The following is a 57,109-nucleotide window of genomic DNA, read 5'->3' as shown; positions in this document are numbered from 1 at the left end:
CGAGGTGCGCGCGGGCGTCGCCGATGTTCGAGCCGGTCGAGAGCACTGCCCGCATGGCTACCGCCGGTTCCTCGAGCGGCGGGCGACCACCGCGACGTCGTCAAAGACGAGCGGGATCGGCGCGTGCGGCTTGTGCAGCGTGACCTCGACGGCGTGTAGCTGCGGGAAGCGGGCAAGCGCCGTGTCGGCGATCTCGCTGGCCACGGTCTCGATTAGCTGGCGCGGCGTGCCGGTGGCGATGCCATGTGCGAGCTGAGCGAGCTCCGCGTAGTTGACGGTCTGTGTGAGGTCGTCCGTTGCGGCGGCCCCAGCGAACTCGAGCCAGCACGTGATGTCCAGCGAAAACGCCTGGCCGTGCTCCGTCTCGTGGGCGAGCACACCGTGGTTGGCGTGGAATTTGAGCCCCTTGATCTCGATCCGGTCAGCCATTGCGCCACCTCGCGGCCACGTCGACGGCGTCGCGGGAGACGGCGACCTCGTGCACGCGCACGCACCACGCGCCGGCCTGCGCCGCAAGCGCCGTGACGGCCGCGGTCGCCGGGTCGGCGGCAACAGGGTCGTGGTCGAGCCCGCGCTCGGCGCGGATAGCGGAGAGGAAGCGCTTGCGGCTCGCGCCGACCAGCACCGGGAACTCGCCTTCGGTGAACTCCGGCAGCGCGTTGAGCAGCGCCCAGTTGTCCTCGGCCGTCTTCGCAAAGCCCAAGCCCGGGTCGACGGTGATCTGCTTAGGGTCCACGCCGGCGGCGATCGCGTTGCCGGTGATGGTCTTCAGCACCTCGTGCACGTCGCGCACCACGTCCCCGCCGTGGTCGGCACTTCCAGACGCCGACTCAAACCTGTCCGTCCGCCAGTGCATCAGGCACACCGGCAGCTGGGTCTCGGCCATGACACGGTACATGTCGGCGTCGGCGAGGCCGCCGGAGACGTCGTTGATCAGGTGCGCGCCCGCCTCCGCGGCAGCGAGTGCGGTGGACGCGCGCATGGTGTCGACGGAGGTTTTGAATCCCTCTTTGGCTAGGAGCTCGATCACGGTGCTGACGCGCTCGGCCTCGACGTCCGCCGGCACGCGGGTGGCGCCGGGGCGGGTGGATTCTGCACCGACGTCGATAATGTCCGCCCCCTGCCGCACCAACTCGCGCGCGTGGTTGAGGGCGGCTTGCGGGTCGAGGTAGCGTCCGCCGTCCGAAAAGGAGTCTGTGGTGACGTTCACGATGCCCATGACCGTCGTGCGGCCCGGCGCGGTGAGTTGTTCGAGCGTGATCGCCATCTGTCTAGCTCCTGATCAGGCTCATGACCTCGGCGCGCGAGGCCGCGTTCGTCTGGAACCCGCCACGCACAGCACTGGTGGTGGTCACAGCGCCCGGCTTGCGGATGCCGCGCATCGCCATGCACAGGTGCTCGCATTCGATCACCACAATGACCGCGGAAGCATGCAGCTTATCGACGATCGCGTCCGCCACCTGAGCCGTCAACCTCTCCTGCACCTGCGGCCGCTTCGCATACAGATCCGCCAGGCGCGCGAGCTTGGACAGGCCGGTGACCTTGCCCTCCGGGCCCGGGATGTAGCCGATGTGGGCCACGCCGTAGAACGGCACGAGGTGGTGCTCGCACGTGGAGTAGATCGGGATGTCGCGCACCAGCACCAGCTCGCGGTGGTTCTCCGCGAACGTCTTCTCCAGCTGCTCGGTCGGGTCCTCGCGCAGGCCCGCGAAGACCTCCTCGTACGCCCTGGCAACGCGCGCCGGCGTCTCCTTGAGTCCCTCGCGCTCCGGGTCCTCCCCCACGGCGAGCAAAAGCTCGCGGATCGCGGCCTCGGCGCGTTCGCGGTCGAATTCACTCATCTACTTCTCGCCTTCGTTCTCTAGTTCCTCGGCATCGCGGACAGGGCGCTGCTCCGGCATATCGCGCGCGTTCTGCGGCAGCGGGTTGTCCGGCTGCTCGTGCTCGGGCAAGCGGAAGCCGATCTCCTCCGCCTGTCCCGTCTGTTCCGGCCAGCGTGGTTGCTGGCTTTGGGGTTGCTGGCCCTGTCCCGGGTACTGCCAGTTCGGCGGCGGGGTCGGGCCGCCGTAGGTCGGCTTCTTGCTGTGCTTCGGGAGGTGCGGCTGCTGGGCGTTGTTGCCGGCCTCGCGCTCTTGGCGGCGGCGCTCGCGCGTCGCCTTCGACGCCTCGAGGATCGAGAAGCGCTTCGGCGGCTCCTCGCCGCGCTCGATCGCAAGCTCCACGGGGGTCTTGACAGGTTCGCGGTCGGCCTGGCGGGTGAAGCGGGCGTCGTGAAGCGGAAGCTCCGGACGCTCCGGGGTGATCGTGTCGAAGATCTCCTCCAGATCGGGGCGGCGGAGCGTCTCCTTCTCCAGCAGTTTGGTGACCAGCAGATCCAACTCGTCGCGGTAGCGCGACAGGATGGCGTAGGCGGTTTGGTGGGCTGCGTCGAGAAGCTCATGCATCTCGCGGTCGATCGTCTCAGCCACCGCCGGGGAGTACTCGAGCGTGCCGCCGGCGCCGCGGCCAGAGAACGGGTCGCCTTGCTGCTCGCCGTATTTCACCGCGCCGAGCACACTGGACATGCCGTACTCGGTGACCATTGCGCGAGCGATCTTGGTGGCCTGCTCGATGTCGTTGGACGCGCCGGTGGTCGGCTCGCCGAAGACGAGCTCCTCCGCGCTGCGCCCGCCCATGGCGAAGACCATGCGCGCGAACAACTCGTCGCGGGTGTACATGCCCTTGTCGTCCTCGTCGGCGGTCATGGCGAAGCCGCCCGTGTTGCCGCGCTGGAGGATGGTCACCTTGTACACGCGCTCGATGTCTTTGAGCGCCCATGCGGCGAGCGTGTGCCCGCCCTCGTGGTACGCGGTGACCTTCTTCTCCTTCTCGGAGATGACCTTGGTGCTGCGGCGGGGGCCGCCGATAACGCGGTCGGTCGCCTCCTCCAGCGCGTCCGGGGTGATCACGTTGCCGCCGATGCGGGCGGTGAGCAGCGCCGCCTCGTTGAGCACGTTGGCCAGGTCCGCGCCGGACATGCCGGCGGTGCGCTTCGCCAGCGCGTCGAGGTCCACATCCTTCGACAGCGGCTTGCCCTTGGCGTGCACCTTCAGGATCTTGGCGCGACCGGCGAGGTCCGGGTTGGTCACCGGGATCTGGCGGTCAAAGCGGCCCGGGCGCAGCAGCGCCGGGTCCAAGATGTCCGGGCGGTTCGTCGCGGCGATCAGGATGACGCCCTCGCGACCGTCGAAGCCGTCCATCTCCACCAGCAGTTGGTTCAGCGTCTGCTCGCGCTCGTCGTGGCCGCCGCCCATGCCTGAGCCGCGCTGGCGGCCAACGGCGTCGATCTCGTCGACGAAGATGATGCACGGCGCGTTCTCGCGGGCCTGCTTGAACAGGTCGCGCACGCGGGAGGCGCCGACACCGACGAACATCTCCACGAAGTCCGAGCCGGAGATGGAGTAGAACGGCACGCCCGCCTCGCCCGCTACGGCTCGTGCGAGCAGGGTCTTACCTGTGCCGGGAGGGCCGTACAGCAGAACGCCGCGCGGGATCTTGGCGCCGAGCTTTTCGTAGATCGACGGATCAGTAAGGAAGTCCACGACCTCCTGCAGCTCGTCGACAGCCTCGTCCGCGCCAGCGACGTCCGCGAAGGTGTTGGTCGGATTGTCCTTGTTCAGCTGCTTCGCCTTCGAGGCGCCGATGCCGAACATGCCGCCGCCAGCCTGCATGCGGTACATGAAGTACGTCAGCAGGCCGAAGATCAGGACCATCGGCAGCATGAAGCCGAGCACCGACATCAGGAACGACTCCTGCGTCACGTTCGTTTCGAACGAGTCGGCACCAGAGTCCTGCACTGCTTCAAAGATGCTTGGCGACGTCCGCGCCGGATACTGCGCCGAAACCGCCTCAATGTTCTCGCGCTCGTCGACAGTAATCGGCTCCCGCAGCTCAATCCTGATGCGCTGCTCGCGGTCGTCGATTTGCACCGTCTCGGCGTTGCGGTCTTGGAGTTGCTCCAGCGCAACTGAGGTGTCCACGTCTTGGAAGGCGCGGGAATCGTCCCCGATCAGGGTAAACAGGTAGAGGACGATTAAGACGGTGGCGCCGATCAGGCCCCACCGCATCACATTTTGATTTTTGCTCATTAATCCTAGATTTCAGTCTCGGTGACTGGTTCCTGCGTCTGCTCCGTGTACACCTTCGGGTGCAGCGTGCCCACGTACGGCAGATCGCGGTACCGCTCCGCGTAATCGAGGCCGTAGCCAATCACGAACTCGTTCGGGATGTCAAAGCCAACATCGAGCAGGTCGATCTTGGCGGTCTGCACCTCCGGCTTGCGCAACAGCGTGATCACCTCGAGGCTCTTTGGCCCGCGGCCCTTCAAGTTGCGCAGCAGCCAGGACAAGGTGAGGCCGGAGTCGATAATGTCCTCGACCACGAGCACGTCGCGCCCCTGGATCTCTTTGTCCAGATCCTTAAGGATGCGCACCACGCCCGAGCTGGTGGTCGAGTTGCCGTAGCTGGAGACCGCCATGAACTCCATCTCCGCCGGGATGGACAACTTGCGCGCGAAGTCCGTGAGGAAGAAGACGGCGCCCTTCAACACGCAGACCAAGATGAGGTCGTCTTCCGCGTCCTTGTATTTCTCGGAGATCATGTCCGCCAGCTCCTGGATGCGGGCCTGCAGCACATCCTCCGGAATGAGGATCGCCTCAACGTCGTCGCCGTAGCGGTTGGCCGGGACGTTGAAGTCCTTGGTGTCCTGCAGCTGAGTCATGGAAAGCCCTTCCCTCGGTTTGGCAAACCCTCGTACGCGGGTGAACTCTCATATTGCCACCTCAATCGCTGGGGTATCAACAAACGACGCGGTGACGGGGTTGGGGTGGGTGCGGCGGCTGCTGCGGCGGTGGCTGCGGGGACGGCGCAAAGCGTTGCTTGCAGAGTGTTGCTTCCAAAGTGTTGCTGGCACATGGTCATTAACCGAGTCGCGGGAAAGAGATGATCTTTGCCGACGGCGGTTAATGACCTTTTGGTAGTTACCAGGTGGGGGTTACCATTTGGCCGGCGCGGTCGGCGCGGCGCGACGAAACCGCGGCCACGACTATTTCGCCAACATTGCCGCGCGGGCGGCGATCGCTTGGCGAACCTGCGCGATGAACTCGTCCGGGTGGTTACGGATGAAGTCCGGGGAGAAGCGGAGAAAGACGTAGCCCATGTTGCCAATGCGCTTCTGTCTGTTGAACTCGCGTTGACGAACGGCTTCGGCGTCGGGGCCTTCGTATTTGACGTTGCCGTCGATCTCGATGATGAGCCAGTTGCCGATAAGGATGTCGGCGAAGTAGCCGTTAATCTCGTACTGGGTGGTGATGGGACCAATGCCGGCCTGAATAAGCAAAGCCCGCGCGAATGACTCGTACGCGGAGTCGGAGTTGTCCACACTGTGGGCGACGCACTCGCGAACGGTTGCGATCCCCTTCAACCGGCCGAGGCGGATCGTTTCCCCCCGGAGCTGCTCAAGCGTATACCCGTTGCGGCGGAGGTAGTCGGCGGCGATAAGCCCCTCGGCGAACGAGTGGTAGCGGGCGATGTCGGCAAACGTGCGAAACGGCGTGGTGGTTGGGTGTCCGTCGATTTCCTCAATCTCGCTGTCCAACAACTGGCTGCGCCGGTAGACGATGTTGCGGCGACTGCCCCGAGACGGGCATTTCGCCCGGGAGCGCAGGGCGAGTTCGACCAGCTCGCTATCGAGCGCGATCACCCACATACCCAGCTTCCGCGCCGCTGAGCGGGAGACGAGGACGGCACCGCGACTGGTCATCGCGGCCGCTTCGACCTCGAGCCACCTGCGTTCGTGGTAGGCAAGCGTTTTCAGCATATCTGTCGGGTACACAATCGACGGATCGAGCCGGGTGTACCCGCCACTCAGTTCGGTAGCCTGCGCGTGCGAGAGTCGCCGCAAATCAACGATGTGGTTGCGGATCTCCTGCTGGCGTTGCGTCGTCATTCCCATGGCCATTTAGACGCGCCGAAACGCCCGACGGTTCCATCACCAGCACGCCAGCCCGGCGCGCCACCGCCCCACCGGCGACGTTGATGGGACCCTGGCCGTGCCAGTCGGTGATTAAGGATTCGATGGCGGCAAGTTGGTCGCGCTGGACGGGCACATCGTTTTCCACAAGCCATGCTGCTAATCGACGCCGCCTCACCGCCCCCGGCTCCGCCAGCAGCTCAGCGCACGAGGAGGTGGGGGTGAGGTCGACGAGAGAGGCGATGAGTTGGTTGTCGGCGGCGATGCGGTCGGCGGCGGCGGCAAGCGCTGGGACGGCATCGCCGCCGATGAGCTCGCTGAGTTGAGGGATGATGGAGGTGCGGATGGCGGGGCGTCGATAAGCAGTGTCTTTATTCATCGGGTCGTGCCACGGCTCGATGCCGAGCTCAGTGCAGGCACCCACGGTGTCGGCGCGGCGGATGGTGAGGAAGGGGCGCACGAGGCGTCCGTCGCGTGGCGCCATGCCGGCGGGGTTGCCGCGCAGCGCGCCGAGGAGGAGCGTTTCGGCCTGGTCGTCGGCGGTGTGGGCGACCCAGACATCGGCGGGCGCAGCGGCGAAGAGGGCTGCGTAACGCGCCTCGCGGGCGGCGGCCTCGACGCCGTCGGGAGAGTCGGCGACGGTCACAGGTACAACGGTGGCAGGGATACCGAAGCGGGTTGCCTGTTCGGAAGCATGCTTTGCGACGTCCGCCGATCCCTCCTGCAGACCGTGATCGACAACCACGGCGGTCGCGTCGATACCCTCGGCGGCTGCGGCGGCGACCAGCGCGAGCGAGTCGGGGCCGCCGGAAAGACCGATGACCACGGGACCGGATCCGGCGAAGGGGCGCACCGCCCGGCGGCACGCGAGGAAGTGGGGCGAGCGGCGCGGCCAGAAGGGGTCCATGCGCTAGTACTCGCGGAGGATGGAGGCCATCTCGTCCATGGCGCGGCGGGCGTCGAGGATGTTGGAACCGTTGGATAGGAAGGCGAACGTGTAGACGTTGCCGCCCACGCTGGTCACGGTGCCGGCGAGACCGGAGGTGTCGTCGAGTGTGCCGGTCTTCGCGCGGACCCAGCCGCGGCCTGGGAGATCGCCGTAGCGGTGGATCAAGGTACCGTCGCCGGCGGCCACGGGCAGGGTGGTGAGAAGGGGGCGGAGGGTGGGGTTGGTGGCGGCGTCGGCAAGAATCGCGTCCAGCAGCGCCGGGGTGATGAGGTTGAGCGTGGACAGGCCGGAGCCGTCCTCGACGACGCAGCCGGTGGTGTCGAAGCCGTGGTTCGCCACGACGGTCAGCGGGTCCGAGCCGGTGGCGAGGCGCACCTCGCGGGCGATGGCCTCGGCGTAGACGTTGTCGGAGTTCTTCATCATTACGTCAAGGCGCGTAATGAGGTCTGGCGACGAAACCTCGGCCACCTGCTCGGCGCCCTCGGGAACGGCGGCGAAGTCGACGTGGGCGGCGCCCACCCGATCAGCCAAAGCCTGGGCCACGTCGAGGGCCGGGGTGTGGGAGCGGGGCACGTCGCCGGTTGCTTCCTCCAAGCCGCGGCCGCCGTTGAGCATCGCCGGCTGCAGGGGTGCTACGAATCCGCCGTCGATGTCGGCCTCGTTCCAGCCGGGCATCATCTCCGGCATGCCGTCCCAGATAGAGGTATCGACGTAGACGGCCTGCGCGCCGGGGATCGCGGCGGCGAGCTCGTCCAGCGCGTCCGCGTCCATCCACACGTCGCCGGAGGCCTTCACATAGACATCGTCGCCGACGCGGTAGGCGGTGGTGGTGAGCGTGTCGGCGGCGCCGAGCTCATACAGCGCCGCGGCGGCGGTGAGCACCTTCGTGGTGGAGGCGGGTCGCAAGGGCACGTCCGCGAGCTGGGTAAAGATCACGTCGCCGGTGGTGGCGTCGGTGATGTGGGCGTGGAAGTCTGCTAGGGCGGGGTTGGTGGAGGCGTTGGACAGGGCGTCGATAAGCAATGCTCTGTCTACTGGAGCTCCTGTAGCTGGTGCCAGCATGGGCGCGGGCTCCGGCATGGCGTAGGCGGGGGCGTGCTCGAGCGCGGAGAGCTGCTCGTGCGCCGCGACGCCGAAGCCCGCTACCCCACCGACAGCCGCCAGCGCGGCGGCGGACACGACCCAAGACCAGACCTTCATCGGGCTAGATCGTAGTACACAACTCCACACAAACCACACAAGAACACATCGGTTCCGGCCTGTTTATACACAACTCCACACAAACCACATAAGAACACACAACTGGGTACAATAACCGCATGACCACGCCGAATAACCCGTTCCGCGCATCTTTGGGATCGAGCCCGCCGTTACTTGTGGGCCGGGACGAGGTCATCGAAGATTTTGCATTGGCCCTACGAGAAGGCCCCGGTGCGCATGAGCGAATATCCCTCCTCGTTGGCGCTCGCGGTGTTGGTAAAACGGTGCTCCTTAACGAATTGGAGGACACGGCTACCCGGCAAGGTTGGCTGGCATTTTCCGAAACCGCCACGGAAGGGTTCGTGGAAAGCCTCAAGCAGCAGGTGGTTCAGTTTCTCGACGCTGAGTTGTCGAAAGCCAAACGCAGTCTGCACGTGGGACCCAGCTTCCTCCGCTACAAGCGGGAAAGTCAAGACTCTGGTTCCACCGGAGACAGCCTCCGAAGCCTCCTCGGACAAGCTTTGGACGTGGTTGCTGAGCGCGATAAATTTAACGGTCAACCAACGGGCATTCTTATCACAATTGATGAGCTCCACTACGTGCACCAACACGAGATCACAGAGTTCGCCACGACGGTCCAGCATCTCGTGCGCGAGAACCGCGAGATTGCGGTTGTTCTCGCGGGAATCCCAACGTCTATCCGACCGTTGTTGGCGAGCCAGGACGGCAGAAACCCGATTACGTTCCTCAGAAGGGCGAACAGGATTGACCTCGGCGCCATTCCCGCCTCAAAAGTGCGCGACGGCCTCGAGGTTCCCGCGGTGGAAGCGGGCAGAACGTGGGACGAGCGGGCGCTCCGGTATGCCGTGGAAGCATCCGGCGGTTATCCGTTCATGATCCAGCTCATCGGCAACTTTGCCTGGAGGTTTGCTAACGACGAGGTGATATCGCTTGATGCAGCCCAGGAGGGGGTGGCTAAGGCGAGGAAGAAATTGGGTCAACTGGTGCATGAACCCGCGCTAAGCGATCTCTCCAGTGAGGACCGGCGGTTCCTTGCCGCAATGTCACTGGATGACGGGCCTTCCAAGATCACGGACGTAGCCAAGCGTCTCGGCGTGAGCGACCAGCAGGCCTACAACTATCGCGCCCGTCTCTACGAGGCTGACCTTGTAACAACCGACCGAGGCACCGCCGATTTCGTCCTCCCCTTCTTGCGCGAGCACCTGCGTGAACATGTTGTCGCCGATGTGCTCCGGATCGAACCCGAAGATCCGCCCGGACTAGGATGAGTGCCAGTCTCATCCGCACAAGCAAAGGAGCATCATGGCTATCGAGGTCATCATCGAAATCCCGAAGGGTTCGCGCAACAAGTACGAGGTCGACCACGAAACCGGCAAGGTTTTCCTCGACCGCTACCTGTTCACCCCGATGGCGTACCCAGCCGACTACGGCTTCATTGACAACACGCTTGCCGACGATGGCGATCCACTCGACGCACTCGTCATCACCCCCGAGCCGGTGTTCCCGGGCGTGACCGTGATCGCGCGCCCGATCGGCGTGTTCAAGATGACCGACGAGGCCGGCGGCGATGACAAGCTGCTTTGCGTGATCGACGACGTGCGCTACGAGTCCTACCAGGACATTGACGACGTCTCCGACTTTGTCAAGGACGAAATCGAGCACTTCTTTGTGCACTACAAGGACCTCGAGCCGAACAAGGAAGTCACCGGCTCCGGTTGGGGCGGCCGCGAGGAGGCCGAGAAGATCCTTAAGGCATCGCTCGACGCGTTCGAGGCCGCTGGTGAGCAGAACTCCCGCGAGAACCTCGAGGCCGAGAAGGAAGCGAAGACGGAGAACTAGTCTTTGGCCTGTTGCGCCCCGCTTAACGGTTTCTTGTCTTGGGACCGCTAGCGGGGCGCTCTGCGTCTCCGCGCGCTCGTTCGTAGATCTCGGGTGGCAACCGGTCTCCAGTCAACTCACTCGCGCGAACCGCGAGCTTGGCCCACTCCCTGCGCCGTTCTTCAGCGGTCATCTTGGTTGTCATCGTCGACCTCCTTTTCTTCTTCATCATCATGGTGACTTGCTGACGGATCGGAGGGGCTGCGGGTAAACTTTTCACCTAGTACTGCATACGGTACTATCTTCGTTGTGGGAGATAACCTCGCGAAGATCGTGGCGCAAATGAGGCGCTCTCCCGCAAACGTGAGATATGCCGACCTGCAGAAGGTTTGCGATTTCTTCTTTGAGCCCCGTCCCCACTCAGGCTCGTCACACCGTTCGTATAAGACCCCTTGGACAGGGGATCCTCGAGTGAACATTCAGAACGCGAACGGAATGGCCAAGGCTTACCAAGTGCGGCAGGTGTTAAAAGCTATCGACCGGTTGGAGCGAGAGGAGCAGTAAATGAGCACTAAGATTGACCGATACACATTCCAGACCTTTTGGTCTGAAGAGGATGAAGAGTTCGTTGCAACTGTTCTCGAGTTTCCGTCCGTTTCCTGGCTCGCTCCAACCCGAACCGAGGCCGAGGCAGGTCTGACAGACCTTCTTTCCGAGATCGTTGAGGATATGACGTCCAACAATGAGACGATCCCGGAGCCATTGGGCGAGCGGCGTTACTCGGGAAAGTTCAACGTCCGCACTTCCCCATCACTGCACCGTGAACTGGTTATCCGAGCAGCAGCCGAGGGGATCTCGCTGAATGCGCTGGTCAACCAGTGCTTGGCGGCACGTTAGTTCGAACCAGCGCCCGGAATTTCCCCGGGCCAATGCCTGACCGGCTCCGGTTCTTCTTCCTTACGCTTCTTCTTCTGCCGCAGCAGCCACCACGCAAGCAGCAGTACAACTAGCAGCGCGACGCCGACGATCGCCCACATCCACCACTGCACCGGACTGCCGGCCTCATCAAACACCGACGCCTCCTCCGGATCCATCGGAACCCGGTGCGCGTGCACCAAGAGGCGGTGGGTGTTGATGCCGTACGGCGTACACGTGACCAGAGTGAGCAGATCCTCCCCCGGCACCGTCTTCAGACTGTCCGTCTCCTCCGGCAGCACCACCTGGATGTCGTAGACCTCGTACTTCAGCTTCTCGCCGAAGACCGCGAGGTAGATCGCGTCGCCTTCCTCCACGTCGATCAGGTTGTCGAAGAGCGTGGCGTTCGTCAGACCAGTGTGGCCAGTCAGCACCGCGTGCGTATCCGGTCCGCCAACAGGCAGCGACGTACCAAACAGGTGGCCAACAGCCTTGTTCAACACCTCGTCGCTCGTACCGTGCATCACCGGCAGGTTCACCTTGATGGACGGAATGACAATCTGTGCCATCGCCGGCAGACCCGAGAGCTCGCGCAGGTACGCCTGGTACTCCTCATTGCCCGTCGCGTCGCGCGACTGCCACGGGTCAAGGATCGGCCCGCCCCTGCCCGCGCGGTTGTACTCGCGAGCGGCGTCCAGCGCCTGCTGCATGGCGTCCGGGTCCTTCTCCACCGCTTCATCCATCAAGGCGCGGTAATCCTCCGCGACCTTCGTCTGCTGGTAGTTGTTCCACTGCGTCGCCACCACCGGGTACAGCAGCACCGCGAGGCCTAGGAGGATGAGGAGGACGGGCATGAGGTTGCTTTTCGACGCACCCTTCCTCCCCACCCGCTCCGTCCTTACTGTCGCCATCGCTTACGCATCTTAGGCGGACTTCCTACGTGCACCAACCGCGGCGCCCAGGCCGACGATGCTTAGACCGAGCAACGTGATGGGCCACAGGCCGTTGCCACCTGTACGCGGGAGCGTCCCGGAGTGAACGTCTGTCACCGATATCAACTGCAACCCGGCGTTCTCCCCCGTTGAAGATGCAGATACATTCACCAGCTTGTTTGCCCACTTCTGGCTGACGCTGTCATAGAACTGCACTTGGACGCCATCCGCGGTGGCGACAACTCGGAACTTAACGGGTTCGGCCAACAGCGAGTAACCAGCGGGTGCCTTGGTCTCTACCAACTCATACTCGGTGTTAGCTTTTAGCGGGGCATCAACGGTGTTGAATTGGGTCCCGGTCTGAGTCTCCGCCACGGCATCCAGAACCCGTGGCGCTGCAGCGTCCGGACCGGTTTCGCGTAGTTCGAACTGGTACCCACCCGTTGTCGGGTCAATCTCTTCTACGTTTCCGGCCTTGTCCGCACCGAACTTCTGCACTCCAATTTTGAGATCCGTCCGCACGAGGCCACAGGCGTCGTCGGAGTCCGAAAGACGCGGGCGTTTTCCTGCGGAGCGGTCCGGGAAGTACGCGAAGTAAATCTTGCCGGTGTTGTTCAAACCGTAGTCGCTGGTGGAGCAGATTGCCTCAGGATTGAACTCACCGGATTTTGCTGTGTACTTCGCGCTTACAACGAACGTCTTGCTCTCGCCCGGTTTAAGCTCCACCGTCCCAAGGGCAAGCTCTTTGCCGGCTTCATATTCGATTGAACGACCGTCCACCTTGACCGACTTCGGATCAACCGTGATGTTCTTTCCAAACTTCGGTATGTCGGTCACGTCGATACGCCGGGCGACACCGCCATCTGGGTTCCTCACGGTGACGTTGTATGAGACGGTGTCGTCCAACGTCAGCTTTTCGTTGGTGATCTCCTTGCTGATGGAGGGCTCCGGCGGGATGTTCGCGCACGCATAATCAACGTACTCGCCGGGATCACCGGGTACCTCTGCATTGCCGGCGGCCGGGTTCTTCACGGACACCAGCTGCGCCTTGTTATTCAGCCCCTTTCGGTCATCGCCGGGTGTTGACGCACAGACGCTGTCCCGCTGATTCTCGTTGCTAAAGAAGTCGGTCTTCTCGCCGTACGCGACCTGCACGATGTACACGTGCGAGGTGTTCGGGGCGATTTCGAGGTCCCTCGCGAATCCGAACCCAACGAGTTTCCTATTCCCGTCGACGTAGACGGTATACCCGGGAAGTTTAAGGTCCGTCTTGTTTCCCGTGGAGGCGTTCACCACTTCGGCTGAAACAATTCCATGGTGGTCGCTCAGTAGTTCAACCCCGTTGGCAAAGAGCGGCATGTCTCGAAGTGTGTACGTGCCTGGCCCGGTGCCGGTGTTGGACACAACAATGCGGTACTGCAGACCTGTCGAGCGGTCGTCGTGAAGCTTCCCGTCCGCAGTGGTAACCGTCTGCGGGTGCTGCGCGACCGACTTTTCCACGCTCAGCTTCGGCTGGACATCGATGTCGCCGCACGCGTCTACATCCTGGGTTTGGCGGTTCGAAGTTGTCCCCCAGCCGAGGGTTGCCTGGTTGTAGAACCCCTCCTGTGGCGTCCACCGGCGGAAGTCGTTGTTTCCGGTGCTCTCGCACTTCCGGTCTTCGGGCTGTACCTTGTCTAAACCTTTGACGCGGAACTGAATCTCATACTCGAATACACCCTGCTTTGGCACAGTGCCGCTGGCGACCTTCCAGTACGTACCCTGACTGTCGGTTTGTTTGGTCAGAGTAGTAAAGCTCCTGCCCAACCCTGGGTTCCCGCTTGAAGATCCACCCAGGAAGCGCGCCCGCACCTCCTGAATCTCAATACCGGGTGCGAATGCTGTGCGGTCTGTCAGGTCGAAGTTAAGGTCCGAGGACGGATCCCCCTTCACATTGATGCGGAAGGTGACAAGCTGCTCACCCGCCGTGGACGTAGAAACCGGCGTGACGTCGACGAATGTCTTCTCCACCGACGGCTTCTTCGGCGGGTTCGGCACAATCGGAATACATGCCCGGTTATTCGCTTGCCCATCGACATCCGGTGTCATAAAGACTTCGTTGAACATCCCCTTCCCCGGGCCGTCAGAGCCGTCAGCTTCGCATTTCAGCTCGTCTCCCAGCGTCTCGAGAGGTACGAGCGTGCCTTGAGCGTTTTTGCGGGTATAAACACCCTCCACCACCACCGTGTAGCTGGCAATGTCGTTTTTGCTCAGGCTGCGGCTGCCTTCAGCGGCAACCTCAAACTTCCCGTCTTTCAGCTGACGCGGCTCTCCATCAACGGCAACCTTCGTAATTTCGAACCCGTCAGGAAAACCCGGTTCGTCAGTGATGCGCGGGATCCGCGTTTTCGAATCAGAAGTGCCGTTTGCGCGGACTTCGTAGCGCGCGGTCCACGTGTTGTCAGCGTTCACGCTCACCACGCTCTGCGCAGTGCCTTTATGCACCGCCACTGATGGCTGGTTCTGTAGGTGCACTATCAGCTTCCGGTCCTGAGGTAGCTCCGGGAACTTCATATTCGGGCTCGTCATCGGCCCCGTTTCGAGCACCGTATCGTAGCGGAGATTCCGGATCTCGTACCAAGATCCCCGTCCGGAGTAGCCGCCGGTGCTCTTTTGCCCCGTGCCCGGAACAAAGATATAGCCCGCGCGACTATTCGTGTCTTCGGAAATCGAGATATCGGCACGGTTTGCCTTTTTAGAACCTGGCTCTGCGTTGCCGTAGAAGGTGAGGAACCAACGCGAGTCCGGTGTCGCCCGGCGATCATGAATCTTTAGCGGGTTCAATGAATCGTCGGATGTCGAAGCGTTCGGAGACAACACGGCCGGCTGCACCGGATCGTCACCGTGGGACCAGTTGATCTCGGAAACGACATTGTCCACATTGATGTCGACATTCCATTTCGTTGCTTGCGACTGGTCGGGCAACTTGCGCCCATTCTCGTCGACGATGGTCTTATCCACCACGATCTCGTTCTGGCACGTTACCTGGCTCGCTGCGGCGCGGAGGGTGGAGGCAAGGCGGTCCCAATCTGTGCCGAAGTAGTCCTCGCCGTACTTCAGACCGGAGATGGCTTCCAGCTGGCCTGAGCCGTCCCAGTTGGAGGCGTCCTCTGCCGAGCCAACACCAATGGAAACGACGCGTGTGCCCTTCTCCTTAATCTCGTTGCTTCGGTAAATCGCTGCTTCGATTGCCCGCACGTAGCCTGAACGTCCGTCGTTGAAGTCTCCGCTGCCGTTCTTGCCGTACCCGTTGGCGTCGCCATCCGTAATGAAAATAACCTCGTCATACTTCTGGCCACTCTCAATTGCAGACTTCACCGCATTAAGACCGCTATCCCAGTTTGTGCCACTACTGAAGCTCCGCAGAATACTCTTTGCCTGCCCTTCCAGCTTCGTCATGTTCGTATCGACGGAGAGGGGCTCCGGGTAGTTCTGATCCCGTCCAGGCGAAGACTCGTTGAAGTTGAACATAGCGATCTCCGCACCCGTTCCGCGAAGCGACTGCAAGAACCCGTACGTTCCGTAAACCGCGTCGCGATACTTTTGCGGGCTACCATTCTCGTCGATGGACGCGGTTACGTCCATCACCAAGGCAATTTTAGGGCCACCACTTGCCTGACACTTACGCGCCTGAGAAAGGGGCGGGTTGTTGAGAGACTGTGCTGCGGAACCAAACGAGCTCCACTGCGACGCATCGCGGTCGCGGTTAGAGTTGATAGATTTCACGTCCGGTCCGTCGTAACGCTTCGAAGGCGGAATCTCGTAAGAGCGTTCTTGGACGTTCTTTCCACCGGGCTTGACAACACCCCGGCTGGAGTGGGTCGGGTGGGAGTCAACCGGTCCTGGCAGGTATGCCTCGAAACGGTCGTTTGCCGCGCCGTATCTACCCCAGTTGACCTTGTCGATGTGGAAGGTTCCGGGTGCATTGGAGACTTGCTTCACGTAAAACCGCTTGCCCGCGCCCAAATAGCTATCCGGTACGAAAATGTCGCATTCACCCGTTGAATCAGTGACGCAATAGGCCCACGGCTCATCAACCTTGCTACTGGGCCCGTCCCTGAGAGCTACGGCGATATCGTTGCTCGTGTTCCATAGCTCGAACCGGATGCCGGCCGTATACCGGGTGTCGGTACTAGTTCGGGCGTTGTGGTCATCGAAGCTCCCCGCGGTGAACATTGGGACGAACGCTCGTGCAGACACGGTGAGTCGCTGTTCTCCAACTGCTGGATCACGCCGTTCGGTCGCCTCTTCCGGCTCGGCAGGCATCTCTGGGTCACCCGGCTCGTCTGGGTCCGTCGGCTGGGGATTCTCCGTCGGCGGATCCTCCGGCAGATTCTCCGGCTCACAGTTAGATGCGGTAGCGACTACCGGCGCCGCACCGTTTGGTCCGGTTACGGGCAGGTACACCCGCGCAGAGGAGTTTGCACGCAAAGGCACGGGAGTGGTGAAAACTAGGGATACCGATGTGGCATTGCCGTTGGCCGGGCTCACTATAAAGTCGGTGCCCGCGACGTAGGTCTTGCCATCGTGAACGAACCGCCAGTTCAAGCCACTCGGCCCAAATGGCTGTGAGCCGAACTTCGATGGGGAGCCTATCGTCAACTTCTCCAGGTAGCGGGTGCCGTTAAAGCTGCCGAAAGAGAAATCGAGTTGCTGGTTTAACCCGCCGCTCGCGACGGGGTCGGTCGCTCCGTTTGTCCTGCCGCCGCTCGTTGGGATATTGCCCACGACACACTTCGTTTCTGTGGGCGTGGGGGAAGAAGGCTGCTCCGAGCTCGAAGGTGCCGTTGACGTCGGCTCCGTGGAAGGCTGCTCGCTGGTCGGCTTAGTTGTGGGCTCGGAAGTGTCCGGGGTCGGTTCCGGCGACGGGGCTTCAGATGTCGGCTCCGGCGACGGGGCTTCAGATGTCGGCTCCGGCGACGGGGCTTCGGAGGTAGGTTCCGGTTCAGGGGTAGTACACGTCGTGCGCTCGACGGTCGCTCGTACGGAGAAGTTCGCCGCGTTATTGTCGCTGATCGGCACGACGGCGGTAAACGTTCCCGCAGGACCAGCAGTCGTACTCGCCGGCAGCCTGTAGGTCAGCGTCTTGCTGCCTAGTCCCGAAATGTCGGCAAACGGGACCCCAAGCTCGTCACCGTAGTTGTTGTTTTTAAAAGGAACCAGTTCTCCCGCAGAGTTGCGGAAGATGCTGGAGTAGCTCGCGGACTTACCAAATGAGTTCTTGGTGTTACTGAACTCCAACTCAGTAACCGTTTCCCCAGGCGTCAATCCAGAGATAGCGAGCCGTCTCGCAGCCGAGCTTCCGTACTGGATCGAGGAATCCACCTTCAATGTCTTCACCGAAGTCTCCGTAGTGCACTCCTGCGCCTCAGCCCGAGAAACAGCCACCCCAGATACGGACAACCCAGCGATCAGCGCGACCGACATGAAGATGGCGGAAACAACCGCGACGGCGCGGTGAACTGCTGCGCGAGTGGGAGAGCTGACGGCTGCGTCAACTCCGCTCACCGCTTCGCGGCTGTCGGTGTTGCTAAACATCATCTAGAACCTCTCACTCACTAACTTTGCTTCGGTTGTTTGCTGGACTCGTTATCGCGGGAGCGACGGACTAAGAGCACGCCGCCGATGATCAATGCCAAGGCGACGAACAGCGCCCAGATCACGTTGGCGCCGGTGTACGCGAGCGGGCCATCCGGCCGGCCCGGTTTCGACGGGTTCCCAGGTGAACCAGGCGACCCCGGCGTTCCAGGCCCGCCCGGCACCGTGGTGGTAACCGGCGGCCCGCCAGTCACGGTGGTGGTGACGGGAGTCGTCGGTGGCGTCGTTGTCACTGTCGACGTTTCCGGCGGCCAGTTCGGCCATGACGGCGGCGGGACGTTCGGCGGCGTGGTGCTGACGGTAGTGACCGTGGGCGGTGTCTTCGCGCGGCTCTTCACCACGGTGACGGTGTCGGAGTGGGTGGTTTCGCAGTCGGCGTCGAACGTCGGCAAGAGAATCAGGAACGGGTCCGACGTGCGGTAGTCGTGGGTGTCGTCGTCAGGAGCGACCTCCTCCACCACGTACATCGCGGGCTTCAGACCGGCGAACGTGATCGTGCCGTCGGATCCCGTGCGGCCAGACGCAACCTGGGTGAGGCCGAGGTCGCGTGCGTCGTCGAGCGTGAGTTTTTGGGCTTGGGAGAGGCCGGAGGGCGTCGTCAAGCTAAGCCCCTGAACCTCAAAGAGCTTGAACTCGATCCCCTCGACGGACCCGGGCGGGAGCGAACCTTCGTCGTACGGGTTGGCTTGGGTTTTGCGCACGGTAAGCCGGAGCGGCTCGCCGGTGTCGCGCATGAGCGATGCGTCCGTGATCTCGCGGCAAGCGCCGACCACAGGGCGCGTATCAGCGTAAGCGGGAGCTGCGCACGCGCCGACGGCGATTGCGCCGGCAAGCGCCATCGTTACTGTTCGTGAGGCCAAAACTTCCGCTCCTGATCGTTTGTTACTTCCTGCTCGCGCTGCTTGCGGCGTCGTAGCAGCCACAGCGCCAGCAGGGCGAGAATGAGTGCTGCGGCACCGATGATCGCCCACATCCACCACTGGGTCTGGGTCGCAGACTTCTCGAAGACTGTCGTCTCCGCGTCCATCGGCACGCGGTGCGAGTGCACAAGCAGGCGGTGCGAGTTGATGCCGTACGGGGTGCAGGTGACCAGCGTGAGCAGGTCCTCCCCCGCGCGCGCCCTCAGGCTTTCCGTGTCGTCCGGCTCGACCACCTGGATCTCGTCGACTTCGTACTTCAGCTTCTCGCCGGCGACCTGCACGTAGATGCCGTCGCCGACCTCGACGTCCTTGAGGTGGTCGAATAGCGTCGCCGTGGTCAGGCCCGTGTGGCCGGTCAGCACCGCGTGGGTACCCTCGCCGCCGACGGGAAGGTCCGTACCGAAGAGGTGGCCGACGCCCTTCTGCAGCACCTCGTCGGATGTGCCGTGGTAGACGGGCAGATCAATATCGCCGGTCGGCACGATGAGGCGCGCCATCACCGGGAAATTGCTCAGCTCGGCCGTGTAACGGCCGTACTCCGGGTTGTCGGTGCCGATGCGCGTCAGCCACGGGTCCAGAATCGGGCCCTTAGTGTGGGTCTGGTTGTACACCAGCGCCGAGTCGTACACCTTCCGCAGCACATCTTCGGGTTCGCTCTGCTGCATCTTCGCGTACTCGTCGGCCACGCGGTGCTGCTGGATGTTGTTCCACTGCGTCGCTACAACCGGGTACACCAGCACCAGCACGCCGAACAGGATGATGATGACCGGCAGCAGAGCAGACTGCTTCTTCGGCTGCTCAACAACCGTCATGGTCACCACCTATCCAAAGAAAACTTGGGGGAGATCCCGCCCGAAGGCGGTAGTGCAAAGCAAGAGGTCTCCCCGTTCCTCCTTGCTGAGGGGGCATTGTGCTTGACGACGCCCCCTTGAACCCACACCCGCCCACCCAGGCACTCACGCGTCCTGGGTTCTACGGGATGTGGGGTTTACGCGCTTCGCTTACGCGGAGCGACGCTTTGCGGAGTACGCACCAGCCGCGATGATCAGAGCACCAAGCGCTGCGAGGATGCCGATACCCGTGCCACCGGTAAGCGGCAGCTTCGGGGTGGAGTCCTCGAGGTTGACGATCTCGTTGTCGGTGTTGCCGACCTTCACGCTGCCGTTCGTCACAGACCAGACGCCGTCGTTGTTCGCAGCGGTGATCGTGAACGCAACCGGCTTAGCGAGGAGCTCGTAACCCGCCGGAGACTCGGTCTCCACGAGGCAGTAGCTGGTCCACTCGTTCGGGGTCTCGGTTGCCGTGACGTTGCCGTCTTCGTCCTTGGCCAAGTTGAAGTTTGCGATGTTGTTCGCGTGCAGGCCGGTGATGGTCACCTTGCCGTCAGCATCGGAGGTCCAGGTGTCATTACCGGAGGCGGTTTGCTCTGCTGCGTTATCGCCCGGGTTCTTCCAGTCGAGAGCATCACAGGTCTGGCTGCCCTTGACACCGAAGACCTTGAACTCTGCACCCTCAAGACCCTCGTGACCAGAGTTCACCTTCGTGAACTCGAGGTCACCGTAGAAGGTGTGGACCTCGTTGGTCGGAGTGCCCTCTTCCGGAGGCGTGTCGGTGTCAGGCTCATACGCCTGGCTGTCATTAGGGTTGTTCTGGTACTGGGTAGCCTGGTTGAACAGGTCGCCCTCGCCCGGCTTCGAGTTCACCTCGGCGTTGATCTGGACGGAGATCTGGTCGCCGTTCTGGATCTTGTTAACGCCGTTGCCTTCAGTGTTGGTGAAGTTCACGCGAACGCGCTGACGCGCGCCCTCGGTACCCGCTTCAACTTCCTCACCCTGTGCGTTAACCCAGGCAGTACGGATGTTGTAATCGGTGCCTTCCTCGAACGCGCGGTCCGGGTTCGAAGTCACGATAACCGGGTTGTTTTCGACCAGGCGCAGCGCCGGGTCAAGGGTATCTTCAACGCGGTAGAAGGTGCGGAACTGACCTTCGCGAACGGTCTGTGCGTAGGTGTCGATGTTGTAGGTGACGGTGTCACCGACGTTCTGACCGGAGTCGGTAACGGTCTTCTGCGGTTCCTGCTGAGAAGTGTTCTTCGGGTACGCAGTGATGTCGTAGAGCCACTGGGTACCGCCGTTGGTGGCGTTCTGGCGGGTCATCGGCACGAAGACCAGGGAGTCAGCTGCCGGGGAGTAGCCCTCCGGGGTCGTGGTCTCCTTCAGGAGGTAGACGCCAACGGGGAGGTCGTCCCACTTCGCCTGACCATTAGGACCGGTGGTCTTCTCAGCCCCACCGACTGGAGCGTTTTTGTCATACTGGGCTTCTGCGACAGTAAGGTTTGCTGCGGCAGCGAGACCATCGTTGGTGGTTAGGTCCGCGTTGGTCACGCGGTACAGGGTGAACCCTGCGCCCTCAAGCGCAGTGCCTTCAGCAGTGCTGTCAACCTCACCGGTAGCCGTGTGAGTGTTCTCCGGGTTAGCGCGCTTGAAGATGGTCAGCGTACCGGTGGCACTGGTGTCGATGGTGGAGTCCGACACACGGACGTTGCCATCGGTGCGAACAACACCGGCCTGCGCGTTCGCAGGCATGATCGGCGCGGACACGCCAATGGAAAGTGCAGCAGCAGCGGCGATCGTCACGGAGCGCACTGCAACAGAGTGGTTTTTCACGTGTGAACCCTTCGGGTTGGTGCAGGCCGACAGCCTGCAGTCGATTGAAATTCGGATACCGCTATCCACCATCACAGTCCTCACTGTTCAGGCGCACGGTGTCGCCGGGGGCTTCCCGACACCGCCCAGACTCTGGGGGTTGGAGCCCAATCTCCGGCGGATAGCTAAAACACTAGCCGTAAAATTTTCTGACAACAATTGACAGGAAGCTGTACGTGAGCGAGCAGCTGATTTTTTAAGCAGGTGATCAAATTTTCAACAACGGTCCCGCCTTTAAGCTGCCGTTATACGACGTTTTTAAGGTGCGGGGCTCCCATCGGAGACCTCCAGGCTAGTGGGTGATTTTGGTCACACGTGGCGTCGATAAGCATCTGCCCCCGCGCCGTACACTTGGCTCCCATGAAAGAAGTCAACGTCACCGACGTCCCCGCGGGCGCACAGCTTATTGACGTCCGCGAGCCCCACGAGTACACCCACACCCACGCCACCGGCGCCGCAAACCTCCCCTTGAGCGAGTTCATCGCGCGCGTCGGCGAGATCGACCCGGACCGCGACATCTACCTCATCTGCCACTCCGGCGGCCGCTCCGCGCAGGCGGCGGAGTACCTCGAGCAGTCGCGCGGGTGGGACAACGTCATCAACGTCGCGGGCGGCACGTCGGCATGGATTGAAGCAGGCTTGCCGACGGAGTAAATACTCCCCAAACATCATTAATTGACTGTGCAAATAGTTTCCGTTGCCCGCCAATTCCGCCTACGCTTTATTGCATGTCCCAGACGGTAGAGTTGCCCAGCACGCTGACGCAGTCACCCTCGTTCCAGATTGAGCGCGTACGCCGCCATACCAAGGACGAGGTGGAGCGAGTTCTGGGGAAACACGGCTCCAGCATGCGCGAGTACTGGATTTTGAGCTGCGTTATGGAGCAGCCGCTCTCCCAACGCCAACTGTCTGAAGTGCTGATTATCGACGCCTCCGATATGGTGCGCCTCGTCGATTCGTTGGAGAGCCACGACTGGGTCAAGCGCGATCGCGACCCCAAGGACCGCCGCCGCCAGATCATCACCCCGACGAAGAAGGGCGCGAAGTTGCACAGCGCGCTGGCGAAAGACGTCGCCGACGCCGAGGACCGCGCGCTAGACATGTCCACGAACAAGCAGCTGAAGAGCCTGAAGAAGCTCTCGCGCGCGATCCTGGAAGAGGAAAGCTAGTCCTTTTCTACTAGGCAGCTTCGGCGGTGACGCCCTCAAACTGCCAGCCGATCACGGCGTTGCGCACCGAGTCCTCGAACGGGTTCGCCGGCTGCACGCACGAGATGGTGAGCAGCCGGCCCGGGGTGGCGCCGGTGCCCCAGATGGCGGTGTCGCCGGCAAGCGCATCCTTCATCGGCTCGTGGAGATCGGTGACCACGTACTTGAGCCACCACTCGCCGGAGGTGGCGGTGCGGATGAAGAGGGTGTCGCCGAGCTTGAGCGTGTGCGCGTCCTCCGAGGGTTTGTACAGCTTGTCAAACACCGCCGGCACGCCCGCCGCCGCGTGCCCCGCGATCACCACAATGTCGCCCGCATCAGTGCCCGGCAGCTCGTAGGGCTTGTCCTCCGCGGTGTACACGCAGGCCTTCGACAGCCCGGCGGGGTCAATCTTGCCGTCCGCCACCCGGCAGTCGCCGTCGTCGAACTTCGCGCTCATGCCCACGGCGGGAATGACCATCTCCACAGGCCTGGCCGCCTCGATGTGCGTGGGCGGCGGTGTGGACTGCTCGGTGGTTGCTTCGGTGGTCGTGGTCGGCTGCGTGGTCTCTACCGGCGTCGTTTCAGGCTCGGCGGGCCCGCTGCACGCGCGGAAAATACCCGTGAGCAGCAGGAAGAGGATGATCAGCGCCCCGGCACGGCGCACCCAGTACACCCACTGCGGCTTACGCGGGCGGCGCGGCTGGCTTGGGCGGTTTGCATGGCCCGGCTGGTTCGGGCGGCGCCTTTGCTGCGCGTCGTAGCGGCTCGACCGCGGCAGTTCGGGGGGCCTGCGCGGAACGTAGGTGTCGCCAGTCATGGCTGCGATGTTACGCCGGGCCCCACGCGCCGTTGCCCAGACTCCGGAGTTGTAGGTCTACTTGTATATAACAACAGCCCCACTTGCGATTTGGCGGAGAACTACAACTCTAGACCTACAACTCCGCGACCACCCCACAAACAGTGGGGCGACACAAATCGTGGAGAGTTCCCACCATTTTACAGAAACGGCGAGCACAATTAGCCTTGTCCGCATGCAAAATCTCAACGGGCTCAACCGCGGCCACCTCGCGCCGCCGCCGCGCACGCTGGTGGACATCGTCCGCGCCAGCGCCGACGCGCACCCCGATGCAGCAGCGATTGACGACGGCTCCGAGATCCTCACCTACGCCGAACTCGTCGCAAACGTCGAGGAGCTCGCCGCCGAGTTAAACAGCGCCGGCATCGGGCGCGGCTCGCGCGTCGGCGTGCGCATGACCTCGGGGTCGAAGGACCTATACCTGGCCATCCTGGCCACGCTGTTTGCCGGCGCCGCCTACGTCCCGGTGGACGCCGACGACCCCGATGAGCGCGCCGAGCTGGTGTTCGGCGAGGCCACAATCGACGCGCTGTTCAGTGACGACGGCCTCGACATCGTGGCCGAACGACCGCAAACGAGCGACCTCAAAGGACCCGACCTAGACAGCGACTGCTGGATCATCTTCACCTCCGGGTCAACGGGCACGCCGAAGGGCGTGGCCGTGACGCACCGCTCGGCGGCCGCGTTCGTGGACGCCGAGGCGCGCCTGTTCTGCCAGGACGAGCCGCTCGGGCCTGACGACCGCGTCCTCGCCGGCCTCTCGGTCGCGTTCGACGCCAGCTGCGAGGAGATGTGGCTCGCGTGGCGCCACGGCGCCTGCCTCGTGCCAGCGCCTCGCTCGCTGGTGCGCTCCGGCCAGGACCTGGGCCCGTGGCTGATCCGCCGCGATATCACCGTCGTTTCCACCGTGCCAACGCTCGCCGGTCTCTGGCCAGCCGAGGCGCTGGATAACGTGCGCCTGCTCATCGTGGGCGGCGAGGCGTGTTCGCAAGAGCTGGCGGACAGACTTTCAAACGGCCGCGAGATGTGGAATACGTACGGGCCGACCGAGGCGACGGTGGTCGCCTCCGCCGCCAAGCTTGAACCAGGCAAGCCCGTCACCATCGGCTGGGCGCTTGACGGCTGGGACCTTGCGGTCGCCGAGGACGGCGAGCTGATCATCGGCGGCGTGGGACTGGCCCGCTACCTCGATCCCGCGAAGGACGCGGAGAAGTACGCCCCGTGGGGCGAGTGGGCGCGCGCGTACCGCACCGGCGACCACGTGCGCGTAACCGACCAGGGCCTGGCGTTCATCGGGCGCGCCGACGACCAGGTCAAGATCGGCGGGCGGCGCATCGAACTCGGCGAGGTCGAGGCGAGTGTGGCGGCGCTCGACGGCGTGTACAACTCCGCCGTGGCCGTGCAGACGCTGCCAAGCAGCGACAAGGTGCTGGTCGGCTACGTCTCCCCGCAGGCGGGCGCGACGCTGGACATCGCGGAGATGCGCGCCGAGCTCGCCGAGGTGATGCCGGCCGCGCTCGTGCCGCGCCTGCACGTGATGGACGAGCTGCCGGTGCGAACCTCCGGCAAGGTGGACAAGAAGGCGCTGCCGTGGCCGCTGCCGGCGGAGGTCGCCGCGGTCGGCCTCACCGAGACGGAGCAGTGGGTGGCGGGGCTGTGGGTTGAGGTGCTCGGCGTCGACGTCTCCGGCGCGGACGCGGACTTCTTCTCGCTCGGCGGGACCTCGCTCGCCGCAGCCGCCCTGGTCACCCGCCTGCGCGAGCGCGTCCCCACGTTCGCGGTGCGCGACCTCTACGATCATCCGCGCTTAGGGGCGCTTGCTTCGCTAATCGACGCCCACCTCATCTCCTCCCCCACCACCCGCGAACGCACCGTCCAACCCGTAGGGGCGGGCACCCGCGCAGCGCAAACACTCCTACTCATCCCCATCATGACCCTGCGCGCCGCCAGCGCGATTACCTGGGCCTTGATCGCGCTCAGCCTGCTCACCCCCGCGGCACCCTGGTGGGGTCTGCTGCTGTTGTGGCTCATCCTCTGCACCCCGATCGGTCGCGTGCCCATCGGCGCCTGGGGCGCGCGGCTCATCCGCGGTCGCTTGCAACCTGGCGTGTACAAGCGCGGCAGCGCGACACACCTGCGGCTGTGGGCCGCCGAGAAGTGGCTGGCCGCCTCTGGCGCACTCAACATCTCGGCCGCGCCGTTTGTCAAAATTATCGCCCGCATGCTTGGCAACCACGTGGGCAAGGACGTGGACTACCAGTCGTTGCCGCCGGTCACAGGCCTCGTCACCATCGGCGAGGGCGCCTCCATCGAACCCGGCGTCGACCTCTCCGGCTACTGGCTCGACGGCGACGAGCTGCACGTCGGCGAGGTGTTCGTCGGCGCTGACGCCCGCGTCGGCGCACGCTCCTCGCTCATGCCCGGCGCGGAAATCCGCGAGAGCGCCTACATCGAGGCCGGCTCCACCGTCACCGGCGACAAGGCTGTGAAGGCCGGCTCGCGCTGGGCGGGCTCCCCCGCCCGCAAAGTGGGCAAGGCCGCGAAGGCCGCGCAGGTCTTCCCCGACACACGTCCGCCGAAGCGCCGCTACTGGGTCGCGCTATACGCCCTCACGGCACTCGCGATCGCCGGCGTGCCCGTCATCGCCGCTGCCTTCGGCATCTGGATCGGTCTATTCCTGCTTGTTGGCGGCTCACCGTTCATCCTCGCCATCGCCGCAGGCGGCCTCGCCTACTTCTTCGCCGACCTCGCGATCACGTGGGTGTTCGTCCGCCTCGCGCAGCTCGCCGTCAAACCCGGCACGTACCCGGTGCGCTCCGCCCGCGGCTGGGGGCTGTGGACAGTGGTCAGGCTTCTCGACGCCGCCCGCACCCGCCTCTTCCCCCTCTACGCCAGCCGCCTTACCCCAGTCTGGTTCCGCTCACTCGGCGCGCATATCGGCAAGGGAGCAGAGGTTTCCACAGCGCTGGTGGTGCCCATGCTTACCGACGTCCGCGAGAACTCCTTCCTTGCCGACGACACCCTCATCGGCCCCTACCAACTCTCCAGCGGATGGATTCACGCCGAGAAGTCCGTGGTGGGCAAGCGTTCCTTCGTGGGCAACTCCGGCATTGTCGCGCCTGGCCGCAAGCTGGCCAAGGGTTCTTTGGTGGCAGTGCTCTCCTCCGCGCCGAAGAAATCGAAGGCGAAGTCCAACTGGTGGGGCTCCCCGCCGGAGCGCATGCGCCGCGTCGCTGTCGAGGCCGAAGCCGGCGATGCCGCAACCTTCGCCCCTAGTGCCGGCCTTCGCGCCCGCCGCGGCTTCGTCGAGACGCTGCGCCTGCTCGCCCCCATCGCCCACGCGCTGCTGGTCGCCCTGTTCGCGATCGGTCTGACCGAGCTGCTCAGCCGCATCGGCCTGTGGGCCTATGCCCTCGGCGGCCTGCTGTGGATGGCGGTCGGCGCGGTGGCCCTAGCGATCACGCTCGTGTTTAAGTGGGCTCTCGTTCAGCGCCACCGCCCGGCCGAGCACCCGCTGTACTCCTGGTTCGTCTGGCTCAACGAGCTGCAGGATCAGTTCGTGGAGATGATCGCAGCGCCGTGGTTCTTCGACTGGGCCACCGGCTCCGGCGAGATGAACCTGGCACTGCGCTCCCTGGGTGTCAAGGTGGGCCGCGGCGCCTGGGTCGAGTCGTACTGGTTCCCGGAGACGGACCTCTGCCGCGTGGGCGCAGGCGCCACCGTCGGCCCCGGCACCGTGGTGCAGACCCACCTCTTCCAGGACCGCGTTATGTCGCTCGACACGGTGACTATCGACGCCGCCGCCACCCTCGGCCCCAACTCCGTCATTCTCCCCGGCGCGGTGTTGGGCACCGGCTCAACCATCGGCCCGGGCTCGCTGGTCATGCGCGGCGACTCCGTCCCGCCGATGACCGTCTGGCAGGGCAACCCCGTCGAGCCCGTGCGGTAGGGGTTGCGGCGGGGAAGGGCGTACGCGACTATTCCCAGTTCTGTACCAAGTGGTGTAGTTTGACTGAACAGAGTGGTTCTTAGAACCGTTTTCCCGTCTCAGAAAGCGAAACACCATGTCCTTCTTCTCTCACCGTCCGCGCCTCGCCGCTGCAGCCGCGTCCGTGATCGCCGCGGTTTCCCTGACCGCGTGCTCCGCAGAGTCCACCGATAACACCGGTGCGTCCTCCGACGGCTTCCGCGACGTCGCCGCAATCCAAGACGCCGGGTCAGTGAAGATCGGGGTCTTCTCCGACAAGTCCCCGTTCGGTTACGTGGACTCCGACGGCAAGTTCGCCGGCTACGACATCGAGTACGGCAACCGCTTGGGCGAAGACCTCGGTGTGGACGTCGAGTACGTTCCGGTCGAGGCAGCCTCCCGCGTGGAATTCCTTGACACGAACAAGGTCGACATCATCCTCGCCAACTTCACCGTGACCCCGGAGCGTGCGGAAAAGGTGGACTACGCCAACCCGTACATGAAGGTGTCCCTCGGCGCGGTCACGCCGGATAGCGCACCGATCACGAGTGTCGAGGATTTGGCCGACAAGAACGTGATCGTGGTCAAGGGCACCACGGCCGAGGCCTACCTGGAGAAGAACCACCCAGAGGTGAAGCTGACCAAGTTCGAGCAGTACACCGAGGCGACGAACGCGCTTATCGACGGACGCGGGGACGCCTGGGTCACAGACAACACCGAGGCCCTCGCTTGGGCGGCAAAGACCGATGGTTTCTCCACCACCATCCCGTCCCTCGGTGACATTGACACCATCGCGGGCGCCGTCGCCAAGGGCAACGACGACCTGCGCAACTGGATGAACGACGAGCTGGTTGAGCTGGGCAAGGAAAACTTCTTCCACGACGCCTACGACAAGACCTTGAAGCCCGTCTACGGCGACGCGGTCTCCGCCGACGACTTGGTCGTCGAGGGTGGCCAGCTCTAAGCCTTCAACCACGACGCTCATGGACTTTTCGGTTATCGCCGAGAACATCCCGGTCTACGCAGCGGCGGCAGTCCTCACCGTGAGGGTTGCCGCCGAAGGCATTTTGCTGGCCTTTGTTATCGGTGCCGTCGTAGCCGGTATCCGGTTCTTCCAGCTACCGATCCTCACCCAGCTTGCCAGGGGCTACATCGAACTGTTCCGCAACACCCCCCTGCTTGTGCAGCTTTTCTTTCTGTATTTCGGTCTGCCGAAGCTCGGCGTGGTGCTTGAAAGCGAGACTTGCGCAGTCATTGGCCTAGGACTCCTAGGCGGCGCGTACATGGCGGAGGCGATCCGCGCCGGGCTGGAGGGCGTCGCACCGATCCAGATGCAATCGAGCCTCAGCCTGGGCATGTCGCGCATGCAGGCGCTGCGCCACGTCGTGGCCCCGCAAGCTGCCGCCCTCGCCCTGCCGGCTATTACCGCGAACATTGTCTTTCTGATCAAAGAGACGTCTGTGGTCAGCATCGTCGCGCTGCCGGATCTGGTGTTCACCGCGAAAGAACAGATCGGCCAGACGTATGAAACCCGGGAGGCGCTCCTGCTGCTGGTCACGTTCTACCTCATTATCCTGCTTCCGATTTCATTGATCGCCGGCCAGGTGGAGAAGAAGGTGCGCGCGAATGTTTTCTGATCTCCAGGTGCTTGCAGACGGCAACAATTTCACCCGCCTCCTCCAAGGCCTTGGCGTCTCCATCCAAATCGCCTTATCGTCAATGGCGCTGTCCATCGTGCTCGGCACGTTGATGGGCGTCGCGATGACGCGCAAGAGTAAAATTATCCACATCGTCACCCAGATCTACCTGCAGTTTGTGCGCATCATGCCGCAGCTGGTGTTGCTGTTCCTGGTCTACTTCGACGCAACCCGTGCGTGGGGTCTTAACCTCGACGCCCGCGTAGCCGCAGTAATTGTGTTTACGTTGTGGGGCACTGCCGAGCTCGGTGACTTGGTGCGCGCCGCGATTGAATCCGTGCCGCGGCACCAGTACCTTTCGGCCGCGGCGCTCGGCATCGAAGGTCGCGCGCTCTACCGCCACGTCGTGCTGCCGCAGGCGTTGCGGGGCTTGTTACCCGCCACCATTAACCTGACCAACCGCATGATCATGACGACGTCGCTCGTCGCCCTCATTGGCGTTGTTGAGGTGCTCAAGGTGGCACAGCAGATTATCGACGCCAACCGCTTCGACTACCCCTCCGCCGCGTTGTGGATCTACGGGGTGGTCTTCCTGCTGTATTTTCTCGTGTGTTTCCCTATCTCGCTCGCCGCGCGCAAGCTGGAAGAAAGGTGGAGTTAGATGTCGCTCATCTCTCTGTCCCACGTTTCAAAGACGTACCCGAACGGGCACAAGGCGCTTAACGACGTCTCCGTCGCCGTCGACCCCGGCGAAGTCCTTGCCATCATCGGCCCGTCCGGCTGCGGCAAGTCCACGCTGCTGCGCACAGTCAACGGTCTCGAGCCGGTGGATTCCGGGCAAATCATGGTCAACGGCCGCGAAGTCACAGCGGGTTCGACCAAACTGAAGGATGTCCGCTCCGACGTGGGCATGGTGTTCCAGTCCTACGACCTGTTTCCCCACCTGACGGTCATGGAGAACCTCCTGCTCGCGCCGAAGGTGGTGCAGGGCGCCGACCAGGCGGAGGCAAAGGAGCGCGCCCTCGGACTCCTCGAGCGCGTCGGGCTCGCCGCCAAAGCCGATGCCCGCCCGCGCGAGCTCTCGGGAGGCCAGAAGCAGCGCGTGGCCATCGTGCGCGCGCTGATGATGCAACCGAAAGCGCTGCTGCTAGATGAGATCACAGCGTCCCTCGACCCCGAGATCGTGCGCGAAGTGCTCGACGTCGTAGTTGGGTTGGCGCGCGAGGGCATGACCATGCTGGTGGTTACCCACGAGATGGCTTTCGCCCGCGCTGTCGCGGACCGCGTGGCGTTCATGGACGCCGGCCGCATCGTCGAGATGGCGCCCCCCGAGGAGTTTTTCGCCGCTCCCAAGAGCGAGCGCGCACAGCGGTTCCTCGACCAGCTGGTGTTTTAGGGAATTGCGCCCGCACAAACGCAAAACCCGCCACTGCGCCTGACTTCCAGGCGTTCAGTAGCGGGGAAAGCGGATGGTGTTTAGACCAGCTGGCGGCGGCCGAACACGAACGCCGCAGCAGCAAGCACGGAAGCCAGCAGCAGGGTCATGAGCGCAGCCGGGATCTTGTTCACGCCGGTAGCGGCAGCGATACCACGCTCGTTCTGGGCGTTGTTAGCGTTGTTGATCTCAGCAGCGTTCTCCTTGATCAGCTGCTCAGACTTCGCCTTCTCCTCCGGGGTCGCGTCCATGTGGACGCGCTCTGGGGTCTCAACGAGAGTCTTGCCGTCCTTGTTCAGGAAGTACTTCACGCCGTTGATGATGATGGCAGCGCCAACACCAGCGCCAACGACAGCCGCCACTGCCTTGGCGATGTCAGCCGGATCCGTGGTGACCTCACCCGGGGTCACGGCACCCTGGACGTCGCCACCTTCGACGAGGTCGCAGCTCTGGTCTGCCTGAAGGTCAGCGTAGGAACGGTATGCGCCAGCCGCGCCCGGAAGCGCGCCAGTGGTGTCGTAGCCGTCCTTCACGTAGTTCAGGCCATCAGCGTGGCGCAGGTAGGTAACACGGTTGCCGTCACCGTCGGTGCAAACTACGTTCGCGAGAGGAGCAGTTGTGTTCTGCGCCTCGGGCTGAGCCTTGGTCAGCTCATCGATGCTGGTGGCCGGAGCATTTGGTGCCGGTGCGATGCTCTCATCCCAAGTAGCACCCTCAGGAAGGTTGACGGTAGTACCTGGGGTGTTGTCAACCGGGTTTTCGGGGTAGTTCGCGTCAACCGCGAGAGCACCCTCACCCTCGGTGACCGGCAGATCGCCGAACTGAGCGTCCTGAGCGAATGCGATTGGTGCAACACCGAAGCCGAGCGCACCGGCGGTTGCCAGCGAAACGACGGTCTTGTTAAAGCGCTTCATGTATTTCTTCTCCTTGCCAGACGAAGACTCTCAACTTCGGGTTGAGACTCTGCAGCAGACGATCCGCATACTCACGCGTTAATTCAAGACACTTTTGCAACTCAATTCACATGAGCCTCATTTATTACTTTTAGCGACTGTCCGCATCGTCGCAACGAAGCCGACCCCGACCCCGAAACCCGCACTTCTAAACACCCACTTCGTAACCCCCATTTCTCGAGTACCGCGCACGAGGGCGAAGCAATCTACTCGAGAAATGGGGGTTTGGAAGTGCGGGTTTAGAAACCAGGAAGCGTCGCCAGCAGCTGTTCGATTTGCGGGGTGAAGTAAACGAGTGCGCCTGCGACGAGGGCCAAAAGCCCGAGCAACAGAGCGATCACTCCCCCGGTGGAGGAACCGGAAGACGCAGGAGCAGGCTGCGGTTCGGTCCTGGTCGTGGTCTGGGTGACGGTCTCGGTGGCGGTCTCGGTCACTGTAGTCGGGATTTCAGTTGTCACGGTGGTCGATACCTCCGAGATCACCGTCGTCGGGACTGGGGTCGTCACCGTGTTCGTAACCGTCGTGGAGATGACCGTCGGGATAACGGAGGTCACCGTGGTGGGGACTGGGGTGGGCACCGTTGCGGTAACAGTCGCTTCCACGGTGGTCTCGACGGTGGTCGGGATTTCGACGGTCTTCTCGACCGTGGTCTCCAGGGTCTTTTCAACCGTGGTTTCGATAGTCGTGGGCACAGCGGTGGTGACCGTCGACGTGAGCGTCGTTGGGACCTCGCGTGTTGCGGTCTGGGTGACCGTGGTGGTTTCGGTCGGTGTCGGGGTTGGAGTCGGGTCGGAGAGGCGGCGCTGCTTCGAGATGTCCTGGTACTTGATCATCTCCGGCTTGCCGGGGTTGAGGTTGGTCAGGCCGTGGCCGGACTTGAAGTCCCAGGCTTCGACGCGGACGCGGTCGTCGTAGATCTTCACGCGAAGGCCGGTGGCGGCGCGGGAGTCGGTGATGCGCTCGGCGTGGTCGCCAAGCGGCATGTACTCGTTGAGGATGGCGCCGGTGTTGAACACGGGGAAACCGATGGAGCCTTGCGGGGTGCCGTCGTAAAGCCTTGTGCCCCACCAGTTCGGCTGACGCAGCGAGGCGTGCGAGTGGCTGGTGAACAGGACGAGGTCGTTGTACTTGGAGAGGACGTCGGAAAGCGCGGTGAGGTCCTCGAAGTCGTTTTGGTAGTTGCGGGAGTGCGACATGGAGACCGTTTCCGGCAGCAGCGGGTGAGTAAAGACGAGTGCGGTCACGCCCTCGGCGTCCCAGAGAGCGAGGCGCTCGTCGAGCCACGCGAGCTGCTCGGCGGAGATGCGCTGGAACGGTTCCTTGCCGTCGCGGTCGGAGTCTTGGTAGTACTCCGTGCTGATGCCGATCAGCGGCGTGCCGTTCACCACGATCTCCTGCCACGGCTTTGTCTGCCCGGTGACCTGGCCGGCGTACTTGAAGTAGCGGTCCATCTTCACCTGGAAGTCGAGCTCCTGGCCGTAGAGCTCGTGGTTGCCGATGGTCCACAGCTCCACCCCGGAATCGTGGGTGACCTCGCGGCGAGCCTTCATGAACTTGTCCCACTGCTCCTGGCGGCCGGTATCAACGATGTCGCCGTTAATGACGAGCGCCTGCGCCTTGTCCGGCATCGCGTTGAGGTGGCGGATGGCCAGCTTGTAGTCCTCGGGGTCGTCCTGGGTGTCGGAGATGACGTCGATGATCGTGACCGGCTTGTCGGCGGGCTGGGTGAAGGGCTCACGCACAGCGACGTTGTCAATCGCCCACCAGTAGTCGTTGTTGCCGCCGAGGTAGCTGAACTCGACGCGCATCTCCTTGGCACCCTTGGGCACGTCGATCTCGTAGTACTCGTGCTGGGTGTAGCGGTTTTCGGTGAAGGTGGCGACGGTGCGGGGCTCTGCGCCGTCGAAGGAAACGCTGACCTTCGCCGACTGGCCCTTGCGACCCTGGCGGTAGTGGTGGTCGAACTCGAGCGCCACGCTCCCGGTGCCGGTGACGTCGATCGGCGCGGAGGTGAGCGTCGCGTTCATCGAATCGCGCGGTGCGAGAGCCTGCTGCTGCGAGTCGATGATGGCCATCTGGTCGTGGCCTTGGGTGAAGTAGTGCCGCTCGTCGGTGCCGGACGCCCACACCCAGTTGCGCATGTCGGACAGGGTCCAGCCGTTCCAGCGGGCCTCGCCGGAGGTCACGCCGGTGACGTTCTGGCCCCATCCCTCCGGTAGGCGATGCGTGAACTTTGCTGGGTTGCGGACTCCGTCGAAGCTTTCAAAATAGAGGTACGGGCGGGTGGATTCGGGAAGTGAATCGGGCTGGATCGCGGTGGCGGTGATTGGGCTGATGAACGGAGCGGCGAGGGCGACGGCGATGGTGGCAGCGACGGCTGCGCGAGCGTGGCGATGCAGTGACATGCGCCTGAATTTAATGCAGAGCATGTGGGTACGCAGGGTGAGCGCATGAAGAATCCCCGCTGTTGCATCTTGCTACGCAGACGCTTGACAGCGGGGATCGAAGGGGGGCTTAGACCAGCTGGCGGCGGCCGAACACGAACGCCGCAGCAGCAAGCACGGAAGCCAGCAGCAGGGTCATGAGGCCCTTGCCGAAGGCGTTGTTACCGGTGTTGGCGCCGACACCACGGAGCTCGCCGTTGGCAGCGTTCTGCTTTGCAGCCTGGTCAGCGATCTCGTCCGCGTGCGCCTGCACGAGCTCTTCAGTCTTCTTTTCGTCCTCAGCAGTCGGGGTCTGATCCGGGCGATCTGCCGGGACCAGCACGTTCTCGCCCTGCGCGTTCTTCACAACGTTGTAAAGAATGCCGCCGAGGGTCAGAGCACCGAGGCCGCCAAGCACGCCAGCACCGATCTTGCCTGCCGGGATAACCTTGTCACCCGGCTGGAGAACGGCGTACTCGCCGTTGGCCTTCGCAGTCAGCACGACGTTGCCGTCTTTATCTACAACGATGTCGCCCCAGCTCAGCGTCACCGGGGTCGGAACATTTGCACCCTCAACACCCTTGCGCTCGTTGGTGACCTCAACGCCGTCGCCAGCGACGACGCGGTCGCCCGGCTCGAGGTTCGCAAGCTGACCGTCAGCCTCAGCAACGAGCTTCTCGGTGCCAGCGAAGTCAACGATACGATCACCCTTGGACAGCGTCACCGGGGTCGAGCTCACAATCTCGCCCTCAACTACCGGCGCGTTGCCGGAACGCTCCGCGGTCACATTTTCGGAGTTGGAGTTGTACACGACGTCGCCATCCTTAAGAACGACGTAGCCGTTGTCAGTGCCGCTGAACGAGGTGACGATGTTGCCGTCCGCATCGTAGACAAGGTCACCCGGCTGAAGAGTTGCGGGGGTGTTGCCCTGCGGTGCAGGTGCGTCGGGAGCAGCCGGAGCCGTGGCGGAGCGGTCAGCGGTGACGTTCTGGGAGTTGGAGTCGTACACAACGTCGCCGTCCTCGAGGACCACCAAACCGTCGGTGGTGCCGCTGAACGAGGTGACAATGTTGCCGTCAGCATCGAACACCACGTCGCCCTGCTTGAGGGTTGCTGGGGTTGCGGCGCCAGCCATCGGGGAAACGCCGAGCGTCAGCGCGCCGGCCAGTGCTACCGCAATAGCGGACTTGTTAATGCGCTTCATAGATCTATCTCTCCTTGACAGGTGAAAGGCAAGTGGATCCTAAAGCAAGATAACGACCGGCGCACAGCAAGTCTGTACCTGTACTTCAGGGTTAGACCCACCGTAACCCCTAAACTCAACAATCACAACCGTCACACGGGCATCAATTTGCTGTTTAGCGCACATCCACATAGATGTTCGAGAGGGGCTTTCGATAGCAGACGGGGGCAGCAAAGGAACTAGCTGCAAGAACAGCTCGCTCACCCCGGCCGCGCGTGTTCGAACGAAGTACCCCGGCCCGCGGGGCCGTTCCCCGTGCACTATCCTGCACGCGCCCGCAACTGCTCGTTCTCAACGCGCGTAACTCAGCGATCTGACAGCATCTCAGACACCCGTCACCTGAAAAGCGCTACCTAACCCACAGCTCCATGACAAAACGAAGGCGGCGCCACCGACTTCCGTCCGGTAGCGCCGCCATGCTCGCGGCCGTAATCACAAACTAAAGAGATTGCCTATTAATCCCCGATCTGGTCCCGGCCGCGCTTCACAATCTTCGGATCCGGCTCGCCGACCACATCGTGATCCTTGTTGGTGTACTCGAACTTGCTCAGGATGTAGCGCATCGCGTTCAGACGAGCGCGCTTCTTGTCGTTGGACTTAATCGTGATCCACGGCGACTCGTCCGTGTCCGTGTAGCGGAACGTCTCTTCTTTCGCGCGCGTGTAATCGTCCCACTTGTCCAACGAAGCAAGGTCCATCGGCGACAGCTTCCACTGGCGAACCGGGTCAACCTGGCGAATCGCGAAGCGCGTGCGCTGCTCCCTCGGCGTCACCGAGAACCAGAACTTGGTCAGGGAAATGCCGGAGCCGAGGATCATGTTTTCCAGCATCGGCACCTCGCGCAGGAACTCGGCATGCTGCGACTCGGTGCAGAAACCCATGACGCGCTCCACACCGGAGCGGTTGTACCAAGAACGGTCGAAAAAGACGATCTCCCCTGCCGCAGGGAAGTGCTCAATGTAACGCTGGAAGTACCAAGAGGTGCTTTCTCTTGGCGACGGCTTCTCCAACGCCACAATCCGCGCACCACGAGGGTTCAAGTGTTCGTTAAAGCGCTTAATCGTGCCACCCTTACCAGCGGCATCGCGACCCTCAAACAGAATAATGTGACGCTGACCAGTATCCTTCGTCCAGTTCTGCCACTTCAGCAGCTCGATCTGGAGCGCGCGCTTCTGCTCCTCATACTCGTCGCGCCCCATCCGCTCGTCGTACGGGTACTGCTCGCGCCAAGTCTGAATAGGCGTGCCGTCCGGCATCAGCAGGACCGGATCATCCTCGTCGGTATCATCGACAACCCAGCCCTCGGTTTCGGCGAGGTCGATCATCGGCAGTTCGTCGTCTTTGTGGTCAGCCATACCGTAAATTCTACGCGGTACCTTGCACCCCTGCGCGTCGTAGGACTCACGCGCCTTGGCCCGATGTATCACGAAAGAAAAAACAAAACGGCCCGTCCGCCGAAGCGGAGGGGCCGTGTCGGAAAGCAGGTGTTTGCTTTAGACCAAGCTAAGAAGCTCAGCAAGGGCCTTAGCCATGTCGCCCAGAGCCTTCATGGAGTAGAGGATCTGGCCGGTGATGGTGGACTGGCTAGAAAGAGCAACCCAGCCGTTAACGAAGTTGTCCATTATTTTTCTCCTATGTGGGAATCAGGTGAGTTTACGATTTACTTGGAGGAGCCGGTGAAAACGGCCTTGGTGGCATCCCAGTCGCTCTTGGCGTCCCAAGAGTTCCACTTGTTGACCAGCGACGGCAGACCGTCGGTGATCTTGTAGAGCTCGGTCCAGAACTTGCCGAAGTCCTTGAGAACCTTGATGGTGTCCTTGATCAGCTGCTGATCCATGTCTTCCCCTTAAGAGGTTGTGCCAGCTGGTGCCTGGCAAAAACTTGACAATGTACTGACACCCTCGCGGGGCATCACGTAGAGAATTATGCCACGTAGCAAGAGAAACGCAAGCGCTGTTCGTTTTCGAAATCGCTCGCACACCAACGCGCGGACAGACAGCTTCTGTTCACCAATCTTTAACTTTGTGCCGAGCTGGTTATCTAGCAGGGCAGATGCTGAGCCGAAAGTAAAAGAGAGTTTACATCCCGAATCGGGGCGTAACGCATCGACATGCTGGTCCCGATACCTATGCCCCACTACATCGGCGGGCGTTCCCCAATTTGGGGGTGGGCTAGCTGGGGTGGGCGTCGTCAAGCAGCTGCCTCTGCCTTAAAAACGCGAAAGGCCCGCGTAAAGCGGGCCTGAGCGTGGGCGAAGTTTACATCATGCCCATGGCTTCCGGATCCATACCGGCATTAGCGCCAGCCGGCTCCGGCTTGTCGGCAACCACTGCCTCGGTGGTCAGGAACAGGCCAGCGATGGACGCGGCGTTCTGGAGCGCGGAACGGGTGACCTTGGCCGGGTCGTTGATGCCAGCCTCCATCATGTTCACGTACTCGCCGGTTGCGGCGTTCAGGCCTTCGCCGTCCGGAAGGTTGGCAACCTTGTTGGCAACCACGCCCGGCTCGAGGCCAGCGTTCAGCGCGATCTGCTTCAGCGGAGCCGACAGCGCCTCGCGGACGATCTTCACGCCGGTGGCCTCGTCGCCGTCCAGGCCAAGCTCACCCTCGAGCTCCTTCGCAGCCTGCAGCAGCGCGACGCCGCCGCCAGCGACGATGCCCTCCTCCACGGCGGCCTTGGCGTTGCGCACGGCGTCCTCAATGCGCATCTTCTGCTCTTTGAGCTCGACCTCGGTGGCGGCACCCACCTTGATCACTGCAACGCCGCCCGCCAGCTTGGCCAGGCGCTCGTTCAGCTTCTCGCGGTCGTAGTCGGAATCGGAGTTCTCGATCTCGGCGCGGATCTGGCGCACGCGGCCCTCGATCTGCTCCTGGTCGCCGGCGCCCTGGACGATGGTGGTTTCGTCCTTGGTCACCACAACCTTGCGTGCCTGGCCGAGCAGCTCGATGCCGGCGGTCTCCAGCGACAGACCGACCTCCTCGGAAATGACCTGGCCGCCGGTGAGGATGGCCAGATCCTGCAGCATGGCCTTGCGGCGGTCGCCGAAGCCCGGAGCCTTCACGGCGACAGACTTAAAGGTGCCGCGGATCTTGTTCACAACGAGGGTGGACAGCGCCTCGCCCTCGACGTCCTCGGCGACGATCAGCAGTGGCTTGCCCGACTGCATGACCTGCTCCAGCACCGGCACGAGCTCCTTGACGTTGGAGATCTTGCCGGAGACCAGCAGGATGTACGGGTCCTCGAGTACAGCCTCGCCGCGCTCCATGTCGGTGGCGAAGTATGCGGAGATGAAGCCCTTGTCAAAGCGCATGCCCTCGGTGACCTCGAGGTCAACGCCGAAGGTGTTGGACTCCTCGACGGTGATGACGGACTCCTTGTTCACGGAGCCGTTGCCCACGGCGTACATCGCCTCGGCGATCTTCTTACCAATCTCCGGATCGCCAGCGGAGATGCCCGCGGTCGAAGCGATCTCCTCCTGGGTCTCAACCTCCTTGGCGTTGTCCAGCAGGTACTTCGACACCTTGTCGGTGGCGGCCTGGATGCCGCGCTTGATGCCCATCGGGTTGGAGCCGGCTGCCACGTTGCGCAGACCCTCGCGCACGAGCGCCTGTGCCAGCACGGTAGCGGTGGTGGTGCCGTCGCCCGCGATGTCGTCGGTCTTCTTGGCCACTTCCTTGACCAGCTCGGCGCCGATCTTCTCGTACGGATCCTCGAGCTCGATCTCCTTGGCAATGGTCACACCGTCGTTAGTAATGGTCGGTGCGCCCCAGGACTTCTCCAGGACCACGTTGCGGCCCTTGGGGCCAAGGGTGACGCGCACGGCGTCTGCCAGGGTGTTCAGACCGTTCTCGAGGCTGCGGCGTGCTTCCTCGTCGAATGCAATCATCTTTGCCATGTGAGTTGATGCCTCAGTTCGTTTTGTTTTCTAAAGCAGGCGCCCGCGACGGCACGGCTGTCGGTCTAGCGCAGCCCACCTGCCTGAGATGTCATTTAGCACTCACATCGTCCGAGTGCTAGCCCCCATTTTTAGCACTCGCCCACCTCAAGTGCAAGGAGCCGGGCCTGTTGTGGCGCGGTGGTAGCTTCGGGTCCATGAGCACTGCACACGCAATTGGAACTCCCGACCGCGAGCGGATTTTCGCCGACCTGTCCGCGCTGGTCTCCTTCAACTCCGTCCACTCCACCCCGGCAGTGGCCGACCAGCACGAGGCCGCCTGCCAGTGGGTGGTTAACGCCCTCGAGGCCGCCGGGCTGGACGTCGCGCGCCACCCGACGGTGGACGACGCCGATACGGTGATCGGCTACAAGGCACCGCTTGACGACGCCCCCACGGTCCTCCTCTACTCCCACTACGACGTCGTGCCCGCGAACAACCCGGAGGCGTGGACTTCCGATCCGTTCACGCTGACCGAGCGCGACGGGCGCTGGTACGGTCGCGGCGCCGCAGACTGCAAGGGCAACCTTGCGATGCACCTCGAGGCCCTGCGGCTGCTCGAGGCTGCCGGTGGCACCGACCTCGGCCTGAAGGTCGTCGTCGAGGGCTCCGAGGAGCTCGGCGGCCTCGACGGCCTGGTCAAGCTCATTGAAGCCGACCCGGACCTCTTCACGGCCGACGTCATCCTGATCGCCGACTCCGGCAACGCCGCCGTCGGCGTGCCCACGCTCACCACTTCGCTTCGCGGCGGCGCTCAGATCAACGTGACCGTCGAGACGCTGTCCGGCGCCATCCACTCCGGCTCCTTCGGCGGCGCTGCCCCGGACGCGGCGCACGCGTTGGTTCGCATCATCGACTCGCTTTTCGACGAGCACGGCCGCACCACCATCGACGGCGTCGACGCAACCGCCAAGTGGGAGGGCGACCCGTACACCCGCGAGGAATTCCGCGCAGACGCGGGCGTCCTCGACGGCGTGCAGCTGCTCGGCACCGTGGACGACGAGCCGGCCGACATGGTGTGGTCGCGCCCCGCGCTCACCATGATCGGGTTCACCTCCACCCCGGTCGCCGAGGCCGTCAACGCCGTCAACCCCCGCGCCGAGGCGCAGCTGAACCTGCGCGTGCCCGCCGGCGCGGACGCGGGCGAGATTGCCGCCAAGGTAGAGCAGCACATCCTCGCCCACACCCCGTGGGGCGCGAAGGTGGACGTCGCCATCAGCGCCGTGAACAAGCCGTTCGCCACCAACCCGGACGGCGAGGCCGTTCAGCTGCTCGGCCAGTGCTTGAAGGAGGCGTACGGCAAGTCCGACCTCGCCGTCGTCGGCGGCGGCGGCTCCATCCCGCTGACCGTCACACTGCAGGAGACGTTTCCGGACGCGGAGATCGTCGTCTTCGGCGTCGAAGAGCCGCAGTGCGGCATCCACGGCGTAGACGAGTCCGTCGACCCGACCGAGATCGAAAACGTCGCGGTTGCGGAGGCTACGTTCCTCTCCCGCTACGGCAAGTAGTTAACCACTTCAACTAAACAAAACCTAAGACAGGCACAAGCACGCAGGTCAAAAAGGGTTAATGACGCGACACCTTCTTATGGGTAAAGTGTCACACATCGGCTGCGCTACCTCATTGCGTCGATTTTCACCCGACCGACTACGCAAGAAGGAGGGCCACCGGACGTGTTGACTCTGCTTATTGCGCTCACCGCCGCCACCGTCGCCGCGCCAATCCTGCTTAGAGTTTTAGGCCGCTGGGCGTTCGCGCTGATCGCGCTGGTTCCGCTCGGCGGCTTTATTTGGATGGTCTCGCTGTTCGTGAACGGCGCGTTCACCGACGGCGGCGAGATCGTCGCCGCCTACACGTGGATGCCGTCAACACACCTGAACTTGGAGTTCCGCCTCGACGCGCTCGCCGGCCTGTTCAGCCTGATCATCCTCGGCGTCGGCGCGCTGGTGCTGTTCTACTGCTGGGGCTACTTCGACGAGAACCCCGTGCGGCTGGCCAAGTTCGCCTGCGAGCTCACGCTTTTCGCCACCACCATGTACGGGCTGGTGATCTCGGACAACTTCCTGCTCATGTACGTGTTCTGGGAACTCACGTCCATCCTGTCCTTCCTGCTCGTCTCCTATTACGGCGAACGGGCCAGCTCCCGGCGCGCCGCTCTTCAGGCGCTCATGGTCACCACGTTCGGCGGCCTAGCCATGCTGGTGGGCATCATCCTGCTCGGCCACCAGACCGACATCTGGAAGCTCTCCGAGATCTCCCAGTTCACCGACCTTGAGGGCACCACCGGTATCTCCGCCGCGATCGTGCTGATCATGCTCGGCGCGCTGACCAAGTCCGCCCAGGCGCCGTGGCACTTCTGGCTGCCCGGCGCGATGGCCGCCCCCACCCCGGTCTCCGCTTACCTGCACTCCGCCGCCATGGTGAAGGCGGGCATTTACTTGGTTGCCCGCCTCGCCCCAGACATGGCCGCCGTCACCACCTGGCACCTCGTGGTCATCACCACCGGCTGCTTCACCATGCTGCTCGGCGGCTGGATGGCGCTGAAGCAGCGCGACTTGAAGCTCATCCTCGCCTACGGCACGGTCTCCCAGCTGGGTTTCATCACCGCGGTGATCGGCATCGGCTCGCGCGAGGCGACCATGGCCGGGCTGGCGATCACGTTCGCGCACTCCATGTTCAAGGCGGCGCTGTTCATGGTCGTCGGCGCCATCGACCACACCTCCGGCACCCGCGACATCCGCCACCTCTCCGGCCTGGGCAAGAAGGAGCCGCTGGTGGCCGCGATTGCCATCGTCTCGGCTGCGTCGATGGCGGGCATTCCTCCGCTGTTCGGCTTCGTCGCAAAGGAAGCTGCCCTTGCGGCGGTCCTGCACGAGGAGCTGCTGCACGGCATGCCCGGCAGCATCACCCTTGTCGCCCTGGTAGTGGGCTCGATCCTCACCATGGCCTACACCCTGTACTTCCTCTGGGGCGCGTTCGCCACCAAGACCGGCCCGCGCTACGCGGACATGGACACCGACGAGGACGGCTTCACCGACGAGGTGCGCGAGATGCACCCCATCGGCCCCACCCTGTGGCTCTCCCCGCTCGTGCTCGCGGTTTTGACCGTCGGCTTCGGACTCATGCCCACGGTCCTCTCTCACGCGTTCAACGAGTACCTCGACGTGCGCTTCCCCGCGACCGAGGCCGAAGAGCTCGCGCTGTGGCACGGTGTCACCGTCCCGCTCATCCTCACCGTGGTCATCGTCGCCGCAGGCACCATTATGTTCTGGCAGCGGGACTTGGTGCGAAAGGCGCAGCTCGAGCGCCCGGCTCTTGGCGACGCCAACGTGGTCTGGGACAACCTCCTCAACGCGCTTCGCAACATCTCGTTGAAGCTCACCGCCTCCACGCAGCGCGGCTCGCTCACGATCAACTTGGCCGTCATCTTCGCCACGCTGATGATCGTGCCGCTGGCCTACCTCATCCTGGGCGCCTCCAACTCGATCCAGATGATCGTGTGGGACAACGTCTGGCAGGGCATCGTGGTCGTGCTCATGGTGGCCATGGCTGTCTTCGCCACGTTGCAGCGCAACCGCCTCTCGGCCGTGGTCATGGTGGGGCTCACCGGCTATTCAATGGCCATGCTCTTCGCCCTGCACGGCGCGCCGGACTTGGCACTGACCCAGGCACTGGTCGAGACCATCGTGATGGTGCTGTTCATGCTGGTGCTGCGCAAAATGCCGACCGAGATCGAGCCGCGCAACGAGGACAACCGCCTGCGCGCTTGGCTCTCCATCGGCACGGGCCTGTCCGTGGTCGTGGTCGCCATGACGGCGATGTCCGCGCGCGTCGCCGAGCCGATCTCTAAGAACATGCCCGAGCTGGCGTACGAGATCGGCCACGGCCGCAACACGGTCAACGTCCTGCTCGTTGACTTGCGCGCGGCCGACACCTTCGGCGAGACCCTCGTGCTGGTCATCGCCGCCACCGGCGTGGCCAGCCTGATCTTCGGCACCGGTAAGTTCGGCCGGGAATCGAGAAGGCCGACGCTGTCCACCACCAAGCCGCGGTGGCTGGCGTCTGGGGTGGCGTCGGAAATCGAGCAAAACCGCTCGATCATGGTTGACGTTGCCACCCGCCTCCTCTTCCCGTCGATGATGCTCTTGTCCGCGTTCTTCTTCTTCTCGGGCCACAACGCGCCGGGCGGCGGCTTCGCCGGCGGCCTCGTCGCGGCACTCGCATTTACCCTGCGCTACCTAGCCGGGGGGCGGTACGAGATCGAGGAGGCGCTGCCCGTCGACCCGGCGAAGATCCTCGGCACCGGCATCCTGATCTCCTCCGTCGCGGTGGTGGCGCCGATGCTGTTCGGCTACCCGCCGCTGATGAGCAACTACATCTCGCTGGAGCTGCCGCTGATCGGCGAGTTCGACGTGCCGTCGGCGCTGATTTTCGACGCCGGCGTCTACCTCATCGTCATCGGTCTGATCATGCACGTGCTCACCTCCATGGGCGCCTACCTCGACCGCGAAGACGACGCCCGCAAGGAGCGCGCCCGCGACCGGGCCCGCGAGATGCAGGAGAAGAACCGCCTGCGCCGCCGCCAGCAGCGCGAGGCGCGCCTCACCAGAGCCAAGGAGCGCATCGCCGCGCGCAAGGAGGGCAACGACTAAATGCAGGCCAACCTGTTTCTTCTCATCGGCTCCGGCGTGCTCATCGCGTGCGGTGTCTACCTCATGCTGGACCGCGCAATGACGCGCATGATCTTGGGCGTGCTGCTGATCGGCAACGGCGCCAACCTCTTGGTGCTGCAGTCCGGCGGCCAGGCCGGCTCCCCGCCGATCCTCGGCCGCGACTCGGAGGCCGCCACCCAAATGGCGGACCCGCTGGCCCAAGCGATGATCCTGACCGCCATCGTTATCTCGATGGCGCTGACTGGGTTCATGCTGTCTTTGGCGTACCGCCAGTACCGCTACCGCACCGACGACGTTGTCGAGCGCGACGAGGAGGACCGCGCGATCGCCTCGCGGCCCACCACCCCTTCGGCTGCGCCCGACCACGACGCCTCCGACGACCCCGAGACCGGCCGTCTGAGCGTCTCCGGCGACGCCTTCGGCCCCCGCTCGTTCGAGAACCCCGTGAAGGAGGCCGACGGTGAAGGATAATCTGCTCCACGTCGCGGACACCGCCATCGGCTACATGCCGTACTTGACGGTCATGCCGATCCTCCTGCCCGCGCTCGCCGCCGCGCTGATCCTCATCAGTGGCAGGCACCTGCGACTGCAGCGCTTCATCGCGCTGTCCACGCTGTTGGTCCTCGCCGTCATCTCCGCGACGATGATCGTGACTGTCGACGTCCACGGCATCCAGACAGTCCAGATGGGCGGTTGGGACGCACCGGTCGGCATTACGCTGGTTTCGGACCGCTTGTCGACGATCATGTTATTCGTCTCATCCCTCGTCCTATTCGGGGTGATGTGGTACGGCATGTCGCAGGGTCTTCGCGACGGCGACGATGACGACCCCGTCGCCGTGTTCCTGCCCATTTACATGCTTCTGACCATGGGCGTAAACCTGTCCTTCCTCGCCGGCGACCTGTTCAACCTCTACGTGGGCTTCGAGGTGTTCCTCGTCGCGTCCTACGTCCTGCTCACGCTCGGCGCCTCACCGGGGCGCGTGCGTGCGGGTATTGGGTATGTGATGGTCTCGGTGGCGTCGTCAATGATCTTCCTCTTTGCCCTCGGCATGATCTACGCGTCCGTGGGCACGGTGAACATGGCGCAGGTAGGCGTGCGCATGGAAGAGATCCCCGACGGCACCCGCGCCGCGATCTTCGCCACGCTGCTGATTGCGTTCGGTATCAAGGCCGCGGTCTTCCCGCTCGACGCGTGGCTGCCGGACTCCTACCCCACCGCCGCCTCGCTTGTCACCGCCGTCTTCGCCGGCCTTCTGACCAAGGTCGGCGTGTACGCGATCATTCGCGTGCGCACGGTGGTCTTCACCGACGGCTCGCTGGACACGCTTCTGATGTGGGTCGCGCTTTTGACCATGATCATCGGCATCATGGGCGCGCTCGCCCAGAACGACATCAAGCGTCTGTTGTCGTTCACCCTGGTCAGCCACATCGGCTACATGATCTTCGGTATCGCGCTCGCCTCGGTGCAGGGACTGTCCGGCGCGATCTTCTACGCGGTGCACCACATTCTCGTGCAAACCTCGCTCTTCTTGGTCGTTGGCCTAATGGAGCGCCAGGCCGGCTCCGCGCAGCTGCGCCGCCTCGGCTCGCTCATGTACACCGCGCCGCTGGTCGCCGCGCTGTACATGATCCCGGCGCTGAATCTGGGCGGCATCCCGCCGTTCTCCGGCTTCCTGGGCAAGATCATGCTCATTGAGGCCGGCGCGGAATCCGGCACCTGGCTCGCCTGGGTGCTGATCGCGGGCGCCGTCATCACTTCCCTTCTGACCCTCTACGCGATGATGCTGGTGTGGTCGAAGGCCTTCCTCCGCGACCGCGAGGACGCACCGGAGGGCCAAGTGGCGTTGGAGCGGCCGTCAACACTCGCCGACCGCTACAACACCACCACGATCACCGAGCGCGAAGACCCGGGCCGCATCCCGCCAGGCATGCTGGCGTCCACCGCGCTGCTGGTGGCGGCCTCGGTCTCCATCACGTTTCTGGCCGGCCCGATCTCCGACATCACCGACCGCGCCGCCCAGTCCGCCCAGGACCAGTCCATCTACCGCGACGCGGTGCTGAGCGGCGACACGGACAACCCCACACGCCGGCCTGAGCAGTTCCTCGCGCCGACGACATCAGGCGGTGGCAGCGACGCGCAACAGCACCGCACCACCACCGGCGAGGGTCGCACCCACGCCACCACTGCTGTGACGACGGGGCGCGCGCCGGCCCCCGCCGCCGACGACGCTGAGAACGGCGGTGAGAACTAATGCTTGAAGGTTTGAAACACCGCCTGCGCTGGCCGTTCATCGTGTGGCTGACGGTCATGTGGATCCTGCTCATGGGCGAAATCACCTGGGGCAACGTCATCGCGGGCATCGGTCTCGCGCTGCTGATTGTCCTCGCGCTTCCCCTGCCACCGGTGCCGCTGCAGGGCTATCGCGTGGCGTGGGGAAAGCTCGTGCTCTTCATGGGTGAGTGGCTGTGGGACTTGCTCGTAGCGTCGGCAAAGGTTGCCTGGCTGGCCCTTCGACCAGCTGCACCGCCACGGAACGCGATCCTGCGCGTGCCGATGCGCGTCGACTCCGAGCTCGTCCTCTACCTGGCCACCTGCGCCTACAACCTGCAGCCGGGCGGCACGGTGACGGATATTGATATCGCACAGCGCGAATGGACGATCCACATTCTCGACGCCAGCTCGCCTGAATCCATCCAGAACGAGATCAACAACGTGCTCAAACTCGAACGCCAGATGATCGACATCTTCGAAAGTAGGCCAAAATAATGGACCCCGCGCTCTACAACACGTTCCTCGCGATCGCGGCAGCGTTGTTGGCCGCAGGCTTCGCCATCTTGGTGTGGCGGGTGATCGTCGGCCCGTCGTCGATGGACCGACTGCTTGCCAACGACGCCATCACCGCCTCCCTCCAGTGCGCGCTTGCGCTCTACATCTGCTGGACGCTGGACACCACCGTGGTCAACGTGATGATCGTGATCGCGCTACTCGGGTTCATCGCCTCGCTTTCCGTCGCCCGCTTCCGCAAGAGGGACAGCTCGCTATGACACTTGTGACCGACATCGTCTCGCTCTTCTTCATCTTGCTCGGCGCGTTTATGGTGTTCTCGGCCGCCGTAGGCACCGTGCGCTTCGGCTCGACGCTCGCGCGCGTCCACGCGATCACCAAACCGCAGACCACGGGGCTTCTGCTCATGATGATCGGCACCATCATCCGCCTCACCGGCGCCCCCGACTTCGGCCCCCACGAGCAGGGCGACATCGGGATGATGATTCTGCTGGTCATCTTTGCGCTGATGACGAACCCTGTGACCGCGCAGCGCCTCGGCCGCATCGCGCGCATCGAGGGTCTGTACGGCCCAGAGGATGAGCTCGCGGTGAATGAACGCCCGGCGACCTACCACCCGGGCCGCGTCAACCCAACGGCGAAGGATACTTAAGGGTTTCGCGGTGGCGGGTTGAGCCGGCCGGTGCGCCACCTCGCTCCCCGGGGGCGTCTGGCGGAGGGCGGATAGCGGAGGGCGGAAGTACCGAAAAGAGGGGGCATATCCGCCATCCTCCAGACGCCCTCCTCCAGACGCCCTCCCGACAGGACTGGGCCGAGGTGCTCACACATCCTGGGTTCCCCGCCATCAACCCCGATGTGTATAGCTACAGTTGTAGGACAACCCTAAAACCGCAGGACGCGGGGTTGATATACACATGTAGCTATACACATCGGTGAATCTGGGCCCCGCTGCCCCAGGAACCGCCGCGGTTAGAGGCGCCAGTCGACGAGTTCGCGCGCGGACGCGTCGACCGCCGCCTGCCAAGTGCCCGTTTCGCGGAAGAGGTCGCGCTGGCGCTGGTAACCGGCGCCGCGGTCCAAGATCTCCTCGACGAGCTTGAGCTCCGCCTCGCAGTTGAGGTCGCGGGCGGTGGGGGTGAGGGCGTCGATAAGCAGCGAAAGCTCATCGCGCACCCATGCCTCGTCGGTGGCGCGGGAGGTGATGACCTCGGCGTCGAGGCCGTAGCGGGCGCCGCGCCACTTGTTTTCGGCGACGTGCCACGGCTGAAGAGTGGGCAGCTGCTCGCCGGCTTCCAGCATGCGGTCGTAGTAGACAACCAGGCAGTGTGTGAGCGCAACGACGGCGGCGAGTTCGCGGAGGTTGCTCGTGGCGTCGGAGATGCGGACCTCGATCGTGCCCCACTTGGCGGCGGGGCGGACGTCGAAGTGCATGGAGCCGGTGTGGTTGATCACGCCGGAGGTTTGCTGGTCGCGCATGAAGGCGACCCACTCGTCCCAGCTGCCGAACTGGTACGGCATGCCGGCGGTGGGAAGCTGCTGGTAGAGCATGGTGCGGTTGGAGGCGTAGCCGGTGTCGAGGCCTTCCCACGCGGGGCTCGATGCGGAGATCGCGAGCAAGTGCGGGTACTTCGTCATCACCGCGTTGATGATCGGCCAGACCTTGTCCTCGTGGCTGACGCCCACGTGGCAGTGCACGCCCCAGAGCAGCATCTGCTGGCCCCAGTACTGGGTGCGGTTGATGATCTCCTCGTACGTGTTCTTCGGCGACAGCGGCTGCTCGCGGAAGTCAGTGAACGGGTGGCCGCCGCCAGCCCAGAGTTTCAGACCCTTCGACTCGGCGACACCGCGGACGTTTTCCAGGTCGCGGGTGAGCGCGGCGATGGCCTCGGAGGTGTTCGCGCAGATCGGGGTGACCAGCTCGATCGTGTTCTGGAGGAACTCGCGTTCGAGGCGGGTCTCTGGGTGGCGGGCGTGCACCTCGTCGATGACCTCGGCAGCGCGGGGCACAAGGTCGCGCGTCACTGGGTCAATAACGCAGATTTCCCACTCGACACCGAGGGTTGAGTTGGGTGAGCGGGCGAAATCGCGGAATGGATCCATGAGGGATCAGCTTACTCGCAGTCTTCCGGTTACTGACCAGCGATGACCACAGTGATGGCCTGACGGTTGCCCTTCACGGCTGCCGGAAGGTCGATGACGTCTGCGGGCAGGTTGTTGTTCGGGACGACCACGCCGCCGACCTGGCGAGCGATGGTTTCGGCAGTTTCGCGGGCGCCGTCAGCGTGGGGGTCGTAGAGCACCGTGGTCTGGCCGAAGGTGCCGAAGGTCTGCTCCGGCATGTTCATCAGCTCGGGCGCGTCGTCGCGGTTAGCCACGTTGTAGTCCGCCTTGAGGGCGGCGGCGGTGTTGGTCGCGGCGTCGTTGCGCAGGGAGTTGTTGTAGACGTAGACCTGCGCGTTCTGCTCGGTGATGCGCGGGCCGCCGTCCGTGGCTGGCGCCGGGGCCGGAGCGGCAGGCGCTGCCGGGTTGTTCGGGTTGTTCGGGTCGTTGACCTCGTCCACGCCCGGCACGGTCGACGGCGCCGGCGGGATCACGGTGCCGGTCGCGGTGGCGAACTCGGTGGCCGTCGCGGTCGCGGTGGCCTGGTCTGCAGCGGTGGCGCCGGCAGCGTCCGAAGCGGCAGTCGTCACAGCGGTGCTGGTCGCGCCGGAGTCGCCCGCGTTACCTGCGTCGTCCTTCTGGGTCAGCGCGAAGATGCCCCAGAGTAGGAGCAGCGCTGCGACGGCGATGAGGATCATGGCGAGGCCGCGCTTCGGCACGCCGCCGGCGGCTGCGGCGGTGGAGCCGGCGGACTCACGCCCGGCATCAACACCATCCTCAAAATCGTCCGCGTCGCGGCGGCGGTGGGCACCGGCGTACTCCTCCACCGGCTCAGCGGAGTCGGCGTAATCTCCGTAGTCGTCATGCTCGACGTACTCCGGCTGCTCGTCTACGACGTCCTCGAAATCTGCGTAATCGTCGCCGGGGTAGTCGGTGTACTGGGTGTAGTCACGGTCGTCGCTCGGGCCGTTGCCGGTGTATCTGCTACTCACGCGCGCAACACTACCCTCAACTTCACCTTGAGGGTTTGTGACGCGCCGCGCGCACGCACGGGTTAGTGGCCGAGGGGTGTGTCGGCGGCGTCGCGAAGCCGCTGCAGCCTGCGCACCAACTGGGGCCTGGCCGCTAGCGCATCGGGCGAGTCGAGCAGTGCGTTGAGCTTTTGAAAGTAGCGCACCGGGCTGATGCCCAGCTCGCGGCGGATCGCCTCCTCCTTCGCGCCGAGCGAGCGCGGGGCGCGGGCCTCGAAGTCGAGGAGGGCGAGATCGGCGGGCGGGAGCATGCCTAATATATAAGCATGACTATTCGACCAATCGTGATCTACGGCGACCCCGTCCTGCACAACCCGACCGAGAAGGTCACGCAGCCGGTCGAGGAGCTGCAAGAGCTGATCGCGGACATGCACGAGACGATGGACGCGGCGAACGGCGTCGGGCTCGCGGCGAACCAGATCGGTGTTCCGCTGCGCTTGTTCGTGTACCACTGCCCCGACGGCGAAGAGATGCGCCGCGGCACCGTGATCAACCCGGTGCTGGAAACCAGCGAGATCCCGAAGACGATGCCGCGCGACGACGGCGAGGACGACGAGGGATGCCTCTCGGTACCAGGCGAGGGCTGGCCCACCGGCCGCGCCGACTGGGCGAAGGTGACCGGGCTGGACGAAAACGGCAACGAGATCGAAGTCGAGGGCACCGGATTTTTCGCCCGCTGCCTGCAGCACGAGGTGGGCCACCTCGACGGCTACGTCTACACCGACGTGCTGACCGGCCGCTGGAAGAAGGAAGCCAAGCGCGCGATCCGCGATAACGGCTGGACAGAGGCCGGAAACACGTGGCTGCCGGGCACGGATCCGGACCCGTTCCGTCATTAGTAGGAACGCGCGGGTCCCGCTGACTATGCTTAGGCGCATGCGCCCCGCTTTCGCCTTCACGGCGGCCGTCGCCGCCCTCGCTGCCAGTACGCCCGCCGCGCTGGCCACCACGCCCACCACAACCGTTTCGGCGCAGCCCACGGTGGCGCAGTGGCGCGAGGTTGCGCTTGAGGCAAAGCAGCTGCTTGACGACGCCACGTTGGACACCCCCGAGCGCGCCTCCCTTGAGGCCGACTACCGCCTTGCTTTGGCGCAGTGGCGCAAGGCGCTAATCGCCGAAGGTGATGAGATCGTCGCGCAGAGCGAGGCCGCAGAGGCCGAGGGCACCCTCACAGAGGAGGAGGCGGAGGCCTTCGCCGAGGCGCTCGACGAGATTGCGGAGGAGCGCGCGCTCGTGCGCGAGCTGCGCGCCGAGTTGCAGGACGACGACGCGGTTGTGCTGCCAACGGTGCTGGGCGAGATCGAAGTGGTGCGCGAGGTAGCCCTCGACGCTGTCGAGCGCTCCGAGGACGACAAGCAGGTCGCGTTCGGGGAGCTGACCGCGCCAGCCCCTGCGTCACCGGCTGAGCCGACGCCGTCGCTTTCCCAGCGCGTGATCACCCTCCAAGACACGGAGACAGAGACGACGACCTCCACGTCGACCTCTTCGACGGCGGCAACGACGACGTCGGAGCCGACGAGCACGATCGTCACGTCCACCACCACCGAAGCGACCACCAGCATGACCGCCGAGGTGCTGCAGAACCGCACGACCGAGGCGACAACGACGGCAAGCAGCACGAAGTCGTCGACTACCTCGTCGACCTCGTCCACCTCGAGCTCCAAGCCGACCACCACCACGACCACGGCGGATCGTGACGACGACCTAGCGGACACCGGCACCCCGATGCTGGGCGTGCTCGCGATCGCCGCGCTTCTGGTCGCGGGCGGCGTTTACCTCACCCGCCGCGCGTAAGTGCCACGGGTATTCCGCTCCGACCCGGTCGCGGTCGGGGATCGCGTGGTGGTGCGGCAGCGGCGCGGCGAGCTGGCGAGCGACGTCATCGGGTTCGTCGAGTCGGTCGATCCGCTGGTGATCCGCCGGGGCGACGAGCTCGTGCAGATCGGTGAGCTCCACATCATGAAGAAGCTCTCCCCGCGCACCGTGCGCAACTCCGACATCCGCGCGATCGAAACCGCCACAGCCCGGGCGTTCCCGGGCCAGGAGCAGCTGATGGTCGGCGGCTGGCTCGTGCGCGCCGGCTCCGAAATCGCTGAGCGCTCCAACAGCGCGACCCCCATCGGCCACTCGGCGGGTTTCAACCCGGTGCCGATCGCCGAGATCGCGGAGTTTTACCGCGTGCGCGAGATGCCGGTGCAGCTGCTGATTCCGGAGCGCATTGGCAAGCCCGCACTCAAACTTGTCGAGCGCGAGGGCTGGGTGCTTGGAAGCGAAATCCTGGTCATGTCCGCCGCGCTTGCGGACATCCCCGCACCCGAAATGGACCCGCACGTGCGCGTCGACACCGCGCCCGACGACGAGTGGCTCGCCCTGTACCACTACCGCGGCCAGGACTTGCCGGCCGAAGCGGTGCTTGATCTGGCGCAGTCCATTGACGGCGTGATCGGGTTTGCGCGCTACGTCGTCAATGGCGAAACGGTCGCCGTCACCCGCGCCACCATCACCGAATCCGGCGACGGCACCCGCTGGCTGGGCTTTTCCGCCGTCGAGGTCGCGGACGGCTGGCGCCGGCGCGGTATCGGCACCGCGATGTGTGAGAGCGTGCTCGCGTGGGGCATGAGCGCCGACCCCGCCGCCGACGCCGCCTACCTGCAGGTCCGCGCCAGCAACACCGCCGGCATCGGGTTGTACGAAAAGCTCGGGTTCACCGAGCACCACCGCGAGCGCTACGCCCGGTTCGACGGCCCGCTTGGGTAGGGTTGACCCATGCGAATTGCCACGTGGAACGTCAACTCGGTGCGCACCCGCGCCGAGCGCATCGCCGCCTTCCTTGAGCGCAGCGGCACCGACGTCCTGTGTATGCAAGAAACGAAGACGGCGGACGACAAGTTCCCCTACTCCACCTTCGAGGCCGCAGGCTACGAGGTCGCGCACGTGGGCTACTCGCAGTGGAACGGCGTGGCGATCGCCTCGCGCGTCGGCCTTGACAACGTGCGCGAGTCCTTCGAGCGGCAGCCGAAGTTTGCCAAGACGGGCGCGCCGAAGGTGGAGGCCCGCGCCGTGGGCGCGACCTGCGGCGGGGTCGACGTGTGGAGCCTCTACATCCCCAACGGCCGCGAGATCGGCGACCCGCACTACGACTACAAGTTGCAATTTTTGTGGTCGTTGAGGGGGGAGGTGGCGGCGTCGACAAGCCAACTGCTCTGCGGCGACTTCAACATTGCGCCGCGCGACGACAACGTGTGGGACATCGCGTTTTTTGAAGGCCGCACGCATGTCACCGAGCCGGAGCGCGCCGCGTTCCAGATGCTGCTGGAGGCCGGGCTGACCGAGATCCGCCACGACGACCGCTACAGCTTCTGGGACTACAAGGCCATGCGCTTTCAAAAGAACCAAGGCATGCTGATTGACTTCATGCTCGCCACCGACCCGATGCACACGCGGCTGCAGGGCGCCTGGGTCGACGTGGAGGAGCGCCGCGGCAAGGGCGCGTCCGACCACGCGCCGGTGGTCGCCGACTTCGACACCCACGATCTGGAGCTGGACGCAGTGCGATGACGCAGACCGCGTTTTTGATCGTTGATTACCTGATCAAGATCGTGATGATCGGCGTGGTGCCGGGCAACCGCAAACCGTCCTCCGCCAACGCGTGGCTGTTGCTGATCCTGTTCGTGCCGGTCGTCGGCCTGCCGCTGTACCTTCTCATGGGTTCGACGCTGGTGTCGCGCCGCCGCCACCGCATCCAGCACCAAGCCAAGGCAGCGGTGGAAAATATCCACGCAGGTGTGGCAAGCGTCGCGCTGCCGCCGGACAAAGACGCCATCGTGCACCTCAACCGCACGCTCACCGGCTACCCGGCGCTTCCCGCCCGCGCGCCCGCGCTATGGACGGACTACGACATGACGATGCGCCGCATGGCCGAGCTCATCGACACCGCCGAGCACACCGTCCACATCGAGATCTACGCCGTGGCCTGGGACGAGACCACCGCACCCGTCTTCGAAGCCATCGAGCGCGCCGTTACCCGCGGCGTCCACGTCCGCCTGCTCTTCGACCACATCGGCTCCCGCAAGTACCCCGGCTTCCGCGCGCTCAAACGCCGCCTCACCGCCATCGGCGTCGACTGGCACATGATGCTCCCGCTCGACCCGCTGCGCCGCAGGTGGCGCCGGCCAGACCTCCGTAACCACAGGAAGCTACTGCTTATCGACGCCCACCTCGCCCTCATGGGCTCCTTCAACCTCATCGACCGCGGTTATCTCATGCCGGGCCACGTGCGCGCGGGGCGGCAGTGGGTGGACGCGTTCGTCGAACTCGAGGGGCCGATCGTGGCCTCGCTCGAGTCCATGTTCGCCGTCGACTGGTACACCGAGACCGACGAGGTGTTAGAGCTGGCGCCGCCGTCAGCTGCTTCGTTCGATGCCGCTGACGCCAACATTGTGCAGCTCGTCCCCTCTGGCCCCGGTTACCTCACCGAGCCGAACCTGCGCATGTTCAACGCCATGATCAGCCACGCCCGCGAGCACCTGGTGCTGTGCTCCCCCTACTTCGTGCCCGAAGATTCGCTGCTAGAAGCCATCACGTCCGCCTGCTACCGCGGCGTTCGCGTGGACCTGCTCGTTGGCGAAAGGGCCGACCAATTCATGGTCCAACACGCCCAATCCTCCTACTACCAGCAGCTTTTCGAGGCCGGCGTCCGCATCTTCGAATTCCCCGCCCCGTACGTCCTCCACACCAAGTTCGCCCTCGCCGACCCCGGCTCCCCCGCCGGCGTCGGCGCCATCGGCTCCTCCAACATGGACATCCGCTCCTTCTCGCTAAACTACGAAAACAGCCTGTTCATCGCCGAGGGCTCCCTGCTCGCCGCGCTTGCCGACCTCGCCTCCAACTACCTCGCCGTCTCCCGCGAACTCACCCCGGAAGTGTGGGCGAAGCGCCCCTGGCACCGCCGCTACATCGACAACGTGATGAAGTTGACCTCCGCCCTGCAGTAGGCGCTGCTGCTAGCCGCCGCCGCTCGCACTGTTCGCGTTGTCCCTCGGCCCGTTCGCACGGCTTTCGCAACGCATCTGCTCGGCGTCCCCAGGCACCCTTTCCCCGATGTAAATACCTACAGTTGTAGTTCTACTTCCCCACTTGGCGTTTTGCGCTGAACTACAACAGTAGACCTACAACTCCGTAAAACTCGCGCCCCAGACGCGGCGACCGCGATCCGAAGCAGGCGCCGGATCCCAGCACCAAGCCGGTCCTCGCCCAGACCCAAGCGAGTGTCGCCCCGCCCGAGACACCAAATCCTCGATGTAAATACCTACAGTTGTAGTTCTACTTCCCCACTTGGCGTTTTGCACTGAACTACAACAGTAGACCTACAACTCCGTAAAACTCGCGCCCGAGGCGCACGCCGCCAGCAAGCGCACCACCGGCAAACAAACACCGCCTCCAACACACCTACCGAGCCTTCACCACCGGCTCGCCGCGGAGGTCGGCGCGCTGCTTGGCGGCGAGGATGCGGGAGAGGACGGCGGCTTCGTCGGCAAGCAACTGGCTCGGGTAGATCCGGATGACTTCGTAGCCCTGTTCCTTGAGCCAGTTCTCGCGGACCATTTGTTTGTCCAGAACGTCGTGGGGCACGTCGGCGTACTTCATGCGGCCGTCGATCTCGATGATGAGGTTGCCCCACAGCAGGTCAACGCGGTAGTTGCCGATCTTCTTCTGCACCTCGACGGTGATGTCCCGCTCCAGGAGCATGAGGCGGCAGACGGTCTCGTACGGCGACTCGGAAAGATCGTTGCAGGCGGCGAAAGCGGCGCGGGCGGCCTGGATGTTGCGCGCGCCGGCCATCCGCTCCAATGTTTCGGTGATGTCTTTTGTCATGGCAGCACGCTCCCACATCTTCAGCCCGCGGAACAGGCTGTCGAACGCCACGACGCCCTCCCGGAAACCGTGGAAGCGCGCGATGTCGATGGCCGTGCGCACGGGCCGGGTGCAGCGCAGGTTGTGGGGAGGGTCGAGGGTGATGATGTCTTCGTCGTAAAGCGTGTGGCGCCTATAAATCACGCCTTCCGGCCACTGCGAGCGCACCGGCCGGGCGCGTTGGTTGATCAACTCGACGGGTATGTCGCCGGACGGCAGCACCCACATCCCAGAAACAGACGCGGCGGAGCGGCCGGCGAGCACCGACGTCCGCGCCGCCAAACCGACGGCGTAGCAGCGGAGAAAGTCCTGCTCAAAAGTCTTAAGCTGCTCCCATTCCGCAACCGGTATCCACCGCGTCGCTGACAACTTCAGGCACTTCGTCCGCGCGGCCTCGGAGCGGCACACAAGCTTGGCAGCCAGCTCCGCACCCGTGTCCGACGGCCCCAATACAGTCCCCACAACTTCCCCCCAAAAGCCCCAAAAACAGTGGAGCGATCCCCCTGATCACCCCGACTGGGTCAGAACCTTAACAGCTCCTTACGCATCGCGCGCGGCGAGCACGATCACGCCGATCGCCCACACCGCAACCGCCCACACGGCGTAGATGCCCAGCGACGCGCCGAGGGACCAGTGCGGGGTCGGCTGGTTGGTCATGAACGCGAGCAGGTTGCCAAAGGGCATGAACTTCACAATCTCGGTGCCGAAGCGCGGGATGATGCCGATGATCGATTCGAGCACCAGCATCACCGCGAGACCTGCGACGATGGAGCCGGAGGTATTGCGCGTGAGCCAGCCCACGCCCTGGGTGAACATCGCCAAAAGCGCCATCCCCAAAGGCACGGCCCATAGCGCGCGCTGGGTGGCGGGGTTGGTGGGCCAGTTGGCGGAGACGGGGGCGGTGAGATCAGCAAGCGTGAACGCCACGACAAGACTCAAAACAGACACCACCGCCGCGAGCACCGCGCCCAGCAGGAGCTTGGCCGCCGCCACCGGCCAGCGCTTGGGCGCGATGCGGAAGTTGGTGGCGGGGATGCCGAAGCGGTACTCGGTGGTCACGATCATCGATTGCTGCACCACCACCACAATCGCCGTGGTCAGCGCGACCGTCGCGACGACGGTGATCGGCACGTACGGCATCGCGGAAAACTTCGCAGTCCAGCCGAACAGCAGCCCATAGAGCGCGGCGATGAGGATGGTGATGCCGCTGTTCCACCACAGCGAGGCGGTGGAGCGCAGCTTGGTCCATTCTGCGGTGATGAGGTTAAGCATGCTGGCCCTCCTGTCGCGCCTGCGCTACGTACTGAGCTTGGCCTTCGGTGGATTGGATGTAGGCGTCCTCGAGCGAGGCGCGCCGCTCGGTCAGCTCCAGAAGCGGCACCCCGGCAGCAAACGCCAGCTCGCCCACCTCGTCGCTCGCCCGGTCCGGAATCTCGATCGCGGGGCGCCCCTCGGCGTCGGTGACCTCGGTGTAGGCACCACCCAGGGCCGAAAGGAGCTTTTGCTTATTTGCGTCCCCCTTCACCCTCACCACCGTCATCACCCCAGAGTTCGCGCGGATGAACTCGGCGACAGAGGTGTCGGCGACCAGTTTGCCGCGGCCGATGACGATCAGGTTGTCGGCCGTTTGCGCCATCTCCGCGAGCAGGTGCGAGGACACGAGCACGGTGCGGCCCTCGGCGGCGAAGGCCTTCAGAAGCCCGCGCACCCAACGGATGCCTTCGGGGTCGAGGCCGTTGACCGGCTCGTCCAGAATCAGGTACTCCGGGTCGCCGAGCAGGGCGGCGGCGATGCCGAGGCGCTGGTTCATGCCGAGGGAGAAGCCGCCGACGCGCTTACCAGCCACGTCGGTAAGGCCC

General features: G+C 64.0%; 52 protein-coding genes (2 of these 52 only partly in view). 24 read left to right on the top strand and 28 right to left on the bottom strand.

Translation table 11 applies throughout. The features are described from left to right. The 9 genes from folK to dacB form a co-directional block, all read right to left on the bottom strand. Nucleotides 1-55, bottom strand: the beginning of a protein-coding gene (gene folK / locus V6D40_RS05690) for a 2-amino-4-hydroxy-6-hydroxymethyldihydropteridine diphosphokinase (protein WP_334289398.1). 401 nt of this gene lie to the left of the window's left edge; 55 of the gene's 456 nt are visible here — the first part of the coding sequence; it begins with the start codon at nt 53-55; the stop codon falls past the left edge of the window. A gap of 2 nt (nt 56-57) precedes the next feature. Further along, nucleotides 58-429, bottom strand: a complete 372-nt coding sequence (gene folB, locus V6D40_RS05685) for a dihydroneopterin aldolase (RefSeq protein ID WP_334289397.1) — start codon at nt 427-429, stop codon at nt 58-60. After that, nucleotides 422-1,267, bottom strand: a complete 846-nt coding sequence (gene folP / locus V6D40_RS05680) for a dihydropteroate synthase (RefSeq protein ID WP_442891896.1) — start codon at nt 1,265-1,267, stop codon at nt 422-424. The genes folB and folP overlap by 8 nt, the downstream gene beginning before the upstream one ends. A gap of 4 nt (nt 1,268-1,271) precedes the next feature. Beyond that, the gene (gene folE, locus V6D40_RS05675; protein ID WP_334289396.1) at nt 1,272-1,841 is read right to left on the bottom strand and encodes a GTP cyclohydrolase I FolE; all 570 of its coding nucleotides are present in this window, start codon (nt 1,839-1,841) and stop codon (nt 1,272-1,274) included. Beyond that, a complete protein-coding gene (gene ftsH, locus V6D40_RS05670; protein ID WP_334289395.1) occupies nt 1,842-4,127 on the bottom strand; it encodes an ATP-dependent zinc metalloprotease FtsH in 2,286 nt (761 codons plus the stop codon). A gap of 5 nt (nt 4,128-4,132) precedes the next feature. Further along, nucleotides 4,133-4,759 carry a hypoxanthine phosphoribosyltransferase gene (hpt, locus tag V6D40_RS05665; protein WP_334289394.1) on the bottom strand — a complete coding sequence of 209 codons (627 nt, stop codon included), beginning with the start codon at nt 4,757-4,759 and terminating at the stop codon, nt 4,133-4,135. 324 nt (nt 4,760-5,083) lie between these two features. Then, nucleotides 5,084-5,986: a DUF559 domain-containing protein gene (locus V6D40_RS05660; RefSeq protein ID WP_334289393.1), complete on the bottom strand. Its 903-nt coding sequence runs from the start codon at nt 5,984-5,986 to the stop codon at nt 5,084-5,086. Continuing rightward, nucleotides 5,943-6,917, bottom strand: coding sequence for a tRNA lysidine(34) synthetase TilS (tilS, locus tag V6D40_RS05655; protein ID WP_334289392.1), 975 nt, complete (start codon nt 6,915-6,917; stop codon nt 5,943-5,945). The genes V6D40_RS05660 and tilS overlap by 44 nt, the downstream gene beginning before the upstream one ends. Before the next feature lie 3 nt (nt 6,918-6,920). Next, nucleotides 6,921-8,159, bottom strand: a complete 1,239-nt coding sequence (dacB, locus tag V6D40_RS05650) for a D-alanyl-D-alanine carboxypeptidase/D-alanyl-D-alanine endopeptidase (RefSeq protein WP_334289391.1) — start codon at nt 8,157-8,159, stop codon at nt 6,921-6,923. A gap of 119 nt (nt 8,160-8,278) precedes the next feature. Here dacB and V6D40_RS05645 point away from each other — a divergent pair, with 119 nt between their 5' ends. The 3 genes from V6D40_RS05645 to V6D40_RS05635 all read left to right on the top strand — a co-directional run bounded on the left by V6D40_RS05645 (nt 8,279) and on the right by V6D40_RS05635 (nt 10,895). Continuing rightward, nucleotides 8,279-9,448 (top strand): ATP-binding protein, encoded by a 1,170-nt coding sequence (locus V6D40_RS05645; RefSeq protein WP_334289390.1) that lies wholly within the window; start codon nt 8,279-8,281, stop codon nt 9,446-9,448. 34 nt (nt 9,449-9,482) lie between these two features. Next, entirely contained in the window at nt 9,483-10,019 is a 537-nt protein-coding gene (locus V6D40_RS05640) for an inorganic diphosphatase (RefSeq protein WP_334289389.1), read from the top strand. Nucleotides 10,020-10,562: 543 nt separating this feature from the next. Beyond that, complete coding sequence (locus tag V6D40_RS05635; protein ID WP_334289388.1) at nt 10,563-10,895, top strand: type II toxin-antitoxin system HicB family antitoxin; 333 nt, start codon at nt 10,563-10,565, stop codon at nt 10,893-10,895. On the opposite strand, the gene V6D40_RS05630 is transcribed toward V6D40_RS05635, so the two are convergent. Together V6D40_RS05630 and V6D40_RS05625 are read right to left on the bottom strand one after the other, a co-directional pair. Then, nucleotides 10,892-11,824 (bottom strand): class C sortase, encoded by a 933-nt coding sequence (locus V6D40_RS05630; RefSeq protein ID WP_334289387.1) that lies wholly within the window; start codon nt 11,822-11,824, stop codon nt 10,892-10,894. The two genes, V6D40_RS05635 and V6D40_RS05630, sit on opposite strands and share 4 nt — an antisense overlap. A 12-nt stretch (nt 11,825-11,836) precedes the next feature. Further along, complete coding sequence (locus tag V6D40_RS05625; protein ID WP_334289386.1) at nt 11,837-16,612, bottom strand: SpaA isopeptide-forming pilin-related protein; 4,776 nt, start codon at nt 16,610-16,612, stop codon at nt 11,837-11,839. Between the two features lie 16 nt (nt 16,613-16,628). Here V6D40_RS05625 and V6D40_RS05620 point away from each other — a divergent pair, with 16 nt between their 5' ends. Together V6D40_RS05620 and V6D40_RS05615 are read left to right on the top strand one after the other, a co-directional pair. Then, nucleotides 16,629-16,961 (top strand): hypothetical protein, encoded by a 333-nt coding sequence (locus V6D40_RS05620; protein ID WP_334289385.1) that lies wholly within the window; start codon nt 16,629-16,631, stop codon nt 16,959-16,961. Nucleotides 16,962-17,105: 144 nt separating this feature from the next. Then, entirely contained in the window at nt 17,106-17,345 is a 240-nt protein-coding gene (locus tag V6D40_RS05615) for a hypothetical protein (protein WP_334289384.1), read from the top strand. A gap of 97 nt (nt 17,346-17,442) precedes the next feature. Here V6D40_RS05615 and V6D40_RS05610 read toward each other — a convergent pair whose 3' ends face one another. From V6D40_RS05610 to V6D40_RS05600, 3 genes are all read right to left on the bottom strand, one after another. Next, complete coding sequence (locus V6D40_RS05610; protein ID WP_334289383.1) at nt 17,443-18,321, bottom strand: SpaA isopeptide-forming pilin-related protein; 879 nt, start codon at nt 18,319-18,321, stop codon at nt 17,443-17,445. Between the two features lie 2 nt (nt 18,322-18,323). Further along, on the bottom strand, nt 18,324-19,214 hold the full coding sequence (locus tag V6D40_RS05605) for a class C sortase (protein ID WP_334289382.1): 891 nt from the start codon (nt 19,212-19,214) through the stop codon (nt 18,324-18,326). A 189-nt stretch (nt 19,215-19,403) separates the two neighbouring features. After that, nucleotides 19,404-21,068 (bottom strand): SpaH/EbpB family LPXTG-anchored major pilin, encoded by a 1,665-nt coding sequence (locus V6D40_RS05600; protein ID WP_334289381.1) that lies wholly within the window; start codon nt 21,066-21,068, stop codon nt 19,404-19,406. Between the two features lie 399 nt (nt 21,069-21,467). Between V6D40_RS05600 and V6D40_RS05595 the strand changes: the two genes are divergently transcribed. Then, entirely contained in the window at nt 21,468-21,761 is a 294-nt protein-coding gene (locus tag V6D40_RS05595; protein WP_334289380.1) for a rhodanese-like domain-containing protein, read from the top strand. A gap of 74 nt (nt 21,762-21,835) precedes the next feature. After that, nucleotides 21,836-22,276 (top strand): MarR family winged helix-turn-helix transcriptional regulator, encoded by a 441-nt coding sequence (locus V6D40_RS05590; RefSeq protein ID WP_334289379.1) that lies wholly within the window; start codon nt 21,836-21,838, stop codon nt 22,274-22,276. Nucleotides 22,277-22,286: 10 nt separating this feature from the next. Here the strand turns inward: V6D40_RS05590 and V6D40_RS05585 are convergent, their stop codons facing one another. Then, nucleotides 22,287-23,114, bottom strand: coding sequence for a hypothetical protein (locus V6D40_RS05585; protein WP_334289378.1), 828 nt, complete (start codon nt 23,112-23,114; stop codon nt 22,287-22,289). A gap of 214 nt (nt 23,115-23,328) precedes the next feature. On the opposite strand from V6D40_RS05585, the gene V6D40_RS05580 reads away from it, so the two are divergent. The 5 genes from V6D40_RS05580 (at nt 23,329) to V6D40_RS05560 (ending at nt 30,153) form a co-directional block, all read left to right on the top strand. Further along, entirely contained in the window at nt 23,329-27,102 is a 3,774-nt protein-coding gene (locus V6D40_RS05580) for a Pls/PosA family non-ribosomal peptide synthetase (RefSeq protein WP_334289377.1), read from the top strand. A 115-nt stretch (nt 27,103-27,217) separates the two neighbouring features. Beyond that, nucleotides 27,218-28,084 (top strand): cysteine ABC transporter substrate-binding protein, encoded by an 867-nt coding sequence (locus tag V6D40_RS05575; RefSeq protein WP_334289376.1) that lies wholly within the window; start codon nt 27,218-27,220, stop codon nt 28,082-28,084. A gap of 19 nt (nt 28,085-28,103) precedes the next feature. After that, the gene (locus V6D40_RS05570) at nt 28,104-28,757 is read left to right on the top strand and encodes an amino acid ABC transporter permease (RefSeq protein ID WP_334289375.1); all 654 of its coding nucleotides are present in this window, start codon (nt 28,104-28,106) and stop codon (nt 28,755-28,757) included. Beyond that, nucleotides 28,747-29,418: an amino acid ABC transporter permease gene (locus V6D40_RS05565; RefSeq protein ID WP_334289374.1), complete on the top strand. Its 672-nt coding sequence runs from the start codon at nt 28,747-28,749 to the stop codon at nt 29,416-29,418. Before V6D40_RS05570 ends, V6D40_RS05565 begins: the two co-directional genes overlap by 11 nt. Then, nucleotides 29,419-30,153 (top strand): amino acid ABC transporter ATP-binding protein, encoded by a 735-nt coding sequence (locus tag V6D40_RS05560; protein ID WP_334289373.1) that lies wholly within the window; start codon nt 29,419-29,421, stop codon nt 30,151-30,153. It begins immediately after the preceding gene. An 80-nt stretch (nt 30,154-30,233) separates the two neighbouring features. On the opposite strand, the gene V6D40_RS05555 is transcribed toward V6D40_RS05560, so the two are convergent. The 7 genes from V6D40_RS05555 to groL form a co-directional block, all read right to left on the bottom strand. Further along, nucleotides 30,234-31,106 (bottom strand): hypothetical protein, encoded by an 873-nt coding sequence (locus V6D40_RS05555; protein ID WP_334289372.1) that lies wholly within the window; start codon nt 31,104-31,106, stop codon nt 30,234-30,236. Between the two features lie 278 nt (nt 31,107-31,384). After that, nucleotides 31,385-33,550 carry a metallophosphoesterase family protein gene (locus V6D40_RS05550; protein ID WP_334289371.1) on the bottom strand — a complete coding sequence of 722 codons (2,166 nt, stop codon included), beginning with the start codon at nt 33,548-33,550 and terminating at the stop codon, nt 31,385-31,387. Nucleotides 33,551-33,659: 109 nt separating this feature from the next. Next, a complete protein-coding gene (locus V6D40_RS05545; RefSeq protein WP_334289370.1) occupies nt 33,660-34,772 on the bottom strand; it encodes a hypothetical protein in 1,113 nt (370 codons plus the stop codon). Nucleotides 34,773-35,266: 494 nt separating this feature from the next. Next, nucleotides 35,267-36,166, bottom strand: a complete 900-nt coding sequence (gene ppk2 / locus V6D40_RS05540; protein WP_334289369.1) for a polyphosphate kinase 2 — start codon at nt 36,164-36,166, stop codon at nt 35,267-35,269. Nucleotides 36,167-36,304: 138 nt separating this feature from the next. Further along, nucleotides 36,305-36,433, bottom strand: coding sequence for a hypothetical protein (locus V6D40_RS05535; protein WP_334289368.1), 129 nt, complete (start codon nt 36,431-36,433; stop codon nt 36,305-36,307). Between the two features lie 38 nt (nt 36,434-36,471). Beyond that, a complete protein-coding gene (locus V6D40_RS05530; protein ID WP_334289367.1) occupies nt 36,472-36,648 on the bottom strand; it encodes a hypothetical protein in 177 nt (58 codons plus the stop codon). A 421-nt stretch (nt 36,649-37,069) separates the two neighbouring features. Beyond that, nucleotides 37,070-38,707: a chaperonin GroEL gene (gene groL / locus V6D40_RS05525; RefSeq protein ID WP_334289366.1), complete on the bottom strand. Its 1,638-nt coding sequence runs from the start codon at nt 38,705-38,707 to the stop codon at nt 37,070-37,072. 197 nt (nt 38,708-38,904) lie between these two features. On the opposite strand from groL, the gene V6D40_RS05520 reads away from it, so the two are divergent. The 7 genes from V6D40_RS05520 to V6D40_RS05490 all read left to right on the top strand — a co-directional run bounded on the left by V6D40_RS05520 (nt 38,905) and on the right by V6D40_RS05490 (nt 46,858). Then, the gene (locus V6D40_RS05520; RefSeq protein WP_334289365.1) at nt 38,905-40,254 is read left to right on the top strand and encodes a dipeptidase; all 1,350 of its coding nucleotides are present in this window, start codon (nt 38,905-38,907) and stop codon (nt 40,252-40,254) included. Nucleotides 40,255-40,419: 165 nt separating this feature from the next. Continuing rightward, on the top strand, nt 40,420-43,398 hold the full coding sequence (locus V6D40_RS05515) for a Na+/H+ antiporter subunit A (protein ID WP_334289364.1): 2,979 nt from the start codon (nt 40,420-40,422) through the stop codon (nt 43,396-43,398). Continuing rightward, nucleotides 43,399-43,890: a Na(+)/H(+) antiporter subunit C gene (locus V6D40_RS05510; protein WP_334289363.1), complete on the top strand. Its 492-nt coding sequence runs from the start codon at nt 43,399-43,401 to the stop codon at nt 43,888-43,890. Between the two features lie 34 nt (nt 43,891-43,924). Beyond that, nucleotides 43,925-45,673 carry a Na+/H+ antiporter subunit D gene (locus tag V6D40_RS05505; protein ID WP_334289466.1) on the top strand — a complete coding sequence of 583 codons (1,749 nt, stop codon included), beginning with the start codon at nt 43,925-43,927 and terminating at the stop codon, nt 45,671-45,673. Further along, nucleotides 45,673-46,188 carry a Na+/H+ antiporter subunit E gene (locus tag V6D40_RS05500; RefSeq protein ID WP_334289362.1) on the top strand — a complete coding sequence of 172 codons (516 nt, stop codon included), beginning with the start codon at nt 45,673-45,675 and terminating at the stop codon, nt 46,186-46,188. Before V6D40_RS05505 ends, V6D40_RS05500 begins: the two co-directional genes overlap by 1 nt. Then, nucleotides 46,188-46,466 (top strand): monovalent cation/H+ antiporter complex subunit F, encoded by a 279-nt coding sequence (locus V6D40_RS05495; protein WP_334289361.1) that lies wholly within the window; start codon nt 46,188-46,190, stop codon nt 46,464-46,466. The genes V6D40_RS05500 and V6D40_RS05495 overlap by 1 nt, the downstream gene beginning before the upstream one ends. Next, a complete protein-coding gene (locus V6D40_RS05490; protein ID WP_334289360.1) occupies nt 46,463-46,858 on the top strand; it encodes a monovalent cation/H(+) antiporter subunit G in 396 nt (131 codons plus the stop codon). Before V6D40_RS05495 ends, V6D40_RS05490 begins: the two co-directional genes overlap by 4 nt. Before the next feature lie 317 nt (nt 46,859-47,175). Here V6D40_RS05490 and V6D40_RS05485 read toward each other — a convergent pair whose 3' ends face one another. From V6D40_RS05485 to V6D40_RS05475, 3 genes are all read right to left on the bottom strand, one after another. Next, nucleotides 47,176-48,306, bottom strand: a complete 1,131-nt coding sequence (locus V6D40_RS05485; protein ID WP_334289359.1) for a glutamate--cysteine ligase — start codon at nt 48,304-48,306, stop codon at nt 47,176-47,178. 29 nt (nt 48,307-48,335) lie between these two features. Further along, nucleotides 48,336-49,298 carry a LytR C-terminal domain-containing protein gene (locus V6D40_RS05480; RefSeq protein WP_334289358.1) on the bottom strand — a complete coding sequence of 321 codons (963 nt, stop codon included), beginning with the start codon at nt 49,296-49,298 and terminating at the stop codon, nt 48,336-48,338. A gap of 62 nt (nt 49,299-49,360) precedes the next feature. Beyond that, complete coding sequence (locus tag V6D40_RS05475; protein ID WP_334289357.1) at nt 49,361-49,588, bottom strand: DUF3263 domain-containing protein; 228 nt, start codon at nt 49,586-49,588, stop codon at nt 49,361-49,363. Between the two features lie 15 nt (nt 49,589-49,603). Here V6D40_RS05475 and V6D40_RS05470 point away from each other — a divergent pair, with 15 nt between their 5' ends. From V6D40_RS05470 to cls, 5 genes are read left to right on the top strand one after another with little or no spacing between them, the layout of a single operon-like run. Beyond that, nucleotides 49,604-50,176 (top strand): peptide deformylase, encoded by a 573-nt coding sequence (locus tag V6D40_RS05470; RefSeq protein ID WP_334289356.1) that lies wholly within the window; start codon nt 49,604-49,606, stop codon nt 50,174-50,176. A 37-nt stretch (nt 50,177-50,213) separates the two neighbouring features. Beyond that, nucleotides 50,214-51,131: a hypothetical protein gene (locus V6D40_RS05465; RefSeq protein WP_334289355.1), complete on the top strand. Its 918-nt coding sequence runs from the start codon at nt 50,214-50,216 to the stop codon at nt 51,129-51,131. Further along, the gene (locus V6D40_RS05460) at nt 51,132-52,094 is read left to right on the top strand and encodes an N-acetylglutamate synthase, CG3035 family (RefSeq protein ID WP_334289354.1); all 963 of its coding nucleotides are present in this window, start codon (nt 51,132-51,134) and stop codon (nt 52,092-52,094) included. Nucleotides 52,095-52,103: 9 nt separating this feature from the next. Next, entirely contained in the window at nt 52,104-52,895 is a 792-nt protein-coding gene (locus V6D40_RS05455; protein WP_334289353.1) for an exodeoxyribonuclease III, read from the top strand. Then, nucleotides 52,892-54,331: a cardiolipin synthase gene (cls, locus tag V6D40_RS05450; RefSeq protein ID WP_334289352.1), complete on the top strand. Its 1,440-nt coding sequence runs from the start codon at nt 52,892-52,894 to the stop codon at nt 54,329-54,331. Before V6D40_RS05455 ends, cls begins: the two co-directional genes overlap by 4 nt. Nucleotides 54,332-54,785: 454 nt before the next feature. Here the strand turns inward: cls and V6D40_RS05445 are convergent, their stop codons facing one another. The 3 genes from V6D40_RS05445 to V6D40_RS05435 form a co-directional block, all read right to left on the bottom strand. Next, the gene (locus tag V6D40_RS05445) at nt 54,786-55,712 is read right to left on the bottom strand and encodes an endonuclease domain-containing protein (RefSeq protein WP_334289351.1); all 927 of its coding nucleotides are present in this window, start codon (nt 55,710-55,712) and stop codon (nt 54,786-54,788) included. 78 nt (nt 55,713-55,790) lie between these two features. After that, nucleotides 55,791-56,522 carry an ABC transporter permease gene (locus V6D40_RS05440; protein ID WP_334289350.1) on the bottom strand — a complete coding sequence of 244 codons (732 nt, stop codon included), beginning with the start codon at nt 56,520-56,522 and terminating at the stop codon, nt 55,791-55,793. Beyond that, nucleotides 56,515-57,109, bottom strand: the 3' portion of a protein-coding gene (locus tag V6D40_RS05435) for an ABC transporter ATP-binding protein (RefSeq protein ID WP_334289349.1). The gene runs 344 nt beyond the window's last position; the window shows 595 of its 939 coding nt (coding positions 345-939); its start codon lies beyond the right edge, outside the window; the stop codon is at nt 56,515-56,517. Before V6D40_RS05435 ends, V6D40_RS05440 begins: the two co-directional genes overlap by 8 nt.

The sequence above is a fragment of the Corynebacterium sp. Marseille-Q4381 genome (assembly GCF_036881695.1).
Taxonomy (GTDB): domain Bacteria; phylum Actinomycetota; class Actinomycetes; order Mycobacteriales; family Mycobacteriaceae; genus Corynebacterium.
Note: the sequence above shows the minus strand (reverse complement) of the source record. Positions and strands in the feature narration are given on the sequence as shown.

Bases quoted from the DNA above. Each gene is read 5' to 3' on its own strand.
- V6D40_RS05590 (WP_334289379.1), top strand. From the start codon at position 21,836: ATGTCCCAGACGGTAGAGTTGCCCAGCACGCTGACGCAGTCACCCTCG.
- V6D40_RS05545 (WP_334289370.1), bottom strand. From the start codon at position 34,772: ATGAAGCGCATTAACAAGTCCGCTATTGCGGTAGCACTGGCCGGCGCG.
- V6D40_RS05660 (WP_334289393.1), bottom strand. From the start codon at position 5,986: ATGACGACGCAACGCCAGCAGGAGATCCGCAACCACATCGTTGATTTG.
- V6D40_RS05505 (WP_334289466.1), top strand. From the start codon at position 43,925: ATGCCGTACTTGACGGTCATGCCGATCCTCCTGCCCGCGCTCGCCGCC.
- V6D40_RS05560 (WP_334289373.1), top strand. From the start codon at position 29,419: ATGTCGCTCATCTCTCTGTCCCACGTTTCAAAGACGTACCCGAACGGG.
- V6D40_RS05580 (WP_334289377.1), top strand. From the start codon at position 23,329: ATGCAAAATCTCAACGGGCTCAACCGCGGCCACCTCGCGCCGCCGCCG.
- V6D40_RS05475 (WP_334289357.1), bottom strand. From the start codon at position 49,588: ATGCTCCCGCCCGCCGATCTCGCCCTCCTCGACTTCGAGGCCCGCGCC.
- V6D40_RS05565 (WP_334289374.1), top strand. From the start codon at position 28,747: ATGTTTTCTGATCTCCAGGTGCTTGCAGACGGCAACAATTTCACCCGC.
- folB (WP_334289397.1), bottom strand. From the start codon at position 429: ATGGCTGACCGGATCGAGATCAAGGGGCTCAAATTCCACGCCAACCAC.
- V6D40_RS05535 (WP_334289368.1), bottom strand. From the start codon at position 36,433: ATGGACAACTTCGTTAACGGCTGGGTTGCTCTTTCTAGCCAGTCCACC.
- V6D40_RS05440 (WP_334289350.1), bottom strand. From the start codon at position 56,522: ATGCTTAACCTCATCACCGCAGAATGGACCAAGCTGCGCTCCACCGCC.
- cls (WP_334289352.1), top strand. From the start codon at position 52,892: ATGACGCAGACCGCGTTTTTGATCGTTGATTACCTGATCAAGATCGTG.
- V6D40_RS05465 (WP_334289355.1), top strand. From the start codon at position 50,214: ATGCGCCCCGCTTTCGCCTTCACGGCGGCCGTCGCCGCCCTCGCTGCC.
- V6D40_RS05635 (WP_334289388.1), top strand. From the start codon at position 10,563: ATGAGCACTAAGATTGACCGATACACATTCCAGACCTTTTGGTCTGAA.
- V6D40_RS05500 (WP_334289362.1), top strand. From the start codon at position 45,673: ATGCTTGAAGGTTTGAAACACCGCCTGCGCTGGCCGTTCATCGTGTGG.
- V6D40_RS05630 (WP_334289387.1), bottom strand. From the start codon at position 11,824: ATGGCGACAGTAAGGACGGAGCGGGTGGGGAGGAAGGGTGCGTCGAAA.
- V6D40_RS05485 (WP_334289359.1), bottom strand. From the start codon at position 48,306: ATGGATCCATTCCGCGATTTCGCCCGCTCACCCAACTCAACCCTCGGT.
- hpt (WP_334289394.1), bottom strand. From the start codon at position 4,759: ATGACTCAGCTGCAGGACACCAAGGACTTCAACGTCCCGGCCAACCGC.
- V6D40_RS05470 (WP_334289356.1), top strand. From the start codon at position 49,604: ATGACTATTCGACCAATCGTGATCTACGGCGACCCCGTCCTGCACAAC.
- V6D40_RS05490 (WP_334289360.1), top strand. From the start codon at position 46,463: ATGACACTTGTGACCGACATCGTCTCGCTCTTCTTCATCTTGCTCGGC.
- V6D40_RS05610 (WP_334289383.1), bottom strand. From the start codon at position 18,321: ATGGCGCTTGCCGGCGCAATCGCCGTCGGCGCGTGCGCAGCTCCCGCT.
- groL (WP_334289366.1), bottom strand. From the start codon at position 38,707: ATGGCAAAGATGATTGCATTCGACGAGGAAGCACGCCGCAGCCTCGAG.
- V6D40_RS05530 (WP_334289367.1), bottom strand. From the start codon at position 36,648: ATGGATCAGCAGCTGATCAAGGACACCATCAAGGTTCTCAAGGACTTC.
- V6D40_RS05555 (WP_334289372.1), bottom strand. From the start codon at position 31,106: ATGAAGCGCTTTAACAAGACCGTCGTTTCGCTGGCAACCGCCGGTGCG.
- V6D40_RS05605 (WP_334289382.1), bottom strand. From the start codon at position 19,214: ATGACGGTTGTTGAGCAGCCGAAGAAGCAGTCTGCTCTGCTGCCGGTC.
- V6D40_RS05455 (WP_334289353.1), top strand. From the start codon at position 52,104: ATGCGAATTGCCACGTGGAACGTCAACTCGGTGCGCACCCGCGCCGAG.
- dacB (WP_334289391.1), bottom strand. From the start codon at position 8,159: ATGAAGGTCTGGTCTTGGGTCGTGTCCGCCGCCGCGCTGGCGGCTGTC.
- V6D40_RS05510 (WP_334289363.1), top strand. From the start codon at position 43,399: ATGCAGGCCAACCTGTTTCTTCTCATCGGCTCCGGCGTGCTCATCGCG.
- V6D40_RS05585 (WP_334289378.1), bottom strand. From the start codon at position 23,114: ATGACTGGCGACACCTACGTTCCGCGCAGGCCCCCCGAACTGCCGCGG.
- V6D40_RS05550 (WP_334289371.1), bottom strand. From the start codon at position 33,550: ATGTCACTGCATCGCCACGCTCGCGCAGCCGTCGCTGCCACCATCGCC.
- V6D40_RS05495 (WP_334289361.1), top strand. From the start codon at position 46,188: ATGGACCCCGCGCTCTACAACACGTTCCTCGCGATCGCGGCAGCGTTG.
- tilS (WP_334289392.1), bottom strand. From the start codon at position 6,917: ATGGACCCCTTCTGGCCGCGCCGCTCGCCCCACTTCCTCGCGTGCCGC.
- V6D40_RS05520 (WP_334289365.1), top strand. From the start codon at position 38,905: ATGAGCACTGCACACGCAATTGGAACTCCCGACCGCGAGCGGATTTTC.
- ppk2 (WP_334289369.1), bottom strand. From the start codon at position 36,166: ATGGCTGACCACAAAGACGACGAACTGCCGATGATCGACCTCGCCGAA.
- V6D40_RS05570 (WP_334289375.1), top strand. From the start codon at position 28,104: ATGGACTTTTCGGTTATCGCCGAGAACATCCCGGTCTACGCAGCGGCG.
- ftsH (WP_334289395.1), bottom strand. From the start codon at position 4,127: ATGAGCAAAAATCAAAATGTGATGCGGTGGGGCCTGATCGGCGCCACC.
- folP (WP_442891896.1), bottom strand. From the start codon at position 1,267: ATGGCGATCACGCTCGAACAACTCACCGCGCCGGGCCGCACGACGGTC.
- V6D40_RS05640 (WP_334289389.1), top strand. From the start codon at position 9,483: ATGGCTATCGAGGTCATCATCGAAATCCCGAAGGGTTCGCGCAACAAG.
- V6D40_RS05575 (WP_334289376.1), top strand. From the start codon at position 27,218: ATGTCCTTCTTCTCTCACCGTCCGCGCCTCGCCGCTGCAGCCGCGTCC.
- V6D40_RS05645 (WP_334289390.1), top strand. From the start codon at position 8,279: ATGACCACGCCGAATAACCCGTTCCGCGCATCTTTGGGATCGAGCCCG.
- folE (WP_334289396.1), bottom strand. From the start codon at position 1,841: ATGAGTGAATTCGACCGCGAACGCGCCGAGGCCGCGATCCGCGAGCTT.
- V6D40_RS05595 (WP_334289380.1), top strand. From the start codon at position 21,468: ATGAAAGAAGTCAACGTCACCGACGTCCCCGCGGGCGCACAGCTTATT.